Annotated in this window: 57 protein-coding genes and 1 riboswitch (1 of these 58 running past the window's edge); of the genes, 19 read left to right on the top strand and 38 right to left on the bottom strand. The window is 39.6% G+C overall.

Going from position 1 to position 57671, the window contains the following annotated elements:
• A partial coding sequence (locus PF327_RS09360; RefSeq protein WP_289402309.1) for an NADP-dependent isocitrate dehydrogenase occupies positions 1-1389 on the bottom strand: 1389 nt, incomplete at its 3' end.
• Between the two features lie 376 nt (positions 1390-1765).
• Between PF327_RS09360 and PF327_RS09365 the strand changes: the two genes are divergently transcribed.
• Positions 1766-2317, top strand: a complete 552-nt coding sequence (locus PF327_RS09365; RefSeq protein ID WP_289402379.1) for a manganese efflux pump MntP — start codon at positions 1766-1768, stop codon at positions 2315-2317.
• A 151-nt stretch (positions 2318-2468) separates the two neighbouring features.
• On the opposite strand, the gene PF327_RS09370 is transcribed toward PF327_RS09365, so the two are convergent.
• Together PF327_RS09370 and PF327_RS09375 are read right to left on the bottom strand one after the other, a co-directional pair.
• Positions 2469-3821 (bottom strand): class I SAM-dependent methyltransferase, encoded by a 1353-nt coding sequence (locus PF327_RS09370; protein WP_289402310.1) that lies wholly within the window; start codon positions 3819-3821, stop codon positions 2469-2471.
• Between the two features lie 7 nt (positions 3822-3828).
• Positions 3829-4740, bottom strand: coding sequence for a mercuric transporter MerT family protein (locus PF327_RS09375; RefSeq protein ID WP_289402311.1), 912 nt, complete (start codon positions 4738-4740; stop codon positions 3829-3831).
• A 141-nt stretch (positions 4741-4881) separates the two neighbouring features.
• Here PF327_RS09375 and PF327_RS09380 point away from each other — a divergent pair, with 141 nt between their 5' ends.
• Both PF327_RS09380 and PF327_RS09385 read left to right on the top strand, forming a co-directional pair.
• Entirely contained in the window at positions 4882-5250 is a 369-nt protein-coding gene (locus PF327_RS09380) for an ArsR/SmtB family transcription factor (RefSeq protein WP_289402312.1), read from the top strand.
• Positions 5251-5671: 421 nt separating this feature from the next.
• Positions 5672-5935: an SHOCT domain-containing protein gene (locus PF327_RS09385; protein WP_289402313.1), complete on the top strand. Its 264-nt coding sequence runs from the start codon at positions 5672-5674 to the stop codon at positions 5933-5935.
• Between the two features lie 134 nt (positions 5936-6069).
• Here PF327_RS09385 and pckA read toward each other — a convergent pair whose 3' ends face one another.
• The 8 genes from pckA to serB all read right to left on the bottom strand — a co-directional run bounded on the left by pckA (position 6070) and on the right by serB (position 16002).
• Entirely contained in the window at positions 6070-7659 is a 1590-nt protein-coding gene (pckA, locus tag PF327_RS09390; RefSeq protein WP_289402314.1) for a phosphoenolpyruvate carboxykinase (ATP), read from the bottom strand.
• Positions 7660-7864: 205 nt separating this feature from the next.
• Positions 7865-9190: a sodium ion-translocating decarboxylase subunit beta gene (locus tag PF327_RS09395; protein WP_008242242.1), complete on the bottom strand. Its 1326-nt coding sequence runs from the start codon at positions 9188-9190 to the stop codon at positions 7865-7867.
• A 5-nt stretch (positions 9191-9195) separates the two neighbouring features.
• Positions 9196-11001 carry a biotin/lipoyl-containing protein gene (locus PF327_RS09400; protein ID WP_289402315.1) on the bottom strand — a complete coding sequence of 602 codons (1806 nt, stop codon included), beginning with the start codon at positions 10999-11001 and terminating at the stop codon, positions 9196-9198.
• Positions 11002-11017: 16 nt separating this feature from the next.
• Positions 11018-11263 carry an OadG family protein gene (locus PF327_RS09405; protein ID WP_289402316.1) on the bottom strand — a complete coding sequence of 82 codons (246 nt, stop codon included), beginning with the start codon at positions 11261-11263 and terminating at the stop codon, positions 11018-11020.
• A gap of 71 nt (positions 11264-11334) precedes the next feature.
• Positions 11335-12717 carry a DEAD/DEAH box helicase gene (locus tag PF327_RS09410; RefSeq protein ID WP_289402317.1) on the bottom strand — a complete coding sequence of 461 codons (1383 nt, stop codon included), beginning with the start codon at positions 12715-12717 and terminating at the stop codon, positions 11335-11337.
• A 109-nt stretch (positions 12718-12826) separates the two neighbouring features.
• Positions 12827-13591 (bottom strand): undecaprenyl-diphosphate phosphatase, encoded by a 765-nt coding sequence (locus PF327_RS09415; RefSeq protein WP_289402318.1) that lies wholly within the window; start codon positions 13589-13591, stop codon positions 12827-12829.
• A 12-nt stretch (positions 13592-13603) separates the two neighbouring features.
• Positions 13604-15370, bottom strand: coding sequence for an ABC transporter ATP-binding protein (locus tag PF327_RS09420; protein ID WP_289402319.1), 1767 nt, complete (start codon positions 15368-15370; stop codon positions 13604-13606).
• Positions 15370-16002 carry a phosphoserine phosphatase SerB gene (gene serB / locus PF327_RS09425; RefSeq protein ID WP_289402320.1) on the bottom strand — a complete coding sequence of 211 codons (633 nt, stop codon included), beginning with the start codon at positions 16000-16002 and terminating at the stop codon, positions 15370-15372. The genes PF327_RS09420 and serB overlap by 1 nt, the downstream gene beginning before the upstream one ends.
• 118 nt (positions 16003-16120) lie before the next feature.
• Here serB and PF327_RS09430 point away from each other — a divergent pair, with 118 nt between their 5' ends.
• The gene (locus PF327_RS09430; RefSeq protein WP_289402321.1) at positions 16121-17038 is read left to right on the top strand and encodes a methylenetetrahydrofolate reductase; all 918 of its coding nucleotides are present in this window, start codon (positions 16121-16123) and stop codon (positions 17036-17038) included.
• Between the two features lie 45 nt (positions 17039-17083).
• On the opposite strand, the gene PF327_RS09435 is transcribed toward PF327_RS09430, so the two are convergent.
• Positions 17084-17764, bottom strand: a complete 681-nt coding sequence (locus PF327_RS09435; RefSeq protein WP_289402323.1) for a glycerophosphoryl diester phosphodiesterase membrane domain-containing protein — start codon at positions 17762-17764, stop codon at positions 17084-17086.
• Positions 17765-17861: 97 nt separating this feature from the next.
• Between PF327_RS09435 and PF327_RS09440 the strand changes: the two genes are divergently transcribed.
• Complete coding sequence (locus PF327_RS09440; protein ID WP_008242225.1) at positions 17862-18155, top strand: DUF3817 domain-containing protein; 294 nt, start codon at positions 17862-17864, stop codon at positions 18153-18155.
• Here PF327_RS09440 and PF327_RS09445 read toward each other — a convergent pair.
• The 4 genes from PF327_RS09445 to greA all read right to left on the bottom strand — a co-directional run bounded on the left by PF327_RS09445 (position 18113) and on the right by greA (position 20884).
• The gene (locus PF327_RS09445; protein WP_434481332.1) at positions 18113-18526 is read right to left on the bottom strand and encodes a YqaA family protein; all 414 of its coding nucleotides are present in this window, start codon (positions 18524-18526) and stop codon (positions 18113-18115) included. The two genes, PF327_RS09440 and PF327_RS09445, sit on opposite strands and share 43 nt — an antisense overlap.
• An 8-nt stretch (positions 18527-18534) precedes the next feature.
• The gene (locus tag PF327_RS09450) at positions 18535-19233 is read right to left on the bottom strand and encodes a UDP-2,3-diacylglucosamine diphosphatase (RefSeq protein WP_289402326.1); all 699 of its coding nucleotides are present in this window, start codon (positions 19231-19233) and stop codon (positions 18535-18537) included.
• 143 nt (positions 19234-19376) lie between these two features.
• Positions 19377-20384 (bottom strand): N-acetyl-gamma-glutamyl-phosphate reductase, encoded by a 1008-nt coding sequence (argC, locus tag PF327_RS09455; protein WP_289402328.1) that lies wholly within the window; start codon positions 20382-20384, stop codon positions 19377-19379.
• Positions 20385-20395: 11 nt separating this feature from the next.
• Positions 20396-20884 (bottom strand): transcription elongation factor GreA, encoded by a 489-nt coding sequence (gene greA, locus PF327_RS09460; protein WP_289402329.1) that lies wholly within the window; start codon positions 20882-20884, stop codon positions 20396-20398.
• 165 nt (positions 20885-21049) lie between these two features.
• On the opposite strand from greA, the gene surE reads away from it, so the two are divergent.
• From surE to PF327_RS09480, 4 genes are all read left to right on the top strand, one after another.
• Entirely contained in the window at positions 21050-21838 is a 789-nt protein-coding gene (surE, locus tag PF327_RS09465; RefSeq protein ID WP_289402330.1) for a 5'/3'-nucleotidase SurE, read from the top strand.
• Positions 21835-22470 carry a tRNA threonylcarbamoyladenosine dehydratase gene (locus tag PF327_RS09470; protein WP_289402381.1) on the top strand — a complete coding sequence of 212 codons (636 nt, stop codon included), beginning with the start codon at positions 21835-21837 and terminating at the stop codon, positions 22468-22470. Before surE ends, PF327_RS09470 begins: the two co-directional genes overlap by 4 nt.
• A gap of 113 nt (positions 22471-22583) precedes the next feature.
• The gene (locus PF327_RS09475) at positions 22584-23375 is read left to right on the top strand and encodes a DUF3050 domain-containing protein (RefSeq protein ID WP_289402331.1); all 792 of its coding nucleotides are present in this window, start codon (positions 22584-22586) and stop codon (positions 23373-23375) included.
• 319 nt (positions 23376-23694) lie between these two features.
• Positions 23695-24309, top strand: coding sequence for a DUF3592 domain-containing protein (locus PF327_RS09480; RefSeq protein ID WP_289402332.1), 615 nt, complete (start codon positions 23695-23697; stop codon positions 24307-24309).
• Between the two features lie 2 nt (positions 24310-24311).
• Here PF327_RS09480 and PF327_RS09485 read toward each other — a convergent pair whose 3' ends face one another.
• From PF327_RS09485 to mscL, 3 genes are all read right to left on the bottom strand, one after another.
• Entirely contained in the window at positions 24312-24845 is a 534-nt protein-coding gene (locus PF327_RS09485; RefSeq protein ID WP_289402333.1) for a DUF3592 domain-containing protein, read from the bottom strand.
• A 130-nt stretch (positions 24846-24975) separates the two neighbouring features.
• Complete coding sequence (locus PF327_RS09490; RefSeq protein ID WP_289402334.1) at positions 24976-25362, bottom strand: hypothetical protein; 387 nt, start codon at positions 25360-25362, stop codon at positions 24976-24978.
• 253 nt (positions 25363-25615) lie between these two features.
• Positions 25616-26047: a large conductance mechanosensitive channel protein MscL gene (mscL, locus tag PF327_RS09495; protein ID WP_289402335.1), complete on the bottom strand. Its 432-nt coding sequence runs from the start codon at positions 26045-26047 to the stop codon at positions 25616-25618.
• Between the two features lie 133 nt (positions 26048-26180).
• Here mscL and PF327_RS09500 point away from each other — a divergent pair, with 133 nt between their 5' ends.
• Entirely contained in the window at positions 26181-26597 is a 417-nt protein-coding gene (locus PF327_RS09500; RefSeq protein WP_289402336.1) for a secondary thiamine-phosphate synthase enzyme YjbQ, read from the top strand.
• Between the two features lie 3 nt (positions 26598-26600).
• Here the strand turns inward: PF327_RS09500 and PF327_RS09505 are convergent, their stop codons facing one another.
• From PF327_RS09505 to PF327_RS09565, 13 genes are all read right to left on the bottom strand, one after another.
• Positions 26601-29690, bottom strand: a complete 3090-nt coding sequence (locus tag PF327_RS09505; protein ID WP_289402337.1) for a cytochrome c biogenesis protein — start codon at positions 29688-29690, stop codon at positions 26601-26603.
• A 114-nt stretch (positions 29691-29804) separates the two neighbouring features.
• On the bottom strand, positions 29805-30524 hold the full coding sequence (locus PF327_RS09510; RefSeq protein WP_289402338.1) for a formylglycine-generating enzyme family protein: 720 nt from the start codon (positions 30522-30524) through the stop codon (positions 29805-29807).
• Between the two features lie 4 nt (positions 30525-30528).
• The gene (gene polA, locus PF327_RS09515; RefSeq protein WP_289402339.1) at positions 30529-33219 is read right to left on the bottom strand and encodes a DNA polymerase I; all 2691 of its coding nucleotides are present in this window, start codon (positions 33217-33219) and stop codon (positions 30529-30531) included.
• Complete coding sequence (gene uvrA / locus PF327_RS09520) at positions 33216-36044, bottom strand: excinuclease ABC subunit UvrA (RefSeq protein WP_008242197.1); 2829 nt, start codon at positions 36042-36044, stop codon at positions 33216-33218. The genes polA and uvrA overlap by 4 nt, the downstream gene beginning before the upstream one ends.
• A 94-nt stretch (positions 36045-36138) precedes the next feature.
• Positions 36139-37731, bottom strand: coding sequence for a GAF domain-containing protein (locus tag PF327_RS09525; protein WP_289402340.1), 1593 nt, complete (start codon positions 37729-37731; stop codon positions 36139-36141).
• Between the two features lie 21 nt (positions 37732-37752).
• The gene (locus tag PF327_RS09530) at positions 37753-38289 is read right to left on the bottom strand and encodes a SixA phosphatase family protein (protein ID WP_289402382.1); all 537 of its coding nucleotides are present in this window, start codon (positions 38287-38289) and stop codon (positions 37753-37755) included.
• 92 nt (positions 38290-38381) lie between these two features.
• Positions 38382-38771: a hypothetical protein gene (locus PF327_RS09535; protein WP_008242186.1), complete on the bottom strand. Its 390-nt coding sequence runs from the start codon at positions 38769-38771 to the stop codon at positions 38382-38384.
• A gap of 14 nt (positions 38772-38785) precedes the next feature.
• Complete coding sequence (locus tag PF327_RS09540; protein WP_008242184.1) at positions 38786-39304, bottom strand: PAS domain-containing protein; 519 nt, start codon at positions 39302-39304, stop codon at positions 38786-38788.
• A gap of 90 nt (positions 39305-39394) precedes the next feature.
• Positions 39395-39472, bottom strand: a riboswitch (cyclic di-GMP riboswitch).
• A 250-nt stretch (positions 39473-39722) separates the two neighbouring features.
• Positions 39723-40463, bottom strand: coding sequence for a sulfite exporter TauE/SafE family protein (locus PF327_RS09545; RefSeq protein ID WP_188084871.1), 741 nt, complete (start codon positions 40461-40463; stop codon positions 39723-39725).
• Between the two features lie 115 nt (positions 40464-40578).
• On the bottom strand, positions 40579-41532 hold the full coding sequence (locus PF327_RS09550; protein ID WP_289402341.1) for a tRNA dihydrouridine synthase: 954 nt from the start codon (positions 41530-41532) through the stop codon (positions 40579-40581).
• Positions 41513-42559, bottom strand: a complete 1047-nt coding sequence (locus tag PF327_RS09555; RefSeq protein ID WP_008242178.1) for a hypothetical protein — start codon at positions 42557-42559, stop codon at positions 41513-41515. The genes PF327_RS09550 and PF327_RS09555 overlap by 20 nt, the downstream gene beginning before the upstream one ends.
• Positions 42560-42673: 114 nt before the next feature.
• Positions 42674-43030, bottom strand: coding sequence for an RNA polymerase-binding protein DksA (dksA, locus tag PF327_RS09560; RefSeq protein ID WP_008242177.1), 357 nt, complete (start codon positions 43028-43030; stop codon positions 42674-42676).
• A gap of 11 nt (positions 43031-43041) precedes the next feature.
• The gene (locus PF327_RS09565; protein WP_008242176.1) at positions 43042-43503 is read right to left on the bottom strand and encodes a 23S rRNA (pseudouridine(1915)-N(3))-methyltransferase RlmH; all 462 of its coding nucleotides are present in this window, start codon (positions 43501-43503) and stop codon (positions 43042-43044) included.
• Between the two features lie 76 nt (positions 43504-43579).
• On the opposite strand from PF327_RS09565, the gene PF327_RS09570 reads away from it, so the two are divergent.
• Both PF327_RS09570 and cutA read left to right on the top strand, forming a co-directional pair.
• Complete coding sequence (locus tag PF327_RS09570; protein WP_289402342.1) at positions 43580-44035, top strand: low molecular weight protein-tyrosine-phosphatase; 456 nt, start codon at positions 43580-43582, stop codon at positions 44033-44035.
• On the top strand, positions 44022-44357 hold the full coding sequence (gene cutA, locus PF327_RS09575; protein WP_289402343.1) for a divalent-cation tolerance protein CutA: 336 nt from the start codon (positions 44022-44024) through the stop codon (positions 44355-44357). Before PF327_RS09570 ends, cutA begins: the two co-directional genes overlap by 14 nt.
• On the opposite strand, the gene PF327_RS09580 is transcribed toward cutA, so the two are convergent.
• Positions 44345-44875, bottom strand: a complete 531-nt coding sequence (locus PF327_RS09580; RefSeq protein WP_008242160.1) for a YbhB/YbcL family Raf kinase inhibitor-like protein — start codon at positions 44873-44875, stop codon at positions 44345-44347. The genes cutA and PF327_RS09580 overlap by 13 nt on opposite strands.
• 128 nt (positions 44876-45003) lie before the next feature.
• On the opposite strand from PF327_RS09580, the gene PF327_RS09585 reads away from it, so the two are divergent.
• The gene (locus tag PF327_RS09585; protein WP_289402344.1) at positions 45004-45633 is read left to right on the top strand and encodes an NAD(P)H-dependent oxidoreductase; all 630 of its coding nucleotides are present in this window, start codon (positions 45004-45006) and stop codon (positions 45631-45633) included.
• A gap of 64 nt (positions 45634-45697) precedes the next feature.
• Here the strand turns inward: PF327_RS09585 and PF327_RS09590 are convergent, their stop codons facing one another.
• Positions 45698-46036: a MerR family transcriptional regulator gene (locus PF327_RS09590; RefSeq protein WP_008242156.1), complete on the bottom strand. Its 339-nt coding sequence runs from the start codon at positions 46034-46036 to the stop codon at positions 45698-45700.
• 301 nt (positions 46037-46337) lie between these two features.
• On the opposite strand from PF327_RS09590, the gene PF327_RS09595 reads away from it, so the two are divergent.
• The 6 genes from PF327_RS09595 to PF327_RS09620 all read left to right on the top strand — a co-directional run bounded on the left by PF327_RS09595 (position 46338) and on the right by PF327_RS09620 (position 54637).
• Positions 46338-49922 carry a bifunctional proline dehydrogenase/L-glutamate gamma-semialdehyde dehydrogenase gene (locus PF327_RS09595; RefSeq protein WP_289402345.1) on the top strand — a complete coding sequence of 1195 codons (3585 nt, stop codon included), beginning with the start codon at positions 46338-46340 and terminating at the stop codon, positions 49920-49922.
• Positions 49923-49924: 2 nt separating this feature from the next.
• Positions 49925-51397 (top strand): sodium/proline symporter PutP, encoded by a 1473-nt coding sequence (gene putP, locus PF327_RS09600; RefSeq protein ID WP_289402346.1) that lies wholly within the window; start codon positions 49925-49927, stop codon positions 51395-51397.
• 121 nt (positions 51398-51518) lie between these two features.
• Positions 51519-52298 carry a glutamate 5-kinase gene (gene proB / locus PF327_RS09605; protein ID WP_289402347.1) on the top strand — a complete coding sequence of 260 codons (780 nt, stop codon included), beginning with the start codon at positions 51519-51521 and terminating at the stop codon, positions 52296-52298.
• A complete protein-coding gene (locus PF327_RS09610; RefSeq protein ID WP_289402348.1) occupies positions 52298-53065 on the top strand; it encodes a pyrroline-5-carboxylate reductase in 768 nt (255 codons plus the stop codon). The genes proB and PF327_RS09610 overlap by 1 nt, the downstream gene beginning before the upstream one ends.
• A 16-nt stretch (positions 53066-53081) precedes the next feature.
• Positions 53082-53399: a pyrimidine/purine nucleoside phosphorylase gene (gene ppnP, locus PF327_RS09615; protein WP_289402349.1), complete on the top strand. Its 318-nt coding sequence runs from the start codon at positions 53082-53084 to the stop codon at positions 53397-53399.
• Positions 53400-53401: 2 nt separating this feature from the next.
• Entirely contained in the window at positions 53402-54637 is a 1236-nt protein-coding gene (locus tag PF327_RS09620) for a glutamate-5-semialdehyde dehydrogenase (protein WP_289402350.1), read from the top strand.
• Between the two features lie 75 nt (positions 54638-54712).
• Here the strand turns inward: PF327_RS09620 and PF327_RS09625 are convergent, their stop codons facing one another.
• The 4 genes in view from PF327_RS09625 to rimK are tightly spaced (at most 36 nt apart) and all read right to left on the bottom strand, a layout consistent with a single transcriptional unit that may run on beyond the window.
• Complete coding sequence (locus PF327_RS09625; protein WP_289402351.1) at positions 54713-55510, bottom strand: CorA family divalent cation transporter; 798 nt, start codon at positions 55508-55510, stop codon at positions 54713-54715.
• A 36-nt stretch (positions 55511-55546) separates the two neighbouring features.
• Positions 55547-56359, bottom strand: a complete 813-nt coding sequence (ppk2, locus tag PF327_RS09630) for a polyphosphate kinase 2 (protein ID WP_289402352.1) — start codon at positions 56357-56359, stop codon at positions 55547-55549.
• Positions 56360-56390: 31 nt separating this feature from the next.
• Complete coding sequence (locus tag PF327_RS09635; RefSeq protein WP_289402353.1) at positions 56391-57431, bottom strand: succinylglutamate desuccinylase/aspartoacylase family protein; 1041 nt, start codon at positions 57429-57431, stop codon at positions 56391-56393.
• On the bottom strand, positions 57432-57671 hold the 3' end of the coding sequence (rimK, locus tag PF327_RS09640) for a 30S ribosomal protein S6--L-glutamate ligase (protein ID WP_289402354.1). It continues 687 nt past the right edge of the window; 240 of the gene's 927 nt are visible here — the last part of the coding sequence; its start codon lies beyond the right edge, outside the window; the stop codon is at positions 57432-57434.

A 57671-nucleotide genomic window follows, 5' to 3' on the forward strand; every position in this document is an offset into this window, starting at 1 on the left:
TTCAACAGTCAATCTTACCCAGTCTCTCACCGGAATATCTTTTGTTCTAGCAAGTCTCCAGATATCTCCAGCTTCACACTCAAAGCTCATCATTTCACCATCTACGCTACCTGTTACAGTTACTGTACCAGCTTCAGCCAGTTCGAAAGTGGTTGGGTGAGAACCGTACTCTTCTGCTTTTTGAGCCATAAGACCGATATTTTGCATTGCACCCATTGTAGATACATCGTATTGACCATTTTTCACGATATCAGCTACCATCTCTTCGTGGAACATCGCGTAAGTTGAATCAGGAACTACAGCAACAGTTTCACCAGCTGCACCAGTTCTATCCCACTGCTTACCACCTTCTCTTACTACGACAGGCATAGAAGCATCGATAATGACATCATTAGATGCGTTGAAGTTCGTTTCACCTTTATCAGAGTCAACCATTGCGATCTTTGGTGCATCAGAATCAACTACTGCTTGGAATGCAGCTTTGATCTCAGCTTCTTGAGCGTGACCAGCGATCTTTTTCTCAAGGTCAGACATACCCATGTTAGGGTTCACACCTAATGCTTTGAATGTATCAGCATATTTAGCGAATACATCTGCAAAGAAGATCTCAAATGCGTGACCGAACATAATTGGGTCAGAGATCTTCATCATTGTTGCTTTAAGGTGTAGTGACCAGATAAGTCCTTTTGCTTTTGCATCTTCGATCGTTTGCTTATAGAATGCTCTAAGAGCAGCAACAGACATGAATGTACCGTCAAGTACTTCACCTGCCAGTGCATCGATAGAAGTCAACTCTTTACCGTTAAGCGCGATCGTTACTTTTTGGTCTGCAGTAGATGTTACAGATTTTTCATGACCAAAGAAGTCACCTTTTCCACCCATATGAGCAACATATGCTTGACAGTTCTCATCCACTGCTTTAAGTCTGTGTGGGTTGTTTTGTGCAAATCTTTTTACCGCTTTTGCTGCTCTTCTGTCTGAGTTCCCTTCTCTTAGTACCGGGTTAACTGCAGAACCAAGACATACATTGTATTTAGCTTGGATCGCTTCTTCTTCAGCGTTTGCAGGCTCTTCTGGGTAGTTAGGGATATCGTAACCTTGACCTTGAAGCTCAGCAATACAGTCTTTTAGCTGACCTACTGATGCAGAGATGTTTGGAAGTTTGATCACGTTCCCGTCTGGTTGAAGTACTACTTCTCCTAGTTTAGACAACTCATCTTCTGCAAGACCCATAGCTGCACGTACTCTTCCAGCAAGTGAGATATCACTCTCTACAACTTCAACGCCTGCTTCTTTAGTAAAAGCATTGACGATTGCAAGTAATGAATACGTAGCGAGTGCCGGCGCCTCATCGATTTTTGACCAAATGATTTTTGGTAAGTTTGACATATTTTTTCCTTGTAATATAATTGATGTACAAAAAAGTAACATATTATTTAAAAAAAAATCTAATTAATAAGATATATTTTATCCTATTTAAAATATTTGTTTCATAAATACACATAATTATTATAATAAGTGAACCATCATGACTCTATAATTTGAGTATTTTTACCAATTTCGATAAAAACACTCAAATCCAATGAAATGCACTACAAGTTTTGAATCAAAGATAAGGGAACTGAACATCTTGTGAAATGAAAAAGATAACCTTATGAGTTTTTTTAGCCGTGATATTTTATGTTGGATTCTAAGAGGTTTATATTGTTATTTTGATACTATTGCAAAATAAAATTTGAAGTCAGAAGTAAATAGGGGTTTAATGATGTTAGAAGTTTTCTTACTGGCATTCGCTCTAAGTATGGATGCGTTTGCAGTGTCAATAGGCATTGGTGTTAAAAACAAATATTTTGATACATTTTTAGCTCTTAAAGTTGGATTGTTTTTTGGTTTTTTTCAAGCTTTAATGCCACTGTTTGGTTATCTTTCCAATATTGGTCTGGGAAGTGTTATAGAATCATTGGATCATTGGATTGCTTTTACCTTATTAAGTATTCTTGGTGTGAAAATGCTTTATGAGAGTTTTGGTGAAAATATTGAAGAGGATATTGCAAAAATCACCAATAAACTATTACTATATTTAGCTATTGCAACAAGTATAGATGCAATGGCAGCTGGATTCACGCTAAATTTACTTCAGCTCAATCCTTATATATCTATGATCATTATAGGTGTGGTGACTTATATATTTAGCTTTTTTGGTGTTTATATCGGTTCCAAGGGTGGCGGTTTTTTAGAAGACAAGGCTGAAAAACTTGGTGGTGTGATCTTAATAGGAATTGGTGTAAAAATATTAATTGAACACACTTTATATTAATTAAAAAATAGAATCTATAGGTAATATATTGGTAAAAATATATCACATAATAATGCATATCAAAAGAAAATAGAAAACCTTATAATGTTCTATATTTTATAAGGTTTTTATCTTGAGTCATTTATCTGTGAATGATTCAAACATGTCTAAATTATTTCTTTTGAATTACGAAATAGATATACTCTTGTGTAGTCTCTTTAGGCGTAACATGGGTGAATTCTTCGCTCTCTATAAGGGTTAAATCTGAAGGAAGCTCTTCTAACATCTTTTGATGATTATATTGTACAATATCCAATCCTGCACATTGAATTGGGCCATTTACCTTAAATGTACTAATGACAGCTATCCCTTTAGGTTCAAGTGAATTCTCTAAAACCTTAAAATATTGTTCTCTCTCCTTTTTTGAAAGTAAAAAATGAAATGCTGCTCTATCATGCCACAGATCATATCTTTTGTCATTTTTGAAATGTAATATATCACTGCAAATCAATTGTACGTTCTCATTTTTTATTCGTGATCTCACTATTTCCAGCGCAGTTTTTGATGTATCGAGTAGAGTGATGTTTTTATATCCATTTTGGAGCAAATGATCTACAAGATAAGAAGCGCCACTACCAATATCAATGATATTTGCCTCATCTTTTACATACTTCTCTATCAATTCTACCGATTTTTGTGGTGAACTTTGATGCCAAAGTACTTGCGTGTAATCTGTGTTTTGAAATAAACCATCCCAATGATTTTCTCTTCTTACATCAGCAGGAATTTTTGTAGCACTAAATGTCGCACCTTTGGTTGTTTCAGCCGTTGTATAGTGCGTATACCCTGTACATTCGACCTCTTTAAAGCCAGCTTTTTGAATGAGCTCTATAAGTTCGTTTTCATGCAGTGTTCCAGCTACACAGTTTGCCCAATCCTCTTCACCAGAACTTGCACAACATGAACTTTGTTCTATAGTACAACATGATGGCTCGGAAATATCTATCATATCAGCAAAATAAATTTTACCATTTGGTTTTAACACACGATAAATCTCTGCAAATACAGACTCTTTGCAGGAAGTGAGGTTAATGGCACCATTTGAAATGACTACATCCACACTCTCATCTTCAAGCATCACATTATCAAAACTACTCTCTAAGATTTCGACATTATCAAAGCCAGCCATTTTTGCATGTTTCGATGCAGTTTCAACCATCTTTGGAGTAATATCTACTCCATATACTTTTCCTGTTTTACCAACAAGTAAGCGTGCCACTAACACATCTACACCCGCACCACAACCTAGATCTAAAACAGTATCACCTTCTTCTATATCTGCTTCATTAAAAGGATTGCCAACAGCAGCACAATACTTCCAGATCTCATGTGGTAGAGCCTTTATCCATTCCTCTTTATAACCGTGCGCTTTCGCGTTCTCTAAACCTTTATCCCAGCCAAAATTTTTGTGAGGATTTTCTGCCAACTCTGAATAGAGTTCTATAATTTGCTTATGACTATCCATGATCTTACTACTCTTCCGTTACTTGTCGAACGACACCAAATCCATTATCAAAAGGAAAACTAGCTCTAGCCCAGCCTTTTAATCCACCTTTTAAATTATAGGTATTCTGATATCCCAAGTGTTTTAATGTTTGGGCTGCAAACAAACTACGTCCTCCACTACGACAATAGGTAACAATGACGGCATCTTTATTTTTAATTTTATTCATAATCTCAAATTCAAGATTACCTCTTGTGACCATTATAGTCTCATCAGCATAGATAGCACCTTCCGCTCTTTGTTCTGCTTCTCTCACATCCAAAAGTATAAAATCATCTTCATTATCGATCATCTTCTTTAATACTACAGGTGACATCTCTTCCACTTCATCTTTGGCGTGATTCATAAGAGCATCTACTTCTCTACGTCCTGTGCCAGCGCATGCCTTTTGATTACATGCCGTTGGATGTGCTTTTTCATCACGCATATATTTAAAAACAGGTAATTCTTGCTTGGCCTCTGTATGATTTTCAATCACAGGTTTTTGCTTTTCAACGACTGTTGTTTCTTCTTTTTCTTCAACTACACAGGTCTTACATGCTTCTTCTGTTTTAAAATAGGTGTATCCCCATTGTGGAAAAGTCAGCATCACAATTGAAAACAGTGTGACTAGGGCTAAAAACTTTTTACTTGAAAAAAAACCTGAGGTATCATCACAGGCACATTCAACATCTTTTCTCTTTACTCTCAGTTTGTCCCACCATGCATATAGTAGCACCAATACAGTCAACCCGACTAAATAATTATGATAAGGCTCCATCCATGAAAAACTCGTAGCCAAACTACTAGAACCTGCCAAAACTGCCAATACAGGAGTAACACAACATAAAGATGCCGTAATCGTTGCTATAAGAGCAGCTATAATTTTTTTGTTTACCATTCACAATCCTTTTATCTATTTAGCTTATTAACTAAATTCCTTGAGATTGTATATATACCCTACTTAAAATAAAGTTAATTGTCTAAATTGCTAAATTCAATTACTTTAGCTATAATCATTAAAAATTCACAAGGTAATATTATGCTTGATATGGATGCTAAGATTAAAATTTTTAAAGCATTGGGAAATGAAACACGTTTTAAAATCTTTAAAAACATCTTTACAGGTGGATATGCCTGCTCTATTGATGAGAGCCAACCCAAAGATGATATGATCGCTCAAGCTACATGTGTTACAAGTATCGCCGAACAATTTGATTTTGCACTGCCTACGATATCTCGGCATCTTAAAGAGCTGAAAGATGCAAAGATCATAACAATGACAAAGAGCAAAAATAAAATTTATATTGAACCTAATATTGAAACAATGAAAGAAATAGCTTCATGTTTTAAAACGCTTGTTGGGGATTATGAAAAAGGTGTAGTATTCCAATTTGACAATACCAAATAAAAGATTTTTCTATCTTTCCTCATATCTTTATTTCCTCACTCCTATGAGTATCTTATTCATCCCAGCTTGTGTACTTCCTATACTTCCATATTTTCTGAGCCATGTAAACTAAACTCCAATGGGTAAAAAAGCCTTTTAAAATATATCAATTTATAAAATTTTCCCTTTGTTAGAAGGATAGTATAAACCAGATCATCAATGCTCTTTCTACACACTCTTTGCACATTAACGTTTTATACTTTGATATAGAGTAAATTGATAAAGGGATGAGTATAAAAAATGTTAGCGTTCCATTTAGAGTACTATTGATCATAGGATTGACAGGTCTCACATATGGTTCATAGAAAAACATTTTGTTCTTTTCATAAATAGTTAGATCATATTAAATGGTGTATAACACCCTAATAAGGAGGAAACAACTATGATAGCAGATCAACCTTGTATGTGGCATGGAGGTGGGATGTGGTTTTTCCCTATGCTTATGTTCATAATCTTAATTATTGTCTTCTTTGTACTTGCTGGACGTGGGAGAGGAGGCTGTAGATTACCGTGGTGGGGACCTGAAGGTTATTACAAAAAAGGTGAAGAAACGGATTCAGCGTTAGAAATATTGAAAAAGAGATATGCGAATGGAGAGATTACTAAGGAGGAGTTTGAACAGATGAAAAAGGATATCCTTAGTTAACTAAACAGTTTAAAGGTTATATCTATAAGACCGTTAATGAGTTAAGTTGTGATAGAGTACTGGCTAGTGTTAATTTAGTGATATAAAAAGTGGGGTGTAAGGACTCACACATCATGTTGTGTGAGTCTTCAGTTTTATAATTGAGGACCTGCAGATGCGAAGTCAAACTCATCACCATTTCCATCATAGCGATGGAAATTCTCCTGGAACATACCGGCAAGCTTCGCTAACATAGCGTCATACTCCGCTTTATCTTTCCATGTGTTTCTTGGGTTAAGTACAGCTGTATCTACACCCTCTAACGTTTTAGGGATAGCAAGATTAAAGGTATCAAGTGTTTCAAATTCTGTATTCAAGATAGCACCACTCAAAATACCATCGATACATGCTCTTGTATTTTTGATACTCATACGCTTACCCGTACCGTAAGGACCGCCTGTCCATCCCGTATTGACCAGGTATACATTTACACCATGCTCATCTATCTTCTCACCAAGAAGTTTTGCATAGACGGTTGGATGCAGTGGTAAGAAGGCTTCACCAAAACATGCAGAGAAGGTTGCTACAGGCTCAGTAATGCCTCTTTCTGTTCCAGCCACTTTTGCTGTATATCCACTAAGGAAATAGTACATCGCCTGCTCTTTGGTCAATTTACTTACCGGAGGCAAGACACCAAATGCATCAGCTGAAAGGAAGATAATGTTATTCGGGTGACCTGCCTGCAGGTCTTTTTTATGATTTTCAATATGCTCTATAGGATAGGATACACGTGTGTTCTCCGTTTTAGAACCATCCGTATAGTCAACATTACCATGTTCATCGGCAACAACATTCTCCAAAAGTGCATCTTTCACAATCGCACCATAGATCTCTGGTTCGGATTTCTCATCAAGATTGATCACTTTTGCGTAACATCCACCTTCAAAGTTAAAGACACCATGATTGTCCCAACCATGTTCATCATCACCGATAAGTGCTCTTTGAGGATCTGTTGAAAGCGTCGTTTTTCCTGTACCGGAAAGTCCAAAGAATAGACAAACATCACCATCTTTACCTACATTCGCTGAACAGTGCATAGGAAGTTTACCCTCAAGTGGGAGCCAGTAGTTCATCATAGAGAAGATACCTTTTTTCATCTCACCACCATACCAGGTACCACCGATGATACCGATATTCTCTTCCACATTAAAGACGACAAACACATCAGAATTCAACCCGTGTTCTTTGTACTTTTCATCTACCGCTTTACATGCATTATAGACGGTAAAGTCTGGTTGAAATCTTTCCAGTTCAGATTCCGTAGGACGGATGAACATATTTTTAACAAAGTGTGCCTGCCATGCTACTTCTGTCACAAAACGTACAGAACGCTTACTAGCTGCACTTGCTCCAGCATAGACATCTGTCACATAAATGTTCTTACCAGAAAGTTGAGTTAACGTAAGATCAAGAAGTTCATCATACACTTCCTTACTGATCTTTGCATTGACATCACCCCAAGCGATATGTTCGTTTGAAGGTGCTTGATCAACAAAATATTTATCTTTAGGACTACGTCCTGTGAAGATTCCTGTATCACACATTGCTGTACCTGATGTTGAGATCTTACACTCTCCGCTGTTTACCTCGTGCGCTTGCAACTCGTCATAACTTAAATTGTAATAGATATCTCCAATATCTTTCAATCCTAGTTTATCAAGTCCGTTGGGCGTTTTAGTACTCATAAGTATCCTATTTCTTTCTTTTTTTATTTTAATGTAAAACGAACCAAGTCCGTCTTTACTACGTTCACACTGAGTTCTCTCTTCGGTAGAGTACTCAAGTGGTACCGCTTTTTATGTTTAATGCTAAAGCATAAGTGAGGAAATCGTCTCTATTTGCTCACTTATACTTCCTCAAAAGAGGAAGCATAAACTGTAATACTACGTTTTATTTAAAGATAGAGAGTAGTACACCTGCTGCTACTGCTGATCCGATAACACCAGCCACGTTTGGACCCATAGCATGCATGAGTAGAATATTACCCGGTTTTTCTTCAGAACCAACTTTACTTACAACCCTTGCTGCCATCGGTACCGCAGAAACCCCCGCTGCACCGATAAGTGGGTTAATAGGCTCTTTTGAGAACTTGTTCATGATCTTACCCATGATCACACCTGCTGCTGTACCCGCAGCGAAGGCAAGAAGACCAATGATCATAATACCCATTGTCTCAGCTACCAGGAATGAATCTGAAGCAAGTTTAGAACCCACACCCAGACCAAGGAAAATAGTCACAATGTTAATGAGTGAATTTTGCATCTCATTAGAAAGTCTGTCAACAACCCCTGACTCTTTTGCAAAGTTACCAAGTGCAAAAGAACCCATAAGTGGTGCTGCATCCGGTAAGATAAGTGCGATCATCATAATAACGATCAGAGGGAAAATAAGCTTTTCAAGTCTATTTACTTTTCTCGTGGTCTTCATTACGATCTGACGCTCTTCTTTTGTTGTTAACGCTCTCATTATCGGTGGCTGGATCACTGGAACCAATGCCATGTATGAATAGGCTGCAACTGCGATTGCTCCAAGAAGTTCCGGTGCCAATGCCGACGCGATGAAGATAGATGTAGGACCATCAGCCCCACCGATAATACTGATCGCTGCAGATTGTTTCAGTGTAAAGTCTACCATGCCTGTATACTGAGAAAGTGCTGCTGCACCAACCAATGAACCAAAGATACCGAACTGAGCAGCCCCACCAAGAAGTGCTGTTTTAGGGTTAGAAAGAAGTGGTCCGAAGTCTGTCATCGCTCCAACACCCATAAAGATCAACAAAGGGAAGAATTCGTTAGCAATACCCATATTATAGATAATACCCAGCATTCCATGGTCGCCTGTCATATTGGCAATAGGTATATTGGCGAGAAGTCCACCAAAAGCGATAGGTAAAAGAAGAAGTGGTTCAAATCCTTTAGCGATAGCTAAATAGAAAAGAAGAAAAATGATAATAAACATAATAAGTTTACCCCAACTTTGGGCAAATAAACTCATCTCATCACCATGACCATTCTTGACACCCTCTTCTGGGTTTACCATTGCATTAAGACCTGTAGTTTCAAAAAAGCTCACAAGAAGTTGCGTGATAGATTTAGGTTCATAGGCTTGTTCTTCTTGTGCAGGTGCAGCAGGTGCTTCATGCACACTGGCTTGCACTGTTGATGTGAGTGCTGTAAAAGCGAACATCATCGAGAGTAAAAGATGTTTAAGCTTCATACCGACTACTCCATCGTGGCTAGAAGTTGTCCGTCTGCGACTGCATCGTTGACATTGACATTAATTGAGGCAATTTTACCCGCTTGTGGTGCAGCGATATCGATTTCCATCTTCATCGCTTCAAGGATCATGATCACATCACCTTCAGCAACAGTATCACCCGGGTTTTTCACGATCTTCCATACATTACCTGGAGTCTGTGAGTGTATCTCCACACTTCCTGCTGCACCTGGTACCAATGCCGGTGTTGCTGCTTCTGCTACTGCATTTACTTGTGCTGCAGGCGCTGCAGGTGCAATTTGGATATCTCCCTCACCCTCTGCTACTTGTACGCTATATTGTTTACCATCTACTACTACTGTATAATTTCCTGCCATCTCTTTTTCTCCCTTACAATTATTTTCTTGACCTTTTCTTACCATGAGAGGACTTTCACCCTTCAAGAACGCAATACCTTTTTCTGCACATGCACCTGCGATGAAGATGTTTTCATCTGAAGTTGACAAACCTTCATCTTCAAGTACTTTTGTCCAGTGTGCGATGGATTTTGTTTCATCTCTATCCGCAATATCCAAAGGATTTTCTGTCGTTGGTTCTAGACCTAATTTGTCAGATGCGAGTTTGATGATCTCTTCATCTGCTTGTACCGGTGTTTTACCGAAGTAACCAAGTACCATACGTCCATATCCTGGAGCGATCTGTTTCCATGGTCCGAACATTACGTTGGCATATGCCTGCTGCCAGTAGAATTGACTTACTGGTGTTACAGATGTACCATAACCACCACGCTCTACAACCTCTTTCATTGCAGCGATCACTTGATCAAATTTCTCAAGGTCTCCCGCATCTCTCATCATTTGAGTATTGGCTGTCAATGCACCACCAGGCATAGGTGAGAATGGAATAAGCGGTGATACCTGTGTTGCTTCAGGCGGGATCATATAATCAGAAAGACACTCTTTAAGTCTCTCTTCATACTTAAGCACTTTATCAAGCTGTAGATCACCAAGGTTATAATCTGTTCCTTTTGTTGCATGAAGCATTGTAAGGATATCCGGTTGGCTGGTACCACCACTTACAGGTGAAGCTGCCATATCGATACCATTTGCTCCTGCATCCAGTGCAGCAAGATATGATGCTACAGAAACACCTGCGGTTTCATGTGTATGAAGTCTCAAGTGTACACTCTCGCCAAGAAGCTTTCTAGCCATAGTGATCGTTTCATAGACTTTATGAGGGTTTGCTGTTCCTGATGCATCTTTGAAACAAACACTGTCAAAAGAGATACCTGAGTCTAAGATATTTCTGAGTGTTTTTTCATAAAAAGCAACATCATGCGCACCTTTACATCCCGGAGGAAGGTCCATCATTGTTACCACTACTTCATGGTCAAGGCCATGTTTTTTGATCATTTCTGCAGAAAATGCAAGATTGTTCACATCATTCAATGCATCAAAGTTACGTACGGTTGTTGTACCATGCTTTTTAAACATTTTTGCAAAGAGTTCTATCATTTCACGGCTACCAGTATCAAGCATTACTGTGTTGATACCACGTGAAAGTACTTGAAGGTTAGCATCCGGCCCTACGATCTCTCTAAAACCGTCCATCATGTCAAATGCATTTTCTTGTAAGTAGAAGAAGAGTGATTGGAATCTTGCTCCACCACCAAATTCGAAGTGATTAATACCTGCATTCTTCGCTGCCTCTACAGCAGGGAAGAAATCATCCATAAGTACACGACCACCAAAGACAGACTGAAATCCGTCTCTAAAAGTTGTGTCCATTACATCAATATATTTTTTAGCCATTTACGATACCTTGTTTTTATGATTGTTTACGAAATTCTTTGATTGCTGCAACGATAGCTGCAACATGATGTGCTTCTTTCTCAGCTTCCTGTGCAGCATTGGTTGAAACAGGAGCTGCTTCAACTGCTTTATCAGGGAAGTACTTACTGATGATTTTAGCTTGTAGCTTCATTACCTGAACCAGGATAACTAGAAAGATAAATACGATCAGCATTCCCAGCACCATAAATTTTAAGCCTTCGCTTACTAAATCTATTTCCATGTGATTGACCTCACTTTATAAGTTTACAGATTTTAAAATAGTTTTGCTTGTTATTAGGTAAAAAAGAAGAATTATCTTCTCTTTTTTCTACGATTCTTATTACGCGTAACTTTTTGTTCCTCTACATATCCTTGAATCATCTGATCTACAGTATTTTGATCAAAACCTATCTGTGTTCCTATGTTTTGCTGTTCTTCTTCTATGATACGTGAAATGAGTTTTGTCAGAAGCAGCTCTTTGTCCATATCACCCATGTACTCCAATAATGTTGCTGCATCGTCATGTACCTGGATATTTCTGATCTGTTCAGCCAAATATTCACAGCTTGCATCATCCAGTCCTAAGCCACCTTGAATCGTAGCTAAACGCATCTCTGCACCTACTTCTTTTTGGATACGTTGAAGCTCTTTGAACTCTTCGGTTGTCACCAAAGTGATAGCTTGACCACTTCTTCCTGCACGTCCTGTACGACCGATTCGGTGTACATAACTTTGCGGGTCAAAAGGAATATGATAATTAAAGACATGTGTGACATCTTTGACATCCAAGCCACGTGCGGCGACATCTGTAGCCACCATGATCTTGGTTTCACCCCTTCTATAGGCTTTAATGACCACTTCCCTGTCCATCTGTTCCAAGTCACCGTGTAAACCATTGGCATTAAATCCCAATGCCTGTAAATGTTCGGTCAACCTGTCTACTTCTCTTTTCATACGACAGAAGATGATACATTTATTGGTCTTTTCTGTTTCAAGGAGTTTGACGATCGCTTCATCTCTTTGGTGTTCATGGATCACATAATAGCGTTGATCAATGATGTTGTTTGTCGTCTCTTCATCACCTACAACAGAGATATACTCTGGTTGATACAAAATATTATTCGCCAACTCTTTGATCGGTTCAGGCATCGTTGCAGAGAAGAGCAGTGTTTGTCTGTTCTGAGGAATATATTCAAAGATCTCTTTGATCTCATCAAGAAAACCCATATCAAGCATTTCATCTGCTTCATCCAGTACAACGATCTCAGGGTTCAACACATCGATCTTCCCTTTTCTATAAAGATCTTTCAATCTTCCTGGTGTTGCTACGACGATCTGTACACCTTTATGTATCAGTGCTATCTGACGTCCATACCCTACACCACCATAGACTGTCAATGTTCTAATACCTGCAAAACGTCCCAAATGATAGAGTTCATCCGCTACCTGTGTTGCCAACTCTCTTGTAGGTGTGATGACCAATGCTCTTTCTATCTCACCTTTGGCAAGTTTATCCATCATAGGAAGACCAAATGCTGCTGTCTTTCCCGTACCTGTATGGGCTTGACCTACCATATCACTCCCATTAGCAATGATAGGAATAGCCATCTCCTGGATAGGACTAGGCTCTTTAAAGCCTGCTATTTTCACACCTTTTGCCAGATCAGCATGAAAATCAAATTCATTAAATTTCATTATTTACCTTTAAAATATGAGGCATACCTCATTCATGTCCAAAAAATCTTGTTTTGAACTTAAAAGAAACTCCCGCAAGAGGTTCTATAAATTCAGATCTGTTTTCAATTTAAATGTATATCAATAAAATCACTCCAAACACTATCCTATAGATACCAAACGCGACAAATGTAAAACGCTGAATAAATGCTAAAAAAAGTTTGATCGTGAGATAGGCTACGATAAATGCTATAATGAATCCTGCAATAAATGCTCCCCAGTTGGCATCTGCAAAATCCTGATAGTGTTTCAGAAAGTCATACCCCGTCACTGCTGCCATGACAGGAATCGCAAGTAAGAAAGAGAACTCTGCAGATGCTTTTCTGTCCATACCTACCAATAACCCACCCACAATGGTGGCCCCTGCTCTACTTGTACCGGGAATGAGTGAAAATATCTGGGCAATACCGACCCATAGAGCCTGTTTATAAGTGACCGCTTCCACGTCAGAGATATGCCACTCTTTTTCTTTGTAAAAATATTCAAGCAAAAGAAAGATCAGACCACCGATGATGAACATCCATGCCACAACCTCAACAGTAAATAGTGTTTTGATCTGATCTTTGAAGATAAAGCCTACGATGGCCAAAGGTAAAAAAGCAACAAAGAGTTTTTGCCAAAGTGCCACTTTCTTGAAAGTGATCTTTTCTTTGTAGATAAGCATGACCGCCATGATCGCAGCAAATTGGATGATGACCTCATACGCTTTTGTCAGTGCATCCTGGGAAACACCCAAGAACTTACTGGCAACTATCATATGCCCTGTCGATGAAATGGGAAGAAACTCTGTAAACCCTTCGATAATACCTATGATTATCGCTTGAAAAATATCCAATGTATACCTTTTTTAAACCATGCTGGAAAAATAACTCTCATCTTTTGCCAAGAGTGCCTTTGGTGTACCACTATCAACCACTTCACCATCTTCCAACACATAAATGAACTCTGCACTTTTTATCGTACTGAGTCTGTGTGCAATAGTGATCACTGTCTTTTGAGACAAAAAGTCATGCAGTGCATCAAACAGTTTCATTTCTGTATGCACATCCAAAGCCGAGGTTGATTCATCAAAGATCACCACTTTTGGATCAGATAAGATCATCCTTGCTATCGCTACTCTCTGACGCTGTCCTCCACTAAGCTTGATACCGTCTTTTCCGACCAGCGTATCAAGTCCCAGATCTAAACGCTCTATAACATTCGTAAGCTGTGCGATCTCGAGTGCTTTTTGTACTGCATCCGCACTGTACGTTTTGCCTAGCGTTAGATTGAACAACATTGTATCATTAAAGAGTTTAGGATGTTGCAAGATGAGATGAATATTTTCTCTAATAGTGGAAAGTTTCAGTGATTTGTTCGATACACCTCCATACACAACCTCGCCTTCATCAAAAGGATAGAAACCGACAAGTATGTTAGAGAGTGTTGTCTTTCCCGAGCCGCTCGCACCGACGATAGCAATCTTTGACCCTTTCTTAATATTCATATTGATATTAGTTAATATTTTTTTGTTTTTCTGGTAGGCGAATGAAAGATCCTTTACCTCTATATCAATCGCATGTTGAGAAGCAAAAGGATCGTGCGCTTCTTCTCTTTGTGGCTCCTGCTCCATCGTATAGATGCTGTTTATACGTGCACAGGCTGCCCTGGCGGTAGAGAGTGCATACTGAAAATTAATAATATCCTGTGTGGGTGTTACCATCACCCAGAGATATGAAAAAATAGCGAGCATCAATCCCACGGAGAGATCAGAGTATGCTACCGCTAGGATACTCACTGCCCTGAAAACCTCATAGCCACTCAAAAATACCAGGTAAGAATACTTCATCGCTGCTTCACTTTTATACCCGTATGCGATCGCATGCTCTTTGAGTTCCCTGGCCTTCACTTCACTCTTATCAAAGAAGTAGGCTTCTTTATTTGCTGCACGTATCTGATGAAAGAGCTCCAACGTTTCATTCAATGCAGACTGAAAGAGTTCCACCGCTTTGTTTTCCTCTTTTTTAAGTTTACCGATATTTCGTGCCAGTTTGGCAGTAAAGAAGACCACGATGGGATTGGTGATCAAAATGAACAGGGCAAGCTGCCAATGGATCCACAGGAGGACCGCTGCAGAAAAAAGCAACACAAAAGAAGCGATGATGAACTTAGAGATCGTACTGCTGACAAAACCGTCTATCGTCTCTACATCCGTGACCAGTTTGGAAGTCACCGCTCCGACACGCATCGTCTCATACTCTTTGAGTGAAACATATTTAAGATGTTTCAGTAAAGACTCTCTCATTTTATACGTAATATTTTTTGATATGATCGTAAATATTCTGCTTTGCATAATGCTTAGAAGTACGCTGGAGACGCGAAGAAAGATGATAAGGGCTAACACAAAGAGTACATACCCTTTGGTGTCCGAAGTAAAGAGGTGTTCAGATATCCAAGTGATGAATCCATGGTCCTGTCCCAGTAAAAGCTCATCGACAAGTATAGGGATAAAGAGTGGAATGATAACAACAAGCAGTGTCGAGAGCAGTGCAAGCACATTGCCTAAAAAGACATCTTTTTTATGGTCGAACAGTTGTCGTACAATGCCTTTGATACTACAACTGTTATTTTGCATTAGATCGAGTCTACTATCTGAAGTATCTGTGTGAGGTCTTTCTCATCTACACAATGCGTAGCCGCCTCTTTCAGTACAGGTTTTGCACAAAATGCCACACGTGTATCTGCATGGGCGAACATACTGAGGTCATTGGCTCCGTCGCCTACGACCAGTGTATCTTCACGACCTACACCAAGCAGTCCCTGCATACGGATGATCATATCACCCTTGGCATTACTGTACATCATCTCTCCGCCTACCTGTCCGGTCAATACACCATTTTCAGCATGTAAGAAATTTGAGAAGTCTGCATTCACCCCCAGTCTCTCACAAGCTGGTTTTGTGGCATTTCTAAAACCGCCTGAGAAACAGACCACTGTATACCCTCTCTCTTTGAGCCCTGTGACTACTTCTTGCGCACCGGGCATCATTGGGAGATCGCTGCAGATCTCGTTGACCTTCTCCTCTTCCAGGCCTTCAAGCAGGGCTACCCTTGCTCTAAGGGACTTGTAGAAATCCAACTCGCCTGCCATTGCACGCTCGGTTATCGCTGCAACCTGCTCTTCAAGTCCAAGTGGGGCTGCAAGAAAATCAATGGTCTCGCCATCCATCAATGTTGAATCAAAGTCAAATACGGCTAATTTACTCATCCTAATCCCTAATTAATATTTGTTAATATATTATGCTTTGGTCATTCTGTAATAACCCTCTATGCATTATTTAGGTAGAATTATAACTAATTAAACTATAACTATAAAGAGTATATTCATGTTTGAAAAATTTTGCGACATTCTTTGTAACGATAAAAAATTCATCACAGTAGAGATAAACCCTCCTCACGGTGCATCCATAGATGGCATCATTGCTGACATTAAAAAACACGATCTACAGAACAAAGTCACAGGTTTTTCATGTACAGACAACCCTTTGGCAAAACTCAAGATGTCAGGGGTTCTCTCTGCCATCAAAGTACAGCAGACATTCGGAAAGCCTGTCATCGCCACAATGAGTATGAGAGACAAGAACAAACTCTCTCTGCAATCCACCCTGCTTGGAGCAAATGACTTTGATTTGCGCTGCATCCTTGCATTAACAGGTGACCCGGCAAAGTATTCAGACCAACCGGAGGTTAAAGGTGTGCTCGAACGTGATTCAACCCTGCTTCTCAGTATCATCTACCACCTCAACAAAGGGGTCGACTACAGTAATAAGCCGTTAAATCCTGCACCTAAACCTATCTATCCGTTTGCTGTGAGCAATGCCACTGCAAAAGATATGAACAGCCTGAAAAAACGTATGATCAAGAAACTCAATTACGGTGCACGTGCCATCATCACCCAGCCGGTATATACCCTGGAAAATGCCAAAGAACTCTTAGCGCTTTTTGAAGAAGCCAAAGCGCTGAGCATACGCGATACAGCAAAAGAAGCCCAGCTTGTCTTAGGTCAGTTCCCTATCGTAAGGGCTAAAACGGCCAATTTTATTGATGATAAAGTCCCTGGTATCTCTGTACCTAAAGACATTATAGACGAAATGAACCTCGCAGCAATGGACGGAGAAGAGAGAGAACAGGAAGTAGGATTTGCCCTTTCAAAACGTATCTTTGATGAAATGATGACTATCCACGGAAAAGTGCATTTAATGACACACAATCGTTTTGATCTGTGTAGTCAACTCATAGGTTGACCAAGCCCTGCAGAATCCTTATTCTTCAAAAAGGATTCTACCTCTTTAAACCTCTACTCCATCAAAGATCAACGGATAGAGTAATCCATACAGTGTCACAAATAACAAAGGGACTGCCCAAATGAGGCCTATACCGAGTGCTAATGCACCCAGTGTCATAATGAGACTGAGTAACAAAAAAAGACCAAAAACTTTAAACCAGTGTTTTGTGACCGTTTTTCTTGAAAGCTCCATTGCCTCCCAGACATCCATTCCTTTATCTGCTATAAGCGGTAAAGTAAAGATATAAGCGATACTCAAGTAGATACCCGGAAGAATAAGCAGTACAAAACCTATCACCGTCATAATATAGATGAGTAACGCAGCTAATGACAACCTACCCGTAAGATGATAATAATTAAATATAGATTGAAATGCTATATGCTCTCCGCGTGAATAGTGGATGGCAAGCATAATAACACCTACAATAAGCGGCATAAGTACCGGATAACTTAAGATAGTAACGATCATCTGGTTCAGGTAGTTTGGTTCAGCAGGCGGTGGTGGAGAAGGGAAAAAAGTACCTAATATGATCTGTACGATCACAGAAATAACAACATAGACAATAAATGCAGCTAAAAATATTCCCTTGACACTTTCTATACGTCTAAACCCCTCTTTAAGCATCTCGATAATATCAAAATCATATTCAGGTATGTTTTTTACATCTACATTTTCATTTTTCATCATGTCCCTTTTCGTATCAATAAATCATTATAGCTTAAAAACAATTATTGTTAAACTTCTTCTGATATACTCACAAAAATCTTAATTAGGAGACACTATGTCTGAATTACAAAAGTTCCGTTGGGTCAACAAAATAGAAGGGATCTCATTTATCATCCTGATCTTCATCGCTATGCCAATGAAATACAGTTTTGGCTATCCAATTGCCACTAAAGTCGTAGGTATGTTACATGGTCTGCTCGTATTTGCATTCATCTATCAGATCATTGAAGCGAAAAAAGAAGCTGGATTTACTTTGAAAGAGACGGCACTCTACTCTATTTTTTCGCTTATACCATTTGGTTCATTCTATACAGACAAACTGCTTGCTAAAAAGATGACGATAGCATAACGTGTCCCTTTAGCTACTGCTACAATAGTTGCAAACCATTTGAACTTATAACGTAAAACCCCCGAAATAAAGGTCAATGGATCCCCGATGATCGGAACCCATGACAACAGGAGGGTCCACCCTCCATATCTGTCAAAAAAACCTCTTGCTTTTTCCATCTTTTGTGCAGAAAGATGCCCTTTTTCTTCTAGATAATTTTCACCTTTTAACCCTAACCAGTAATTCACCATAGATCCCAGTGTATTACCCAGTGTTGCAAAGAACCATAAAAGTATAAGAGAGTGGTTTTGAGAGATATCGTAAAGAAGTAACCCTTCACTTCCTAACGGAAGTAGTGTGGCAGAGAGAAAGGCCACTGTAAAAAGTGTCATATAAACCATTAAAGTGTCTTAAAGTGCATTTCACCCTCTTCTATGACACCGACCATGCCCTGGCATGCCAATGAGGGCAAAGAGATGTATGTACCTACTGTCTTACACTGATGAAAATGGCCTTCGATCACAAGGTCTGCTTCACTGTAGTGTTCCAGTATCTCTTCCACTCTTTTCTCGAAGCCAGAAAAGGTAAAACAGATATGCTTTTTTGACAACTTTTTCATACGATGATCGATGATCGCCTTTTCAAAAGGTTTAAGGAATGTCAGTGTCTTTTTATTACGTAAAAGTTTACAGTAGAGGTCATACCCCAATCCTGTAGCATATTTATCACCATGAGAGATCGCCACTTTTTTCTCTTCCAGATCAAACATGACCGGTTGCTCTTCTCTACTGTATACATGAATATCCGGAAACACATCTTTGAGGCAAAAATCATGGTTTCCTTCGAAGTAGTATATATCAAGTTTTTGTGAAAGTGTTTGCAGAAGATCTATGGCTTCTTTTGAAAAGGTCTGAATGTAATCATTATGTCCAAAGAGCAGATCAAAGTTGTCACCCATCAAAAAGAGCTGAGGGGTCTCTAGTTCTCCACTCTCTAGCTTTTTCAGTAATACTAAAAAAGCATCTCCATGATGAGGGTAGTGTGAGTCAGCAATAAAAAGTGCTTGCTCTTTGATCTCAAACATATATTCTCCAATCATCGCTCTTTCTTGTCACGGTAAACGCCTTTGAAAGCGAAGCGATTGTCCTCGTTCCTGCTGGATTACATCGAGAACCGTGACGACTTTTGCCTACTTTTCTGGAAAGTAGAAAAGAAATCTAAACTATTATAAAATAATAATTTTTATGGGATGTAGGCGATCGTCGGGATGCCCATACCTTCATCATATCCGCACATCAAGTTCGCAGCCACAAGTGCTTGCGAACTTGCACCACGCAAGAGGTTGTCTATGGCAGAAGAGACAAAAAGTGCATTGCCGTTTTTGGCTGCAAAGATGTCACAAAAGTGTGTGCCTGCCGTACTTTTAATATCGACCGGTGTTTCTCTGATACGGATAAACGGATCGTTTTCATAGTGTTTTTTCAACACTTCCATCGGATCGATATCTTCTTTTAACGTCGCATAGACAGAGACCAGTTCACCACGTGTCGCAGGAATGAGATGAGGCACAAAATTGACATTCATCTTAGCACCGTGTATTTTTTCTATCTTCTCTGCTATTTCGGGTGCATGTCGGTGTTTGATCGGGTTGTAAGCAAAGATATTATCGTTGATCGTCACGAAATGTGCCGTCTCACTCAGTGTTTTACCTGCACCGCTCACACCGGACTTTGCATCGACAAAAAGTGGTGCAGAGGTATCAAGATACGGTATGAACGGTAAAATACCCAGCAGTGTTGCCGTTGGATAACAACCAGGACCTGCAGCAAGGTTCGTACCCTTCAACTCTTCTCTATAATACTCGATCAGTGCATAGGTTGCATCACCCAAATGCGCTTTATCTTCATGGGCACAGTAATGCGCTTCATAGGTATCCAACTCTAAACGATAATCCGCAGAAAGGTCGACAACTTTGACCCCTTTATCCAAAAGCGCTTTAGCAAAGCCCATAGAGGCTTTATGCGGCAGAGCCAGGAAAACAAGTTCACAGCGTTCGGCCACAGAGTTGGCATCTGCTTTTTCAACAGGTAAGCTGATCACATCTACCAGTGAAGGATGCAGTTTCTCTATCATTGTATCTCCCTGCGTCGTGGCAAGATAGGTCAACTGAAAGCCACTATGGGTCACCAACATCTTCACCAGTTCCAGTCCTGTGTATCCACTGGCCCCTACTACACCTACTTTTACCATCTTATACCCTCTTAGTCTAGGATGATCTCTTTGTAAGAGATCTCTTCGATATCATATGTCTTTTTACCGCTAGGAAGTACCAGTGAGACTTCATCTCCCTCTTCTTTACCTATAAGTGCGCGAGCCATAGGGGACTGGATAGAGATCAAACCTTTAGAAGGGTTTGATTCTGTACCACCTACGATAGTATAGTGTACCTCTTCACCTGTATTTTGGTCTGTCAATTCTACTGTTGATCCGAAACTCACTCTTGTATGCGGCAAAGTCGAAGGATCTACGACCTGTGCACGACCTACTATATCCGTCAGTTCTGCAATACGTGCTTCCATCAATCCCTGTTTGTCTTTGGCAGCATGATACTCCGCATTTTCCTTAAGGTCACCGAGTTCTCTTGCCTCATCGATGACTTTGGCTATTACACCTCTTTCTACAGACTTTAAGTGTTCAAGTTCTTCTGATAGTTTCTTGTAAGTTGTTTGTAACATCGGCTCTTTTTGCACGATAGATCCTTTAAAATGATTCATTTATATATAATTGGAGGTATTATACCAAAAAGGTTATAATAGCGAAAAAATAATGGACTTCTTTTAAAATTCATAAAAGAACTCTACATCTAAAGTATAAAGAATGACAAGAATTAAAATTCAGTACAAGCGAAGCACTAAATGATGAGTCGTAAGCAAATACTAATCACCAATGATGATGGTTTTGAGTCTGAGGGACTTATGGCACTGGTTGAGGCACTCAAACCTTTAGGTCATGTCAGTGTGGTAGCACCAACCACAGAGAAATCAGCGTGCGGACACTCATTGACATTGACCAGACCTCTCAATTTTGTCGAGGTGGAAAAGGATTTTTATAAACTGGATGACGGGACACCTACAGATTGTGTGTTTCTCGCACTCAATAAGGTTTTTATGAAAGAGAAGCGACCCGATATAGTCATCTCAGGCATCAATATCGGGGCAAATATGGGTGAGGACATCACATACTCCGGTACAGCATCCGCAGCAATGGAAGCCGTACTACAAGGTATCCCGGGCATTGCGATCTCTCAAGTCTATAAAGACAAAGGTGAGAGTATCAAGGAGTTCGGATATGAACTGGCACAAAAAAGCATCGTCACCCTCGTAGAAAAGATATTTGCCAATGAGTTCCCTCTGCCTCCACGTAAATTTTTAAATATCAATATCCCTCCTGTACCAACCTCAGAGTGTAACGGCTTTAAAGTCACACGTGCGGGGAACCGTCTCTATACACACCATGCCGAAGTACACCATAATCCTCGGGGTAAAGAGTACTACTGGATAGGTCTGCCGGCTCTAGGGTGGATGGAAACACAAGGACATATCACAGACTTTGAAGCGATCAACGATGGCTATGTTTCCATTACCCCTGTACATCTGGATATGACTAGCTATGACGATATCAAATCTTTGGATGCATGGCTATGAGATTCCAACGTTGCCGTATGCTCTTCGGAGATGAAGATTTTGAAAAGTTACAAAAGGCCAAGATCCTCATACTGGGTGTTGGCGGTGTAGGTTCTTATGCACTTGACTGTCTCTACCGTTCAGGAGTCAGTGACATTACCATACTGGACTATGATGTGTATGATGAAACCAACCAGAACAGACAGATAGGTTCAGATGCAGTAGGGATGATCAAGGTTGACCGCCTCAAAGACCTTTACCCCGGCATCAAGACCATACATCAGCATATGACCGTGGCTTGGGTACAAGAGTTTGATTTTGAACCGTATGACATTGTCATAGATGCTGCAGATACTACAAAAGTCAAGATAGAAGTGGCTAAAAAATGTTATAAAAAGCTCATCATGGCACTGGGTTCAGCCAAACGTTACGATACCAACAAAATAGAGGTCACTTCCATTTGGAAAACCCATGGTGATGCACTTGCAAGAAAAATACGCAACGAACTCAAAAAAGTAAAATTTGACCGGAATTTTACTGTCGTATTTTCACCGGAACAGGCCAAATGCATAGAAAAAGGTTCTTGTGTGGCAGTAACAGGTGCTGTCGGACTTACTACCTGTTCGGAAGCGATAAAAAGGATCCTTAAGTAATTTTCGCGTCTTAACGTAGCATATGCTTCATGTATGGTGTTACTTTGGGACAAAACTAGGATAATTTAACTATTTTGGTTAGACTTCTTAATAAAAAACAAAGAGTACAACTAATGACAACTTTCCCCCTTGACAATGTAAAACGCCTAAGAAAAGAGCTTGCCACCCACCCTGTGTATGCAGCTGTTCAAGACATGGATGATCTCATCATCTTTATGCAGCATCACATCTACTCTGTTTGGGATTTTATGTCCTTAGTGAAATACCTGCAAAATCAAATTGCACCGGCAAGCACGCCATGGCTTCCTCATGGTGATGCGCAAGTGCAGCGTTTTATCAATGACATTGTGCTAGAAGAAGAATCAGATGAGGGGATCCCTCTGGAAGATGGCACACCCACATACACAAGTCATTTTAATCTTTATAGAACAGCTATGGAAGAGGTAAAAAAAGGAAGCAACAGCCTTATTAACGCATTTATAGACAAAGTGACATCAGACTCTTTGGAGAGTGCTCTGAACACGGTTCAAATACCTTCTCCGGCTAAGGCATTTATGGAAACGACATTTAGCTTTGTGCATAGTGATAAACCTCACGTTATCGCTGCGGCCTTTGCTTTGGGAAGAGAACATATTATCCCAGAAATGTTCCGTGCATTGCTGGATAAAATGAAAATATCAAGAGATGAAGCAGAAGTGTTCCACTATTATCTCGATCGTCATATTGAGCTTGATGGAGATCATCATGGACCGATGTCTTTACGTATGCTTGACCTATTATGTGAGGGAGATGAAGAAAAGATCATAGATGCTGAAGAGGCTGCTCTCCATGCGATCAAAGCCAGAATAAAGTTTTGGGATGGTGTTTTATTGGCGATAGAAGAGAGCAAAAAGCAATCAGCCTGAGAACTATAAACCAGACCGTTCAATGTTTTACGTCACCGATAGATAAGTATAACATCACAATTAATTGTCTATCGTTGAGCGACTCCAAGTAAGATACCCATCAGTTTTTTAAACTCTTTAGAACTTATGTTTTCTTTTATACTTTTCATTATAAAACATACCATATAGCACATTTTATAAGGTTTTGGTTTTTAGAAGGAGTGAGACCTAATAAAAGTTAAAAGTTTACGAATAAAACAATTTGAACTTAACAGGGGCTACTAAAAAGCAAAGTATTATTCTGTTACACTTTTTTACTACTTGGAGGGGAGAGTTAGTAATGAATAATAAAAATATAGATAGAGAAATATATTTTTCCAAAAATATGTTCTTTTTGACCCTTATGATACTTGTACCACCTTTGGGATTGATTTTACTGAGAGAATATTCAAATATGAGTATACTTTTTTTATTATTTTTGATAGGCATTTGTTTTTATATAGGTTATGTGTATTATCAACAGAACAAAAAATTTGAATCCACTTATGATTGGATACCTATCAATGCAAAAGTAATTAACAAAAGAGTATTCCATCTGAATTGTATGAGTATTAATTCTGGAATGGATAAGTACCGCACAAGAACACATGGATATAAGGTAGATATCACTTATAAATATAAATATAACGATAATGAATATAAATCAAATCAATATGCATTATCCTTTAAAAGTGATGTAGACTGCAACTATCTATATGCTTTAGATGAAGCGAAAAAGATTATGTTTAGGTCTACGAAAGATAATAATATAAAAGTGTATGTTAACCCTGACAATCCTGCAGAGAGTGTAATCAAGCAAGGTAAATCAATATGGTACGGGATGCCGTATATCTTTTATTTATCAATATATATCGGCGTTTTAGTTTTTTTTATTTATTGGATTAGTGTACACTGAGTCTAAAGAGATATTGCAAGAGCGATAATTCCTATTAATAAGAAAAAATACCAGAATATTTTTCTATGCAACGGCATGTCTGGGACCAAAACACTTTCATTAGGGTTTTGAGGATTATAATAGACTAATAAATTAGGCTCAGTGAGTTGAGATATAAAATTTTCAATTTGTTCAGGTTTGCTTTTAAGTTCACGATAATAGGCTACATTATCTGAGGTATAGGTTCTTCCTTTTACATTAAAGCTATATTTAATATAAGGGAAATAGGACCAGACCATTTCTCTAGCATAAGGATTATCTATCGCTACTTTTTTATATAGAAGTTTTCCGTCGGTATTTTTCCATTTTTGACTGAGATTAAAAAGTGTTATTTTTTTAGCACTAAAGTAAATCAATGCAACACCTAAAACAAATGGTATAAAAGTATTTAGTAAAGGAGTTCCATAGGAGAATGGATATGAAAAGGCAAAAAGTACAAGCCCAAATACTTTCCATGGTAGTGATCTATCATCTATTGTTTTATTCTTTTTATTCAATCTGAACCTTTCTAGAATATTTTGAACTATATCAAAATATGACTGACGATAAGAACCTTATAAAATATATAACTTTATGAGGTTTACTTACCCGTCAAAAATCATAAAGTTTCCATTCCTATTTTTGCTCTTAACCAAATATTGATTGTTGGTTGTATTCATCAGAACTTTTATCATTGCAAATAAAATCAACCTTGTAATATTGTCTAAATATTCCCATTAAAAAAAATGTAAATGACAATACAAAAACAGATATAAATTTAATAATATACTCTTGTGAAAAAGATATATTATCATTGAGTCCAAAAATTGCTATTGGTATCATTGATATAGACATAGTAAATGTATCAAGTTTAAATCTTTTTTCGGCACTCATTATGGGCTGATTGCATTCTCTACAAGTAAAGCCTTTTTCATTTTCGATAAATGAGATACTTTTTTTTGGGAATAATACTCGTTTAATAAAATATCTTATAGAAATCTCTTCTTGACAGCAAGGACATTTTCTTCTTTTCATATAAATTCCTATTGTGTGTTAATTAGCATTAAGGGGGGGGGTAAGGACATTTTTTCATTAAGAGTATATCAGAAATGTCGTATTTTAAAAACCTTATAAAATATATAACTTTATAAAGTTTTTAAAAGAGAGTTGAGCATATAAGTTTAAACGTCTGTATTGCCACAGTGCCCGCATTTTTTCGCCGCAACAGGGATACTCTCAGCACATTCACTGCATACTNAGTTTTTAAAAGAGAGTTGAGCATATAAGTTTAAACGTCTGTATTGCCACAGTGCCCGCATTTTTTCGCCGCAACAGGGATACTCTCAGCACATTCACTGCATACTTTTGTTGTGGGTGCTTTGGCTGCCTCAGGCTCTCTGAGTCTGTTATATGCTTTGATGAACATAAAGACAACAAGCCCCAGGATCACAAACGAGATCACATCATTGATGAACATACCGTATTTGATCGCTGGAGCCCCTGCTTTATCCAATGCAGCCATATTTTCATAAGTGTTCCCGTCGAGTGCGATAAAGAGCTGGGAAAAATCCACCTGACCCAAAAGCATACCTACCGGAGGCATCACTACATTAGCCACCATAGACTTCACTACGGTAGCAAAAGCCCCACCAAAGATAAAACCCACAGCCATATCTACCATATTTCCCTTGATCAGAAACTTTTTAAATTCCTCTAACATACTTGTCCTTTTTAATATAATAAGATTATAAATTATAATACAAAAAAGAAGTAAATTCTCTGAAAAGTATCAGTCAATAGGTTCATTGTATAGGATAAGTATAAAAAAAGAGTGAAATAGTGTATACTTCATTATGGCTATATATCAAGAGACGATCACACTATCACCAAAGTCCAAAGGGTTTCACCTCATTACCTATGAGATAGAAAAAGCATTGCTTTCGATGCCCACTATTGAGACTGGACTGTTACACCTTTTTATCCAACACACCAGCGCTTCACTGAGTATCAATGAGAATGCTGACCCTACTGTGCGTAAGGATATGGAGAACTTTTATACCGAACTTGCTGATGACAAGCCCTACTATATCCATACGTATGAAGGGGCAGATGATATGCCTGCACACATCAAAGCTTCCATGCTTGGAAGTGCATTGACCATCCCTATCACAAATGGCAGGATGAATCTTGGTACGTGGCAGGGGATCTATCTTGGAGAACACAGAGATCACGGCGGGAGCCGCCGTATCGTAATGACACTCTATGCTTAAGTCTTAGCTTAACTTTCTATTTCTGGCAGCCAGAACTGTCAATACAAACAATCCTGCAACGGCATAATAAACCCACATAGGAATCGGCACCGGATCACCGGCTGCATAAGAGTGTAAACCTGAGAGATAATAGTTTACACCAAAGTAGGTCATCAGTACTGTAGAGTATGCCCATGTGGCAGTTACATTATAGATGAAGTTTGACTTCAATGCAGGGATGAATCTCAGGTGAAGTACAGTTGCATAAATAAGTATCGTCACTGCTGCCCAGGTCTCTTTAGGATCCCAACCCCAGTAGCGTCCCCAGCTTTCATTGGCCCAGACACCACCAAGGAAGTTACCTACAGTCAGTAAGAAGAGACCTATGATCAGTCCCATTTCAGAAAGATTTGTCAACTCTTTAATGGAACGGTCGATATTTTCATTGCCATTTTTACCTCTCATGATATAGAGTATCAGTACCAAAAGGGATAAGATAGAACCCAATCCGAAGAAACCGTCACCAGAGATAATGGTTGCCACATGAATCATGAGCCAGTATGACTTAAGAACGGGAACGAGATTGGTGATCTCAGGGTTGATGAAGTTCATATGGGCTACCCCCATGGTCACACCCGCCAAGATAGCCGTACCGGCTAAAGCAAACGGTGAACGCCTAGCCAGGATAATACCTGCTAACACAGTAGAAGCCGCAATAAATACGATGGATTCATAAGCATTTGACCAAGGTGCATGTCCTGAAATGTACCAACGAATACCCAATCCCACAATATGCAGAGCGAATCCGACGATAAGAACGGCCAATGCTATACGCATGATCCATTTCATAGAGAATGCAGGTTTAAGTACATTGATAAATGCAAAGATCAGAAGTACGATACCCAATAAAAGATAGAGTGGCACAAGCTTGCCAAAGAGTCCGAATTTATTGTATTTGATCTCCATATCTATATGTGTTTTACTCGGTATCACTGCAGATCCGTATTTTTCCTGATACTGACGTATCCCTGTCAGTGCAAGATCTGCCCTTGACCAATCACCGGTTTTAAGTCCCTGTGCTACCATTTGGAAATAGGCGGCAATACTCATTCTGACAGCATCAGCCTGCTCTTTAGAAAATGCTTTGATCGCATCCAGAGGTGCCATCCATTTGTTATTGGCATCATTTGGTTTTGGGAAGATACGTAAAAGAGACCCCTGATATGCCATAAATGCAACATTGACCCTTTCATCTATTTTGATGAGTTCTTTATCATACTGCGATTTTTCCAGTGGCTTCTTTTGACTGGCCTCTGTCACTGCTGAGAAGATCTTATAACTGTTATCTCCCTCTGAAAAGAAATCTGTAAATCTTGCATATTTTGTATTTTCCGGTAATCCCAGTGTTACAGCAATCTTTTTATGCCCGACTTTGATCATCGGCACATTTTGGTACAGATCCGGCTGCATGATCATTCCCAGCAGCATTTGTGTAGGTTCCAGATCAAAAAGAAGTGATCTTCCTGTGATCTTAGCGATCACATCATGGGCAACCGTATCCATAGGTTTCATACGTCCCTGATGGTCCTGCACTGCAATTTTTCCAAAGTTCTTTGCATGATCAGCATCATAGGATCGCATCGTTTTTAGCATTTCATCATCGATGGTCGGTGCTGCAGCATTCAGATGTTGCGGATTGAGTGCCAACAGTGCCACAAAAGCCACTGCTGCAGCAGATGTCTGTAGTTTTCTTGCTCCCTTAAGAAGTTTTTGAAATCTTCCGCTAGGTGCAAAGAGTGACCATATCATTCCGATCGTCAGCAAGATATATCCGATGTAGGTAGGCAGAGTTCCCGGATCATGGTTCACAGAAAGTACGGTACCTTTTTCATCCTGGTCATAGGAAGACTGGAAGAAACGGTAGTTTCTATGATCAAGCACGTGGTTCATATAGATCTTATACGGCATATTGATATTCTGTTCTTTGTCTATCAGTACGACGTCACTGGAGTATGATGCAGGTGTCATAGAACCCGGATAACGTTCCAGTTCAAAGTTTTCAAGTTTGATGGAAAACGGCAGGTCGATCAGTTTTGCCCCGACACGCATATCGATGTGCACACCATTGAGATCCATCTGCTTTATTTTCCCCATTTGACCCTGATATGGGCGTGTGGTAATGATCTTGCTTTCGTCCCCTACACTGACTTTCCATTGTATATACTCTGCTTGACCTTTCTGGGTTTTAAGATCGTGAGACTCCAACTTCACAATCGCTTTTTCATGTACATCTTTCAAAACGATCGCATTGGATCCAAATCTATACAACATTCTGTTCTTGAACTCATTTTCTCCTGCTTTTAATTCACCTGAGCTTCTATCGTTCATATTGAGTGTTTGCAGTACAAAAGGGAATTCTACTTTATACCCTGTACCATCTTCCTTAATAAGGAAAGTCGGTTTATCGGTCGTAGGTTCGATATCATATCCCAGATAAAAACCGCCAAAGTCTTTTCTTTCACCTTTGGCTATATAGTAGATCTCACCTTTTTTGCCTGTGGAGATCTTCAATTCTAAGAGTTTTTTTCCGTTTTCAGACGGTATCGCTTTTTCTTGGGCTGTTGGCATATACTTTAGCAATTCTACTTTGACTTTTTTATCTCCAACTATAAGACTCTCGGTTAACATATTGCCCGTCATCGTTGAGAAGTAAAGCTCTTTTTCAAGCGTAGCACTCTTCTGACCCTCTGTAGCATGGATTTGTAGTACCTTAGCATCTGAAACCATGGTATGGCTTGATTCACCTTCTCGTATATGCATGATACCTTCATAGCCGATGTAACGTGTGACAACTGCACCTAGTGCAATAACAAGGAAAGAGAAGTGGAAAAGAAAAACAGCAGGTTTGGTTTTGTAGCTTTTATATTTGATCATATTGTAGGTCAGGAGAGCGATGAAATAGCCCAGAAACACTTCAAACCATTGTGTCTTGTAAATAAGTGCTCTTGCAGTTTGCGTACCGTAATCATTTTCAATAAATGTTGCCGTACCGATCAGTGCACCAAAAGCAAACAACATAAACACAGCCATTTTCATGGAAAAAATATACTTCATCTCTTAATATCCCCTTATACGATTGAGTAGAAGATTATAACGGATGTTTACTAACCAAACGTTAATCCTCAAAATTTCACGCCTATTGTAGGGACAATAGAAGGGAACTGTTACCTAAGAACCCTCACTCTGTAATTCTATCACTACACGAAATCCTATAAAATAGTTTCGCCCGCCAGAACCCAAATTGATGCGTGAAGAACAGCGGCTGTTCTCAGCACTTCCGTTCCAGGAACCGCCACGCAGAACCCTGCCCTTCTCATTGGGTATTTTATAGGCTGAACCGTCTGTAGGTGTGTTTTCATAATTTTCACTGTACCAGTCTGCACACCATTCCCATACATTTCCGTGCATATCGTACAATCCCCATGCATTGGGTTTTTTTGTACCTACATCATGGGTCACACCTTCAGCGTTCTCCGCATACCAGGCATAGTCACCAAATTCCTTCTCATCATCGCCAAAACAATAATTTCCGGTACTTCCTGCCCGGCAAGCATATTCCCATTCTGCTTCGGTAGGAAGACGGTAGGTCACACCATCTCTTTGTGTTTTCCATGCACAATACGCCTTGGCATCATGATAACGCACACGTCTTACAGGTACATCCAAACCAAGATGTTCATGCCTCTCTTCAGGTACTTCTGCGCCTGTAGCCTGTGCAAAGAGCATATACTCTTCCACGGTCACCTGTCGCTTAGCCATCGCAATATCATAGTTGATATGTACTTCATGTACAGGTTTTTCTCTCTCTTTGGCAAGTACGTCATCAGAACCCATAAGAAAAGAGCCTCGGGGCAACTGTACAAAATTCTCATCAAAATAGGATTGCATCATGTTACTTTAACTCTCCCCAGCTGTCGCCTACACTAACTGAACACTCCAATGGCACATCCAACTCCAAGATATTCTCCATCGTATGCACAAAACGTTTGGAGATTTCCTCTACTTTCTCTTCTTTGACTTCAAAAATGAGTTCATCGTGTATCTGTAAAAGCATAAAGGCATCCAGATTCTCTTCTCGTATAATCGTATCTATTTGATTCATAGAGAGTTTGATAAGGTCAGCGGCACTTCCTTGGAAAACGGTGTTGACCGATTCACGCATGTAGGCTGCTTTTTGCATACCGTTGGCATTTTCATAGTCAAAGATACGTCTTCTTTTCAGTATGGTTTCCACATAACCGTCTAACTTGACACGTTCCTGGATCCCTTCAAGAAAGCTTTTCACTGTGGGGAATGATGCAAAATAGTTCTTGATGATCTCCTTGGCTTCTGCTTGTGCTATGCCCACATCTTCAGAGAGTTTTTTCGGTCCCATACCGTAAAGAAGCCCAAAGTTCACCGATTTTGCCAAGTTACGTTTTTCTTTGGCTTCCTCTTCTCCAAAGAGTTTGATAGCGGTCGCCAGGTGAATATCCGCTCCCTGATTGAAGGCATCCATTAAAGCGGCATCTTTGGAAAAGTGTGCAAGCAGTCGAAGTTCTATCTGGGAGTAGTCGATACTGACCAGTTTATACCCCTCTTTAGCCACAAAAGCTTCTCTTACCGAACGCCCGAGTGCTGAACGCACAGGGATGTTCTGCAGGTTAGGATCACGTGAACTCAAACGTCCCGTCGCTGTACCCGTTTGCACGAAAGAAGTATAGATACGGGATGCTTCATCTGCCTTTGCCAATTTCAACAAAGGCTCTACATAGGTAGAGAGTATCTTCTGGTATTCACGGTACTCAAGGATCTTCTCAATAATAGGATGCTCACCTACCAATGCACTTAAGACTGCTTCATTGGTACTGTATCCTGTTTTGGTTTTCTTACCGCCTTTGAGTCCCAACTGCTGAAAGAGTACGACACCTAACTGTTGTGTAGATTTGATGTTAAACTCAGAACCGCTGAGTTCATAGATCTCCGAAGTCAAAGTAGCCAGATCTTCACTAAGCGTTTTTTGTAGTGCTTCCAGTTTGGAAGGATCGATCTTAATACCCAGGTTTTCCATACGTATCAGTACATTGATAAACGGGTACTCTACATTTTTAGCTTCCTTCAGAAGATGTGTCAAAGAAGAGAGTTCCATTTTCTTTTTAATCACACCATAGAGCAAATAGGTCATCCAGGCATCTTCAGCTGCATAAAAAGTGGCATCCTCTATGGCTACTGCTGAAAAATCCTCTCCTTTCTTTACCATCTCTTTAAAAGGTTTCATCTCATATTTGAAAAAGGTCTTGGCCAGTGTGTCAAGCCCCACTTTACTTCCCGGGTTTGAAAGCCACGCCATGATCATCGTATCGGCATAAGGTATGATCGGTTCCATGTTAAACTGGTTATAGAGTAATGAAAAGTCAAATTTGAGATTTTGTCCCACGACCTGGAATGTCATGAGCTTTTTGAGTGCACTGATCGCATCATCCAGGCTTACCTGTGCTTCTACACCCAGGTAATTATGCCCCACAGGTACATAGTAGGATCTTTGTGCATCGAAACAGAAGCTGAACCCTACCAGGTTTGCTGTTTTGGTATCCAGTCCAGTGGTTTCTGTATCAAAAGCGACGATCGCATCTTTCTCTATACTCTCTATCACACTGTTTAACTTCTCTTTACTGTCTAACGTGATCGCTTCAAAACTGAGTGCTGCGCTCTTTGGTTTTTCCACTACCGGACAATCTGTCTCGTCAAGCCCTACTTTTGCTTTTTTAATGGCTTGCTTCATCTCATATTTCTCAAACTCTTCAAGTAGGCACGAGAGGTAGTTCTTGTCTTCAAAGACAAAACTTTCCACATCTAAATCTTTGAAGACATCTGATCTCATAGTCACCAGTTCACGGGACAAGAAAGCATTCTCTTTACTCTCTAAAAGTAGGTTCTGTATACGCGGTGTACCACAGTTTTCGATATCTTCATATATCGCTTCAAGTGTGTGATACTGGTTGATCAATTTTGCTGCACCGACTTTTCCTATCCCTTTTACACCGGGGATATTGTCTGAACTGTCTCCGAGTATGGCTTGAAAATTGATGAAGTCTTTAGGATGTACACCAAATTTATCCACACATGCCTGTTCATCTACTTCTTGCTTTTTTACAGAGTCATACATGACCACAACGCCATCATCGATCATTTGGTAGAGATCTTTATCATGCGAGACAATACGTACTTTTAAACCTTTTTCTCTGGCAAATTTGGTGACTGTCGTGATCACATCATCTGCTTCAAACCCTTCTCTTGACAGATTGGCAAACCCCATTTGTTCTATCCACTCTATAGCTACAGGAAGCTGTTTGATCAGATCATCCGGTGCTGCTTCACGATGGGCCTTGTACTCCGGATAGAGATCATTACGGAAAGTTCTGCCTTTTGCATCCAGAGCAAAAACCAGGTAATCGGTACTGTGGTCACGGTGTAAAGAGTCCACAAGATTGGCAAATCCGGTTAACAACCCTGTCGGGAAACCTTCCGAATTACGTAGAGGAGGAAGTGCAAAATAGGAACGAAAGAAAAATCCGAATGTGTCTATGATCGTGATCGTTTTCATACTGTTTTTCCTTCCAATTCTTTGGCCAAATACTCACCGGTATAAGACCCTGTTTTTTTATACTCTTTTGCTATCTCTTCCGGTGAACCTGTAGCAATGACAAGTCCGCCTTTATTTCCACCTTCAGGTCCCATATCTATAATGTAATCTGCATTTTTGATCATATCCAGATTATGTTCGATGACGACCACTGAATTACCCAATTCGACCAAATGGTGTAATACACCTGTAAGTCTGTCCACATCAGCAAAGTGAAGTCCCGTAGTCGGTTCATCCAACACATAAAGGGTTTGGCCTGTATCTTTACGGCTTAGCTCTTTACTCAGCTTGATACGCTGCGCCTCTCCCCCTGAAAGTGTGGTAGCATTTTGTCCCAGGGTGATATAATCCAGTCCAACATCTGTCAATGTCTTCAGCTTGACCGCAATAGCCGGGATCGCTTTGAAGAATTCCAGTGCTTCACCTACACTCATACCAAGTACATCGGAGATAGACTTTCCTTTATACAACACTTCTCGAGTCTGTGCATTGTAGCGTGTACCGTCACAGGCATCACACTTTACCAAGACATCCGGCAAGAAGTGCATCTCGATCTTGATCTGTCCATCTCCCTGGCACTTCTCACAGCGTCCACCTTTCACGTTAAATGAAAAGCGGCCTATCTTGTAGCCGCGAAGTTCTGCCTCTTTGGTTTGCGCAAAGAGTTTACGTATCTCATCCATAATACCGGTATAGGTTGCAGGGTTGGAACGCGGTGTTCTCCCTATCGGGCTTTGGTCCAGATAGATGACCTTATCAAGTTTGTCCAGTCCTGTGATCTCTACACCATCGACTTTATTCACCTTTTTTGCATGGTTCAGTATCTCTCTTGCCACAGGAAGCAGCGTTTGAAGGATCAATGAACTTTTACCGCTTCCACTGACACCTGTAACACACACAAAATTCTCCAAAGGGATCTTCGCATCAAGTTTTTCGATATTGTTGATCGTCACATTTTTGATCTCTATCCACTCATTTTGGGGCTTGTCATGCGTGTAAGAGATAACTTTCTTGCCATACATATAGTCTGCTGTCAGGGTCTTGGCTTTAGCCAATTTCTTTGCATCACCGGCAAATACTACTTCTCCACCAAACTCACCTGCTCCAGGACCGATATCTATAATGTAATCGGCTGCAAGTATGGTCTCTTTATCATGTTCCACTACGATCACGGAATTCCCTTTGTCACGCAAAGAGTTAAGTGTACGTATGAGCTTCATCGTATCACGTTCATGCAGTCCAATGCTCGGCTCATCCAGTACATACATCACTCCCGTCAGTCCGGAACCTATCTGGGAAGCGATACGTATACGCTGTGCTTCTCCCCCTGAGATACTTCTTGCATCACGGCTCAAAGTAATGTAGCCCAGCCCCACATCATGTAGGAAATAGAGTCTTTCATACAACTCTTTAAGTATGGATTCTGCTATCATCTTCTGCTGCTCATTCAAGTGGGAAAAACTCTTTTCATCTGCGAAATAGGCATACGATTTTTCGATAGGCATATCAATGATATCTGCGATATTTTTCCCCTCTATCTTCACCGCTAAAGAACGGGGTCTGAGTCTATGCCCATGACACTTGTCACACACCTTTTCAGTCATATATTCAGAAAGGTCTTTCTCCTCTTTGAACATGTCATGTGCGAACTTCACGACTCCGGGCCATTCACGTTTGAGCTTATGCCGTTTCCATACGAAATCTACCGTACTCCCATTTCCGTAAAGGATGGCCTTTTGCTGGTGTGCTTCAAGTTCACCATAAGGGAGTTGGATGTCTATCTCATTTTGTTCACAGAAAGCATTGAGGAATTTGGTGTAATAACTCTTATTAAACCCGTACATGATCTTGACAGCACCCTTGTCTATACTGAGTTCCTGGTCTATGACCTTCTTCAGATCTATCGCATAACGGATCCCAAGGCCATCACAGGTCGGACAGGCACCCTTAGGTGAGTTGAAAGAGAAGCTTACCGGTTCCAAAGGTTCGAAGCTCAGTTTACAGTCAAAGCAGGCCAAGTGTTCAGAGTAATGGATATGCTGTCTATCAAGTTCCAACTCTTCATAATTGAGTACTTCGATCTCCATCTCGCCGTAACTCTCTTTGAGTGCTTTTTCCACATCCTGTCCTATACGGTCACGGCTCTCTTCTTTGACAACGACTCTGTCTATCACCACTTTGATGGTGTGTTTTTTTGTTTTGGAAAGTTCTATCTCATCATCAAGACGCACCATCACCCCATCGATCATCGCACGGACATATCCTTTGTGGCGAAGAGACTCCAGCATGTCTGCAAAGGTACCTTTTTTCTCTTTGACCAGCGGGGCCATGATCATGAGTTTTGCCCCATCAGGCAGTTTTAGCACCTCTTCTATAATATCAGAAGCGGACATCGAAGAGATAGGCTTTCCGCACTCATGACAATGCTGTTCACCGACACGTGAAAACAACAATCTCAAGTAATCATAGATCTCAGTGATCGTTCCCACAGTGGAACGCGGGTTTTTAGAGGTGGTCTTCTGGTCTATCGCAATAGCAGGGGTCAACCCCTCTATTTTATCGACATCAGGTTTTCCTACACGCCCCAAAAACTGCCGTGCATACGAAGAGAGTGACTCTATATAACGTCTTTGACCTTCCGCATACAAAGTGGAAAAGGCCAAAGTAGACTTACCACTTCCCGAAATTCCGGTAACGACTACCAGTTGGTTTTTAGGGATGCTCAGATTTATATTTTTTAAATTATTTTCTTTTGCACCGTAAACGTGTATCATATCTTTCTTCATAATTATCCCTGTTTGACTTCACCTAATAGATGGCTATTAAAAAAGTTATTTTACAACAAAGTATCATTGATACCCATAAAGTCTATGGATAATATCAGATCTTTATCACTTGAGCAGGAACAGAAAAGACAAATTTATAATATTCATCTTCATACACAGATTCTATTTCACCTTTCAGTCTTTTGATTAACTTTATACTTAATTGCAAGCCATGTCTCCCTTTTTCATTTCCGGTTAACTTCATTTGTTTTAACACGGATTTGAACAAACTGTTTTTTTGGTACACAGTACTGCCAATCTCAATAGTTAGAAATTTATTTTTATAGGCAAAATGTATATTTACCGGTTTGCTATGTTCAGCAAACTGATAAAGATCCATTAGAAGGTGTAGAAATATACTCTGTATTTTAGGTGCATCAAATACTAAAGATGCAGGAATCTCATTCTCTACGACAATATTAAAATCCATCATCTCCGGGAAAATGTTATGTTTATACTTTTCTATGCTCTTCACAAAATCTTGAATCATACATTTTTCATTATGGACCTTAAGGTTTCCATTAAAATAATACCCTTCTAGCATGTCGGGTACCAACTTTGTTTTTCTTAATGTTTCCTCCAAGTCTTCCATACCTTTTCGGGAGGCAATTGAAAAAACCAATAGCTCAAACAACATATATGCATACTCATTTTTTTCGAAAAGATGGTGCACTTCCTCAAGTATAAATTCGATATTTTGATCGAGCTTTCCTAATCTCTTATTCTCTATCAAAGACCTCTTTAATTTTTCTTCTTTGATGTTTTGAACATTATTACTCTTATTAGCTTCCTTAAGCTCATGCTTTAAATGTTCATGATCTTCTTTGAGTATCTCGAGTTGTGTGGTTAACTCTTTTATCTGTGATTGATAGGCTTGTATCTCAGAAGAAAGTTCTAATGCAGATGTTTCTATTTGCTTACATTTTTCTTCTGATTTCTTTAGCTCACTTTGAGATTTGTCTATTTTGGTTTTGTATACAGCTTCGTTTTTTCTATAGAACTCCAGTTCTTCCAAAGTCTCATCAAATTTCTTTTCCAGTGCTGTAAATTCATCGCTCACTTTACTTGGTATATCTTTCGTCTCTGGAGCTACGACAGGCTTAGTATCAGAAACAACTTTATTCTCTTTAGTGTCATCTGTAAATGCGATGATCTCTTCTTTTTCCATCTTTTCGCACACTACCAATTTCGTCAATAGTGGCATAAATGATTTCAGTATAGATTCATCTTTTCTGGTAAAGATCTTTTTTTGCTTTAAGCCTCTCCATATACGTAATACCCCTATGACCCGCTTACCCTTTATAATAGGGAAGATCATTAAAGCTTTTACTTTTAACTCTAGGGGATTATCTATTTCAGGAGTATAATACTTATCACTGGTACTATGATTCGAAATCACAGAAGACTTACCAGTGATGGCTTGTTTTGTTAGACTTGGTACTAAAGAAACAGCTTCTTGATCGCCACTTTCAATTAAGTGCAGCATTTCATTCTTATCATCATATGCCCAAAGCTTTACAACCTCGGCATTGAAAAGTGACTCAAATTGCTTTTCTATTTGTTCTATATAGTTTAAATCTTTTGACTCAACATATTTATTTAAAGTGTTAGCCATCGTTTTAAAATTCGACTTTAAATCACCTTGCATTCTCTTCCTTATTCTCTATATTCATTTCTCTTGAGGCAGTGTTGTGCGTATCTGTTTTGGCATATAGTACTTAAACTGTTTAGGTTGTATGAAAAAATCTATTTCACCGCACTTTTCACTGATATCATTCCACGAGTCTATATTTAGATTGATTGCCAATACCCCCAACGTAGGGAGTTTAGAGAAATTTGTCTCTATCAAAAAATTTGCGAATTCAGTCAACTCCGGGTTATGTCCCACTAAAAATATCGTTTCATAGCTGTCATCTTGAAGGGTCAATATATTCATTAGCGTTTCAGGACGCGAATTATAAAGTTCCTCCATATAATGGATCCTACCTTCATAACCGATCTTTTTACCTAGTTGATCCGCCGTAGTCTGTGCTCTGAGTGCTAAACTAGATAAAATAAGATCCGGTTTCAACCTCTGAAGAGACATATATGAACTGATCGTATCAAGGTCTTTATGACCTTTTTTTTTCAATCCTCTCTCAAAGTCACTAAGCGACCCATCACTCCAGTCTGATTTTGCATGCCGTATAAGATATAATGTTTTGATGCTCCACTCCTATGCTCTATTTTAATACAAAACCAAACCTAAACCTTTTTAGACTTGATTTCATATTAGGATGCGGTAGACCATAAATGAGCTTACAGCTCATTCATGGCTTTAGACATGCTTTGTACAGTCTTCTCCATAATCATTTTTCCAAGGGCTACATTCCCGTCATCCCTAAAAATGGCAAACGTTGTAAGTTTGGAAAAATTGTCTCCGCCTGCATCTCCAGAACTATTGATAAGGAAAACATGTCCATCTTCCGTTCTAGACTCTACCAAAGAGGCATCAGCAAACCCCACGTCCAAAGAAGATTCAGAGATCATTCTAAATGCATCATTAAAGATACTTGCTGAATATGCGATATCTACACTTGTGTTCTCTTCATCCATATAAAGTGTTTCACCAGAAAAGTTCAATACTGCAGATCCTAAATATCCGTTTACAGAACGTAATTTTTTCATTGATTGGTCAAATTCGATCATTGTCTATCCTTCTATTAACTGTTTTGAATTTTTTGCATGGTTTCGTTGAATGTAGCTAAGCTTCCGTCATGATCTTTTAAAAATGCTTCTAAGAGTGCCAAAGATGCATCCATGCCACCGTTCTCTTCTGCAGCAAGCAACTCTTTATATAAAGGTTCGATCACAGATCTTGCAGATGCGGACATCCCTCTTCTGGTTGAAACATAATTTCTGAATGATTTATCTGGGTTTGTAGCAACTTTTATATGTGCGAATACCCAATAAAACCCTCCATCTTTAGAGAGATTTTTCACAAATGCTTTGACATCATTCCCTGCTTTGAGACTATCCCATAAATATTTGAAAATAATTTTTGGCATATCCGGGTGACGTACAATTGAATGCGGTTTGTCTAAAAGTTCTGCTTGTGTATAGCCTGCTAATTTAAAAAATATCGGATTTGCATAGGTGATATTACCTTCTGCATCTCCTTTTGAAACAACAATATCAACACTTTTAACTTCGTGTTCTAGATCTATTGGTTTCATGCTCATAAGATAACTCCTTGTAAAAATATAATGCTGACCTTTATCGGCACAGAGGTTGAAAACAATATAACTGAATGAAAAAGAATAGTAAGAATCTATGGTAACCTGGCGATCTCAAAAATAAGACCCATGGCTTTCTGCCCCTATCTCACAATAGGTTTAGCTTTTTCAATGAAGGTATATGAGCGCGAAGTATATAGCTACCTATCTTTTCAAATACTTAATAATTGCAGTATTTATGATAAATTGAGTGATTTTATTATAATTAATATTATTGAAAATATTTGAGGATAATCATGAATTATATTGATGATTTAACGTGCGATTTAAAGCGTCTTTAAAGTAGATATTAGGAGGAGGATTTTTAATGATAAATAGCGATTAAATGGACCCTTTATGTCATCAATTATATAAAAGATACGACTCAGAACCACATTTTTTTTATCAAAATGATCAATGCGAACATATAAAGTGCTAAAAGTGCCATCTTATGATGTTTCGAAGTCACATGATCTTTAAGCCAGATACCCATAGCTACACCGATCAGTGAAGCTACAGCGACCATCAAACCATTGTTAAAGTCTATCGTCCCGCTGCTCAATCGGCTTATCATCCCGGCTACCGAAGAGAAGACTACAAAGAACAACCCTGCACTGACCGCTTTTTTTATAGGGTAATGCAATACTCCTACTAGAAGAGGTGTGAGTATAATAGACCCCCCGATACCCAGTGTAATGGAAAATATCCCAATGCCAAGACCAATACTAAAAAGCAAGGCTTTATTCAATGTTTTACTCTTTCCATCATCCTCATGATGCTGTGAGAAAAAAAGTCGGAACAGAGCAAATATTAACAGCCCAAGAAAGAGAAACTGCAGGATGATATCTGAGATATAGTGTGTGACATACCCGCCGATGTATCCACCTATAAAGCCTCCAAATCCGACAAAGATCCCCTCACCGATGATCAAAGAACCTTTTCTGAAGTTAAGAAATGAGCCGTAAATAGAGCTAAAGACCATTTGAATGATGGAGATACCGATGGCATCTTTAGTATCAAAACCAAGCACTAAAAGTATAGGTACAAGGATCATTCCTCCACCTATACCAAAAAAGCCTGACATCGTACCGATAAAAATACCGACGAATATAAGTTCTATCATCATTTCCTCTGCTCCAAAAATTAAGTTGGAAGTATAACATTTTTCATCATGTTTACACTAATCTCGCTATACTTAGCGTATAGTATAGTAACGACATAGACAGATGTTTGAGTCTCTATCAAACTTCATGCAAAAAAGGCTGAGAAAAAAATGCTTCTATCACTGCTCTCATCTCTTCTGGATCTTCTATACGATTCACATCATTTCTAAATGCAGAAGCACCTTGATAACCCGCTTTTGAGTAGGAATGAAGGTTTTTTCTAAAAATGATCGCTCCATACTTATCATAATGTTTGATCATTTGGTCAAAATGTTCTAAAACGACCTCTTTGATGAGTTCGGAAGTGGGCTCTTCCATGCCCTCTTTGATCTGTTTGAATATCCATGGCTTGCCTACCGCTGCACGTCCTATCATGATGCCGTCTGCACCTGTATGTTCCAGTACCCATTTCGCTTTGGCAGGAGAATCTATATCACCGTTGGCAATGACTGGTATCGAGACGGTTTCTTTTACCTCCCCTATCGCATCATAATCTACTGCTGCTTTGTATCTGCCTGCCCTGGTTCTTCCATGTACAGCGATGTAGTCTGCACCGGATTCCTGGCATATATGTGCTATCTCTTTATGGTTTTTTTCATTAAATCCCAAACGGAACTTGACTGAAGTATACTCTTTGTTGGAGTATTTTTTGATCGTTTCTATCACTTTACCCATTTGGGGCAGATCTGTAAGCAGGGATGATCCCTGAAGATTATTCACTACTTTGGGTGCGGGACAGCCACAATTGAGATCGATCGTCGTAATACCATCTATGGCATTGATAATTTCCACCGCGCGCTTAATGACATCCAGATCAGAACCCGCTATTTGGATAGCATAGGGGTCTTCTATCGGACTCTTCTCCAACATACGAAATGTTTTCTTTGAGTTATGGACCAAGGCATTAGAGCTTATCATCTCTGAAATGGTCAGGTCGACACCGAATTTCTTGACAACGGAACGAAAAGGGAGATCCGTAAAGCCCGCTAGAGGGGCTAAGACGTAAAGGGGTTTAGTAAAGTCTAGTTTCATTACAAACGGTTTGTATATCGATAATATCTTCTAATGTATATTTGGTGTGCTCTTGTTTGAGTTCCCAGAGTGCTCTGAACTTCATAAATTCGTGGTCTTCTTGTTCATTCAAGTAGGTTGCGACTTGCTCCAATAATTCATATTCGAACAGAAGATAAAGGTAAGCATTTTGTGCCTTAGGGTTTTCAAGTTGATACCCTCTGAAAATTGTCAAGTTCTCATCTGGATTAAAATATTTTTTAGTCACTGAAGCGATTTTAATATAGTCTTGACAACCCATATCAAGTGCCTCTACAAACTCTGAAAGTATCTCAGGTGTAAATTCAAGTCTGTTTTCTTCAGTCACTCTCTCAAGCATGGTAAAAAAGCTTTTCGTATCAAAAACCTTTACATATTTTCTGGCTTTTATAAAGTTCTCTTTGCGGGCAAACAAATCAAGTGCTTTAGCTTTTACTACCTCAGGATATTGTGTTGCAGCTTTGAGTACATCTTCAATGAATTTATCATCAGATTGTAGACGGTTCAGATAATTCTGTGTCAAAATTGGGTTATTCGTACCAAAGACTTTACTCATTTTTTCTTCTTTCAAGTCGACATACTCACCATTTTTTATTTTCTGTATGATATTGACAACACGTGTAAGTCTTGGTGTTAAACCTTCTATAGTATCAGTAATGCCGAGGGATGCTTTACCTAAAAGTGATGCAGAGCTTCTCACTGCATCCAAGCCATACTTTTGTTCTTTTGGCTCATTGATCAGTGACCAGTACAAAGCATCTTCTAAAGTACTGGCATCTTTTTGCCATTTTTTAAGTATAAAATAATTTTTTAAACCATAAATAAACATATGTAACAGAGTAAAGATGAATAAAAGCAGCATAGGTAGAACTATCCATACTGCTACTGGAAAACTAAAATTGATTCCCATCAATTCCATCGCATAATGGTCCGGGTTAACCGTATAAGTAAACGCAGCAATCACTGCCATAAGCGCAAAAGTAACAAAAATATACAGAGCAAGTCTCATTTTATCCCCTTATTTATATAAGCGACGCAAATAGCGTAAAGCTATATATCCACGTAAACACTCTATTCCCTTTATCAGAGAGTTCACCTAAGCTGTTACTTTAAAATAGGAAATCTATTTCGTCTCTTTTTCAGTGATCTCTCGACATGTTATACAAAAACGTGCAAAGTTCTTTACTTCTAGACGTCGTCTGCCTATAGGATCCTCACACATTTCACATATACCGAAAACTCCTGCTTTTATTTTATCTAAAGCAAGTTCAATTTCGTTTAATTCTTTGCGTTGTTGTACTAAAATTGCACTATCTATCACAGCTTCTGCAGAAGCAGCTGCAAAATCACCTTCATCGTTCAACTCAAGTTCTCTCATTCCTTCTAACTCAAGGCTAGTACCTCTAAGGTTTTTTTCTATCTGTACTCTTCTGTCTAGCAATTTATTTTGAAATTCATTTAACTCTGTTTCTGTTAACATTTAATGTTGTCCTATTTATGATATGGGTGATTATGATTAATGGTCAAACCTCTAAAGATCTGTTCCATCAATACAACTTTCACAAGTTTATGTGAAAGCGTAATTTTACCAAATGATATTGAATTATTACATTTAGTTAAAAAATCCCTCTCAAAGCCGTATGCACCGCCAATAAAGAGGTTCACCTGAACGCTATCCTTAAGCAAATTTGCAAATTCATGACTATCTACTTCTTTCGAAGAGGGATCTAACGCTATATTTATACCAGAATCCAAATACTTTTCCAGTGCTTTAGTGTATGATTTTTGAGCAGCTTCAGGTGAAATATCCTGTGCCTTGGCTATTTCTTTGTCAAATACTTCGATGACTTCTACTTTTGCAAAAGGTTTAGCAATCTTTTTATAATGCTCTATCAAACCGGCATAGAGGTTATCTTTTCCTTTTTTATCGATAATGATGACATTGATCTTCATAGGAATACTCTTTCATTTTAGATGTATTTTTCATAATATTTTTGGTATTGTACACTATAGAGTTAAAAGGAGAAGTATGGATCGTATATTATTTGTATGCTTAGGAAACATCTGTCGCAGTCCTCTAGCACATGGTGTAGCGGAGCATATCGTCAACACTAAAGGACTTGAACTTTTCATCGATTCAGCCGGGACAAGTGATTGGCATAAGGGGGAAGCACCCTGTGAACACTCTATTAAGGTTGCGAAGCAGTACAATATTGATATCAGTCAACAACATTCCCGTCCTATAATACAAGAGGACATCACATCATTTAACTATATTGTAGCCATGGATAAACAGAACAAATCCGATTTGGAAGCCTTTGGATTTAGCAATGTCTATCTTTTAGGTGACTTTGGAGACTATCAGGGGGGAGATGTCCCTGATCCTTACTTCTTTGAAGGATTTGAAGGGTTTGATCATGTCTACAATATGGTTTCCGTATGTGTAGAAGATTTTATGGAAAAGGTAGAAAATGGAAGCCTCTGATTACTGTATCATCACGACTACTACAGATTCTCAAGAGAATGCCGATCTCATCACACGTCTACTCTTGGAAAAGAAACTGGTTGCCTGTGTACAATCTACAACCATACAAAGCGCGTACCATTGGGAAGGAAAAATCATGCAGTCTGAAGAGATACACCTTCAGATGAAAACCAGAAGATCCCTCTTTGAAACAATTCAAACAGAGATCGAGCAGCTGCATACCTATGACCTGCCTGAGATCATCATGGTATCCATGGCAGGTGGAAACCTAGACTACCTTCAATGGATCGAAGAGGAAACCACGAACATTCAATCTCTTTGATAATAAGAGATCATAGAAGCTTTTTGGATCGTATGTTTGTTGATCATAAAACCCACCACTGCACTTTTACTCTCTGCTTTTACAGGTAAACTCTCAACATCCAAAGCATGTATCGTAAAGACATAACGGTGTGCTTTGTCTCCCTGTGGCGGACAGGCCCCGCCAAAACCTGCATGACCATAATCAGTCGTTGTTTCCAATGCACCTTTTGGGAGTGTTTTTTTCGCTGAAGCATCTGCAGAGATCTTATGGGTACCCGCTGGAATGTTCACGATCAACCAGTGCCACCATCCGCTGCCCGTAGGTGCATCAGGATCATACACAGTGAGCGCAAAACTTTTTGTACCTTTGGGTGCATGACTCCAGTGCAGTTCCGGAGAGATATTTTGACCATTACACCCAAACCCATCAAACTCCTGAGCTTTCACCAGCTGTCCTTTGAGCGTCTCACTCTCCAAAGTAAAACTCTCGGCCTCTAAAAATGAGCCTAGTATCATCACTATCCATAGATATCGCATCTTTTCTCCTTCTTTTTTACATATCATAGGGTAATTTATATTAGAATACTATTTAGCTTTTTCAAGATAAATCTTGATACTATACGCCTATAGAATAACCTATCACCCTAGATAAAAAAGGATAAACCATGCAAAATGATTTTACCAAAGCAATGCATTTCAGACATGCCTGTAAAGTATTTGACGAAAACAAAAAGATTAGTGATGAAGAGATGCATTACATCTTGGAAGCAGGAAGAAAATCACCTTCCTCTTTTGGTATGGAAGCATGGAAATTTCTTGTCATCACCAATGAGGATCTAAAAGCGAAACTCAGACCTTACTGCTGGGATCAAGTCCAGATCACCTCTTGTTCTCATCTTGTCATCATACTTGCAGGCATCGAAAATGTCAAAGTTGAGAGCGGTATACCTAAAAAGAGATTCATGCGACGCGACATGCCTCAGGAAACACTTGATTTTTATATGGATATCTATGCCAAACACTTGAAAAAAACACTGAGCACAGATGAGAATATCTATGCATGGACAGCCAGACAAAGCTACATTGCTTTGGGAAATATGATGACTGCTGCTGCTTTTATAAGGATAGACTCTTGTCCTATAGAAGGTTTTGAAAAAGAGAATGTAGAAGAGGTGTTAGGCCTGGATACAAGCAAATACCAAGTAGCTGTTATCGTGCCATTTGGCTACAGACTCAATGCACAATCCACTCAGCTAAGAGTTCCTTTTGACGAAGTGGTTGAGTTTATAAAGTAAGATCCTTTATCCACTCTCTTTAGAGTGGTCTCATATCAGAGATAACAAACAGTTCGTAATAGTTCTACATCGTCTCCACATCTTTAATGTCAATTCCCGATAGTTGTTCCATCTTTTTTTCAACCAGGTCTAAAAAAGTATCTCTGTTCTGTTCATCCATATTGGTATGCAGCATTTCCAATATATATTTGATACCGTTTGCATTGATTTTTTTAACACTAGCCAAATAATGCGTAAAAGCAATAAATTTTACATCATCGATAGAATAGAGCTTTTTATTCTCCTCTTTAGGTGGAAGTAAACCTTTCTCTTCATACATCTTCAGCGTTCTTATTTTTGTGGTTAAGAGTTCTGCAATACTACTCAATGGCAATATGTCTTTTTTATTATCTACTAATGCCAATGTTTCCCCCCTTTTATCTGTTTATAATATTTTACACTATTTAGAATTAAACAGCATACACTTGATTATATATATTAACAATTTATTTAAGTCTTTAGTAATATAAATATGTTAATATAGTACGTATTATATGTAAATATTTAACCTATTATTTGTTAAATATTTACATATAATGATGTGAAAAATTAAAATGAAATTATTTATCCAAAAAATCTAAAAAACTATTCAAATCTGTCTATAATAGATATATAGCCTATGAAAAAATAGCTGATAAATAATTCTAAAAAGGGAGAAAAACAACTTGAACATACCAGAAAAAATTGCACAGGATGTAAAAGAAGTTGCCTATCAATGGCAAAAGAAAATACAGGTTTCACGCAAGGGTCAAGAGCAAGATTTTCACGAGATGATGTTAAAAATGTTGAAAAATCCTGTGAACAAAATTTTCCTTATCGAACTACTGGACCAAAGCTTTCGTTCTAACGATCCTGACAGGGTTGCAGACCAGCTGGAGTATATATTCGAAAAATATAAAAGCACAGACTTCTTTTCCCAGTTTGAACAGATCCTGATCTGGCTGTTTCGCGATGTTGGGATCTATCTTACTTCCATCTCCATTCCTCTTTTTGTCAAATACCTCAGAAATGATATCAGTGCCATTGTCATTCAAGGAGAGGATCCTGTACTCTCAAAGCATATACACAAAAGAAAAAAAGAGGGTACCAGAGTTAACATCAATGTGATCGGAGAGATCGTCCTAAGCAAGCAAGAAGCAGAAAAACGAGTAGAGAAATATATCAAACTGCTTCAAAATCCTGATGTCGATTATCTTTCTATTAAAATATCGAACCTTTTTTCACAGATCATTCCACATGCCCATGAAAACAACATACGTCACATATCCGAGCAATTACAAAAAGTGTATAGTGCAGCCATGGAAAATACCTATCTGGATAAGGACGGTAAGGAATACTATAAGTTTGTCAATCTTGATATGGAAGAGTATAGAGATATCCAGATGACTATCGATGCATTCAAAACGGTTTTAGAGATGGATGCCTATAAAAACCTTCATGCAGGCATCGTGATCCAGACTTACATGCCCGATGCTATGATACATATCAAAGAGCTCTATGCTTGGGCTAAAAAAAGAGTGCAAAGCGGTGGTGCACCTATCAAGATCCGTATCGTCAAAGGTGCAAACCAGGAGATGGAACTGACCGAAGCATCTCTCAGAGGCTGGCCGAATGTCACCTACGCCTCAAAAGCAGAATCTGATGCAAACTATAAAATTGCGATGAACTTTTTACTTGACCCGGACGTAGCACCTTATGTACATACCGGTGTCGCATCGCACAATCTGTTTGACCATGCATTAGCTATGCTTTTGGCCAAAGAGAGAAAAGTAGAAAAATATGTCACTGCAGAGATGCTTGAAGGGATGAGTGAGGCAGCCTATCAGGTGCTCAAAGAGCAAGGCTTGAATGTGATCCTCTATGCGCCGACTGCGACAAAAGAGACCTTTACCAATGCCATCGCCTATCTGGTAAGAAGATTTGATGAAAACACCGCAGAACAGAACTTTTTACGACACAGTTTCGGCCTTAAGGTCGATACCCCTGCATGGGATATTTTGGTCAAAAGTTACGACGATGCACTGGCACGTATGGCAACTGTTGATCAGAAACCCTACAGAACGCAAGATAGGAATAAAGAGATCGTCAAAGAAACAATTGATGTGAAACGCTATCATTTTGAGAATGAGCCGGATACAGACTTTGTGCTCCAAGCAAACAGAGAGTGGGCAGAAAAGATCCGCAATAAGTGGCAGAATATCGGAGAAGTAGGTGGATTTAACGCATATCCCGTTGTTAGCGGTGAGATTGTGCAAAGAGATCTGCATGTAGATGTGATAGACAAGAGCCAGTACCACGAGAAGAAGCTGGCAGGACGCTATGCAGAAGCAACACCTGAAGATATGAAAAAAGCCATTGCAACAGCAAAAAAAGACCCGGATGGCTGGAGAACACTGACAGTAGAGCAAAGACAAAAGATCCTGATGGATGTAGCACATGAGATCAGAGTCGCAAGAGCAGACCTTATAGGAGTGGCCGCTGCAGAAGTGGGAAAAGTGTTCACTGAAACGGACGTAGAAGTGAGTGAAGCGATAGACTTTGCAAACTTTTACCCTTACAGTGTAGCAAAGATATCAGGTCTTACAGGTGTTGAAGCCACAGGAAAAGGCGTGGGGCTGGTGATAAGCCCATGGAACTTTCCTATCGCCATTCCGGTAGGTGGCATCGCTGCATCACTGGCTGCAGGAAATACGGTCATCTTAAAGCCTGCAGAAGACTCTATCCTGTGCGGGTACCGTTTGTGTCAATGTTTTTGGGATGCAGGTATCAGTAAAAATACACTCCAGTTCATCCCAGGCCGCGGTTCTGTAGTAGGTGAACATATGATCCCCAGCAGAGAGATCGATTTTACAATCTTTACAGGAGGTGAAAAGACGGCTTACAACATCATTAAGTCCCGTCCGGATATAGCACTGAGTGCTGAAACCGGTGGTAAGGATGCGACGATTGTCACTGCTTTGGCCGACCGTGACCAGGCGATTAAAAATGTGATTGTATCCGCCTTTCACAATTCAGGACAAAAGTGTTCAGCCACTTCACTGCTGGTACTTGAAAAAGAGCTATTTAACGATGAAGCATTTAAACAGACGATCAAAGAGGCAGTTGAATCACTTAAAACGGGCTCTGTTTGGGATTTTTCCAATCGGATCGGTACCTTGTCAAATCTTCCCTCAGGTGAACTTAAAGAGGCCCTCTCCTCTCTTGATGAGGGCGAAGAGTGGCTGGTCAAACCGGATTACGCGGACAGAGGCAATCCCTATATGCTTACACCATCTGTAAGATGGGGAACAAAGAGAAATGATTTTTGTCATATGAATGAGCTTTTTGGCCCCGTACTAAGCGTCATGTGTTCAGAAAACCTGGATGATGCCATCGACATAGTCAATGCAACAGGCTACGGTTTGACCTCGGGTATAGAATCCTTGGATAAAAGAGAACAGGATTACTGGAAAGAACGGATCATTGCAGGGAATCTCTATATCAACCGTGTCACGACAGGTGCGATCGTCACACGCCAGCCTTTTGGCGGCATGAGAAAATCTGCGATAGGAAGCGGTAAAAAAGCAGGTGGTTTCAACTATGTCAGTCAGTTTATGAATCTTGAATATCATGAGACCAACCTTTATGAATCATGTTCAAGCCGGTTTTTAGATCAAATGAGAGTGCTTCTCACAAGAGATACAGTTTTTAATGATGAGTGTGAAGCTGCACTGAGACATATGTGCCACTTTACACACTGGTACGAGGTTGAGTTTTTAAAAGAGCATGACTATGCACATATCAGGGGAGAGAGCAATATCATCCGTTATCTTCCTGTAAAGAGTGTACTGCTTAGGATCGAAGAGAAGGATGAACTTGATGAGATACTCACAACGATCATGGCCATCAAGATGATAGGGGCACAGCTTCATATCTCTATACCGAAAAGATCCCGTAAAGCCGAACTGATCTGGCTTGAGTCCAAACAGAACTCTTTTATTGGGCAAGAGGACACGTTTGCCCGAGATGATGAAGATGCACTGATAAAGAAGATACCTGAAGTACAACGAGTAAGATTCCTGCATCCGGATAACGTAAGCGACACTATCTACAATGCGATCGCCGATAAAGCGATCTATCTAGCCAGTGAGAACTTTGTATCGCATGGCAGACTTGAACTGATGCACTACTTCATAGAGCAGAGTATCTCAAACTCTTACCACAGATACGGAAATCTTGGTATTCAAAGTATCAAATTCGAGGAGATTTAAATATGCAGATAGAAATAATCATATCATTTATAGGCTATATGCTGGTAATGCTGGCAATAGGGTTTTATTTTTACTTTAAAACCAATGATCTGAGTGACTATGTGTTAGGTGGACGCGGTCTCAACCCCAGTGTGACTGCCCTGAGTGCAGGCGCATCTGATATGAGTGGGTGGCTGCTTCTTGGGCTTCCGGGTATGATGTATAGTGACGGGATCGTCGGTAGTTGGATCGCAGTGGGGCTTATTATAGGTGCCTATCTTAACTGGCATTATGTGGCAAAGCCGCTTAGAGTCTACACGCATCATCTGAACGACTCCATTACGATCCCGGATTATCTGGCAAACCGTTTTGAAGATAACGGACATATACTCAGGGTGGTTACTGCAGTGGTGATCTTGATTTTTTACACGCTTTATACTTCATCTGGGCTTGTAGGGGGAGCAAAGCTTTTTGAGGCAACCTTTAATATCGCATACTCAGATGCACTGCTTATAGGAAGTTTTGTGATCGTTTCCTATACTTTCCTGGGAGGCTATAATGCCGTAAGCTGGACAGATTTTATTCAGGGTATTTTGATGATGCTGGCGCTTGTGATCACACCGGTCGTGGTTGTGACTGAACTTGGCGGGATCACCAGTGCCATCACAGCGATAGAATCCTTAGAACCATCACACCTTAACATGATCAGCGGTGTCTCTCTTATCTCTGTAATATCACTGCTTGCATGGGGGTTAGGCTATTTTGGACAGCCTCATATTCTTGTGAGATTTATGTCGATCAGAGATGAAAACGAGACACATAAAGCCAAAACCATCGGAATGAGCTGGATGATTTTATCCATCATCGGTTCTTTAAGCGTCGGTTTTTTCGGCTTTGCCTATGTCGCAGCGAACAGCATTGATCTGGCAGACAGTGAAAAGATCTTTATCTTACTCTCCCAGCTTGTTTTTAACCCTTGGATCGCAGGTTTTTTACTGGCTGCGATACTTGCGGCCATCATGAGTACGATCGACTCACAACTGCTGGTATCCTCTTCTGTGCTGACAAGAGATGTATACCACGCGATCCTACATAAAGAGGCCAGTAACAAAGAACTTGTCTGGATCGGGCGTGCCACAGTGATCTTGATCGCAGTTATCGCATGGTATTTATCCACAGATGAGAACTCCAGTGTCCTCAAACTAGTATCGTATGCGTGGGCAGGATTCGGTGCGGCATTCGGACCGCTAATCATCTTAAGCCTTTACAGCCGTAACATTACAAAGTTCGGTGCGATAGCAGGTATGGTAGTGGGTGCTTTGACTGTCATCATCTGGAAAGATTTAGAGGGTGGCATATTTGAGATCTTTGAATTGCTTCCTGGATTTGTTTTTTCATGGATAGCTATTTTGCTCTTTAGTAGATATGGCGCATCGAACCCGGATTCTATAGCTAAAAAGTTTGATGAAGTGCAAAACCGATTAGACTATGAATAGGAAATAATGAAGCGTATTAGCATAGATCTTCAAAACTGAACAAAAAAATTTTACAAAACGATAGATGTTTCAGTACAATAAGAGTACAGAACTATACCGTATATAAAAAAAAGGGATAAAAATGAAAAGGATAGTGATCAAGGTAGGAAGCAGTGTCTTAACAGAGACAACAAGTATAGCAAAAGAGAGGATGTTGAACCTAGCCTCTTTAATTGCTGAAGCCAGAAAACAATATGAAGTTATTCTTGTGACTTCAGGGGCAGTCGCTGCAGGATATACAGCAGTTAAATTGAACAGAAGTGTCCCTACAAGTAAAAAAGTGTTAGCTTCTGTTGGACAGCCTATACTTATGAGTTCCTATAAAAACAAATTTGATATTTATGATGTGCCTATTTCTCAAATACTTTTAACGGAAGAAGATTTTGACTCAAGAGTGCATACAAAGATATTTCAGGACATTATAGACAGAACTCTGAAAAATGATATTTTGCCTATAGTCAATGAAAATGATATTTCAACAACGCCAGATCAACTCTTTGGAGATAATGACCAACTCTCTGCACATATCACCTACTATACCGGTGCTGATCTGCTTGTCATCTTAAGTGATATTGATGGATATTATGATGACAACCCTAAAGAGAATCCAGACGCAAAGATCAGAAAAGTGGTCACTGAGATAAAAAAAGAAGAACTGGCACAGGAACATACACCAAACTCACAGTTTGCAACAGGAGGCATCGTAACAAAACTCAAAGCAGCTGACTACATTATGAGTAAAAAAAGAGAGATGTTTTTATGTAATGGTTATGATCTGACAACTGCTAGAGAATTTTTAATAGAGGGTGTACATAATAAAGGTACACTATTCACAACGAAAAAAGAAAAGAAAGATAAATAATGAAGTTAACATTTATTGGCAATGGTAATATGGCTAAGGCGCTTATTGAAGGGTTAGTTGAACATTATGAGATAGAGGTTATGGGAAGAAACAAACACTCTTTACAAGCGCTTCAAGAACAGCTTCCTCAAATTTCAACGAAAGTGATGGAAGCGAAAGAAGATATATCAAATAAACATATAGTACTTTGTGTCAAACCCTACTCTCTCCCTGATCTTGCTCCAAAATTAACAGGTGAAGCAGATGCCATTTATTCTGTTCTGGCAGGCACATCCATAGAGAGTCTCAGCGCACAGATCAAAGCAAAAAAATACATAAGAACGATGCCAAATTTAGGGGCAAGTCATCTTAAATCTATGACAACGATCACAGGAGATGAGGATCTAAAGGAAAGTGCATTAAGTATCTTTAACTCCATTGGTAGAAGTTTATGGCTCAACAGTGAAAATGAACTCGACATCGCAACAGGTGTCGCAGGAAGCGGGCCTGCATACTTGGCACTGATCGCTGAAAGCCTGGCCGATGGTGCAGTAAATCAAGGACTGAAGCGTGTAGATGCCCAGGTACTAGTACAAGGTCTTTTTGAAGGGTTTGCATCCCTTATAGCACATGAAAACCCAGCGATCATAAAAGATGGTGTGATGAGCCCGGGAGGCACAACTGCCGCTGGATATGCTGCACTAGAGCGTTGTAACGTACGTCACGGTATGATGGAAGCAGTCAGTGATGCCTATGCTAAAGCCAAAGAACTTAAAGAGAAAAACTAATAAAAAAGGAAAGAAAATGACAAAACTAGAAAACATATCAATGATCAAAGAAGCCAATGTATATTTCGATGGAAAAGTAGTAAGTAGAACTATTTTTTTACCCAATGGAGATAGACAGACCCTAGGTGTGATGCAGCCGGGTGAATATACATTTGACACGAATGAAGCAGAGATCATGGAGATGATGAGTGGAGAATTGGAGATCAGACTTCCGGGTGAAACAGAATTTAGGACATTAAACACCCCTGAGAGTTTCAATGTACCGGCCAACTCATCATTTGATCTGAAGATCAAAACAGTTACAGATTACTGCTGTAGTTATATAAAGGCATAACAATGGAAGCTTTTCTAAAAGAAGCGAAAAATTCAAGCAGGATTCTAGCGACCATCAGCGGACGTGAAAAAAACAGAATACTGAAGGAAATGGCTCAGGCCCTTAGAGAGAACAGCAGCATCCTGATAGCACAGAACAAAAAAGATATGGAAGAGGGAGAAAAGAACAAACTCTCTTCTGCACTGATGGACAGGCTTTTATTAGATGAAAGCCGCATCGATGCAATGGCAGTAGCCATAGAAGAGATAGCAGCCTTGAAAGACCCTGTAGGCCGTGTCTTGGACGGATGGATCACTGAAGATGGCTTAAACATGCAGAAGGTTTCTATCCCTATCGGTGTGATAGGGATCATCTATGAATCTCGTCCCAATGTGACTTCAGACACTGCAGCTCTCTGTTTTAAAAGCTCCAATGTTTGTGTACTCAAAGGGGGTAAAGAGGCTCAGAACTCTAACGAAGGGATCGCTAAGATACTTCAAGATGTATTAGAAGCGAACGATCTCCCGCGTGCCTTGATCTCACTCATACCAGACGCGTCAAGAGAGGGAGTTGACAAACTGATCAAGATGGATAAATATGTGGATCTTATCATCCCAAGAGGTGGTGCAGGACTCATCAAGCATGTTACTGAAAATGCGACTGTCGCTGTGGTTAAACACGATAAAGGACAGTGTCATACCTACATCGACAAAGATGCAAAACTGGACAATGCCATAGCGATCGCGCTTAATGCAAAAGTACAACGTCCCGGTGTATGTAATGCTATGGAGACACTCTTAGTTGATGCTGCCATAGCAAAAGAGGCCTTACCTCAACTCAAAACTGCATTTGATGAGGCACACACCGAGCTCAAAGGTGATAGTAGAACACAAGATATTATAGAAGTTTCACATGCAACGGATGAAGATTATGATACAGAGTATTTGGCGAATATTTTAAATATTAAAGTCGTTGATGGGGTTGAAGGTGCGATTGAACACATTGTGAGATTTGGTTCAGGACATTCTGAAGCTATTATCACAGAAAATATCACTACGGCTGAACTCTTTTTGAATGCTATCGATGCTGCAGCAGTCTATGTCAATGCCTCGACACGCTTTACAGATGGAGGTGCCTTTGGATTCGGTGCAGAAGTGGGGATCAGTACCAACAAACTCCATGCCAGAGGACCGATGGGCATAGAGGGGCTTACCACCTATAAGTTTAAGATTTATGGTAGCGGACAGGTACGTAAATAACCTGCTGCTTCTTGTCTACAGTTCACTGCAGCCCTCAAGGCTGTAGAGTACCTCAACCAATGACATTCTGTCCACTTATTCTGAATACTCGATCTTACGTCTCCAGACTAACACACCTAATGATGTGATGACAACCAGGAAAACCAACCCCACGACCACACTGAAAGTACCATTCGATCCCTCTGTAAATGGCAGACCGCTTGTATTCATACCAAAAAAACCAACGATGAGATTAAGCGGAAGAAAAACCGCTGAAATAATCGTAAGAAGAAAAATAAGACGATTCATTTTTTCATTGGTACGCGTATTATAAAAATTATAGAGATAATCGAGTTTTGAAAGCTGCAGTGTTGCAGAACGTAAAATACGTTCGCAATGCTCATGAATATCTATATAATGGTTCAAAGGAAAACTCCCATCCGTCTCATAATACTGGATCATATCCTGCATGACAGCTGAAGTACGGTGCATGATGCGTTCTACCCGTAAAATATCTCTTTTTAACGTAAGCCACTGTGTCATAAAGTTCGATTTTACTGTATCTTCATACAGTGTCTCTTCCATGTCGGAGATCTGATCCTGATAGGAGTGAAAGGATTTAAGGAGATGGTCCAAAAGTGTATCTATCTTTTGATGCGGCCCTTCAAATCGATTCCCTAGCTCCTCTAGTCTACTCTTTTCAGCATTGAACAGATAACTGGCATCTTTTGTAATGATAAACCCTAAGGAGATCGCTTCAAGCTTCTCAGTAATGATAGGAAGACGTATGATAAGCATATCATATTCATCATTGTCATCAAAAATAGAGGGGTGTAGAGGATTGTCTAAATCTTCTAGATGTAGTGTATCGACCAAATGTTCTACCTGTGTCATAATTTTACCTTTTAGATGTCATTACAGACCATAGTGTCAACCTAATATTTCAGCCTCGACAGAGACTAAGATATTCTCATCAGCCTTCAGATCAACTGTGGAATCCTCTACTTGAAAATCAAGTTCTCTCAATATTAACTTCATTGCCTCTATACGTGCTTTATGCTTATCATTTGACCGAATGATATGCCATGGGGACTCAGGGGTATGTGTACGTTCAAGCATGATTCTCTTTTTTTGTGTGAACTCATTCCACATTGCCTGGGCCTGCATATCTATTTCACTGAGCTTCCACTGTCTCAAAGGATCGGTACGACGTTTTTCAAAACGTTCATTTTGTATCTCTTTGGAAACGCTCAGATAGATCTTTATCAGACGTGTACCATGCTTCGTGAAGGAATCTTCAAAGTTGGTCACCGTGTCTAAAAAAAGTTCATACTCATTCTGGGTACAAAATCCAAATACCGGCTCAACCATGGCACGGTTATACCAACTTCGATCAAAAAGTACCAATTCTCCCCCGCGTGGGAAATGCTTGATATATTTTTGAAAATACCATTGTGATCTCTCTTCATCCGTAGGTTTACCAAGCGCAACAGAACGACAGTGCTTAGGGTTCAGATATTGGGATATGCTCCCGATAAGACTTCCTTTTCCTGCCGCATCTCTTCCCTCAAAGAGTACGATCACTTTTTGGGATTTTTCCTCTATTTCAGTCAAGAGTTTCACCAACTGGGCCTGATATATTTCCAACTCTTTCATCTTGGCATAATAGAGATCAGCTTCCGTATGAGTTTGCCGTAAGAGCTCATTCTCTTTACGCAGTTTTTCTATGATCTCTTCATGCATCTCACATTCCTAAATACCAATACAGTCATTTTTATACGATCCTCTCATCTACCATTGGAATCTCCATCAGGGTCTCATCCTGATGGAAAGGTTCCATGCGCTCTTCAGCGATTTGAATATCTTTCAGTGCTGCGATATGAAACGCTGCATCCCCCTCATGGATAAGAGGAATTTGTGTTTTTCCTATGATAATACCATCAAAAGGTGCAGCCACTTCATAGCTTTGATCATCAAATAATGAATGAATACGTGCAATGATATCCCCCTCTTCCACTACATCACCTAATTGTTTAATGGTTTGTATCATACCACTTTCGTGCGCACGTATCCATTTGCTGGTTTTTGTCAACACAGGCTTAATGCGACTGCTTTTTTTGACACGCACCGGCAGCATCTCGTTAGCCCTGAGTACATTGATAATGCCTTTTACCCCGATCTTAATGGATTTTTCATCCAGTCTCAAAGCTTCTCCCGCTTCATACAGTAAGATCGGTATCCCTTTATCTTGTGCTACAGCACGTAAAGATCCATCCCTTAATTCCGAATGTAGTATCACAGGTGCTTCAAATGCATAGGCAAGTCTCAAAGTATATTCATTGTCGATATTAGTACGCACTTGGGGGAGATTGTCCTTATGAATACTGGCCGTATGCAGGTCGATCCCCAGATCACATTGGGATACGATCTCATCAAAAAAGGTCTTTGCCAGACGTGAGGCAAGCGCTCCTTTGGAATGCCCCGGGAAACTTCTGTTCAGGTCACGTCTGTCAGGTAGATACCTTGAAAGGTTTATGGCTCCGTAAATGTTCACTATAGGAACAAGTATCAATGTACCTTTAAGTTTGGTAAGCAAATGCAGCTGACGAAGACGACGGATGATCTCTATACCATTGAGTTCATCTCCATGAATGGCTGCACTAATGAAAACCGTTGGACCCGCTTTTTTACCGCGGATCACATAGGCTGTAAGAGACGTAGGTGTACCGTAAAAACTTGGCAACTCTATCTCTACACGTCTTTGTGTACCTCTAGGTATCTCTTCACCACCTAAGATAAAAGGATTATGTCTCATTTATGCCCCAATATTATCTTTTCTGCGACGCGGTGGTTTTTTATTATCCGTAGGTTTAATGTTGGCTTCAATATAATCCATGATCTTCCCTGCGATATTTGCATTGGTCGCTTTTTCAATACCTTCAAGTCCAGGAGATGAGTTCACCTCCATCACCAATGGACCACGATCAGAAGGGATCATATCTACACCGCATACACCCAGTCCCATTGCCTTTGCAGCAGCGATCGCCGTAGATTT

This window comes from Sulfurovum xiamenensis (assembly GCF_030347995.1).
Lineage (GTDB): Bacteria > Campylobacterota > Campylobacteria > Campylobacterales > Sulfurovaceae > Sulfurovum > Sulfurovum xiamenensis.

Bases quoted from the DNA above. Each gene is read 5' to 3' on its own strand.
- PF327_RS09365 (WP_289402379.1), top strand. From the start codon at position 1,766: ATGTTAGAAGTTTTCTTACTGGCATTCGCTCTAAGTATGGATGCGTTT.
- PF327_RS09370 (WP_289402310.1), bottom strand. From the start codon at position 3,821: ATGGATAGTCATAAGCAAATTATAGAACTCTATTCAGAGTTGGCAGAA.
- PF327_RS09375 (WP_289402311.1), bottom strand. From the start codon at position 4,740: ATGGTAAACAAAAAAATTATAGCTGCTCTTATAGCAACGATTACGGCA.
- PF327_RS09380 (WP_289402312.1), top strand. From the start codon at position 4,882: ATGCTTGATATGGATGCTAAGATTAAAATTTTTAAAGCATTGGGAAAT.
- PF327_RS09385 (WP_289402313.1), top strand. From the start codon at position 5,672: ATGATAGCAGATCAACCTTGTATGTGGCATGGAGGTGGGATGTGGTTT.
- pckA (WP_289402314.1), bottom strand. From the start codon at position 7,659: ATGAGTACTAAAACGCCCAACGGACTTGATAAACTAGGATTGAAAGAT.
- PF327_RS09395 (WP_008242242.1), bottom strand. From the start codon at position 9,190: ATGAAGCTTAAACATCTTTTACTCTCGATGATGTTCGCTTTTACAGCA.
- PF327_RS09400 (WP_289402315.1), bottom strand. From the start codon at position 11,001: ATGGCTAAAAAATATATTGATGTAATGGACACAACTTTTAGAGACGGA.
- PF327_RS09405 (WP_289402316.1), bottom strand. From the start codon at position 11,263: ATGGAAATAGATTTAGTAAGCGAAGGCTTAAAATTTATGGTGCTGGGA.
- PF327_RS09410 (WP_289402317.1), bottom strand. From the start codon at position 12,717: ATGAAATTTAATGAATTTGATTTTCATGCTGATCTGGCAAAAGGTGTG.
- PF327_RS09420 (WP_289402319.1), bottom strand. From the start codon at position 15,370: ATGCAAAATAACAGTTGTAGTATCAAAGGCATTGTACGACAACTGTTC.
- serB (WP_289402320.1), bottom strand. From the start codon at position 16,002: ATGAGTAAATTAGCCGTATTTGACTTTGATTCAACATTGATGGATGGC.
- PF327_RS09430 (WP_289402321.1), top strand. From the start codon at position 16,121: ATGTTTGAAAAATTTTGCGACATTCTTTGTAACGATAAAAAATTCATC.
- PF327_RS09435 (WP_289402323.1), bottom strand. From the start codon at position 17,764: ATGAAAAATGAAAATGTAGATGTAAAAAACATACCTGAATATGATTTT.
- PF327_RS09440 (WP_008242225.1), top strand. From the start codon at position 17,862: ATGTCTGAATTACAAAAGTTCCGTTGGGTCAACAAAATAGAAGGGATC.
- PF327_RS09445 (WP_434481332.1), bottom strand. From the start codon at position 18,526: ATGACACTTTTTACAGTGGCCTTTCTCTCTGCCACACTACTTCCGTTA.
- PF327_RS09450 (WP_289402326.1), bottom strand. From the start codon at position 19,233: ATGATTGGAGAATATATGTTTGAGATCAAAGAGCAAGCACTTTTTATT.
- argC (WP_289402328.1), bottom strand. From the start codon at position 20,384: ATGGTAAAAGTAGGTGTAGTAGGGGCCAGTGGATACACAGGACTGGAA.
- surE (WP_289402330.1), top strand. From the start codon at position 21,050: ATGATGAGTCGTAAGCAAATACTAATCACCAATGATGATGGTTTTGAG.
- PF327_RS09470 (WP_289402381.1), top strand. From the start codon at position 21,835: ATGAGATTCCAACGTTGCCGTATGCTCTTCGGAGATGAAGATTTTGAA.
- PF327_RS09475 (WP_289402331.1), top strand. From the start codon at position 22,584: ATGACAACTTTCCCCCTTGACAATGTAAAACGCCTAAGAAAAGAGCTT.
- PF327_RS09480 (WP_289402332.1), top strand. From the start codon at position 23,695: ATGAATAATAAAAATATAGATAGAGAAATATATTTTTCCAAAAATATG.
- PF327_RS09490 (WP_289402334.1), bottom strand. From the start codon at position 25,362: ATGAAAAGAAGAAAATGTCCTTGCTGTCAAGAAGAGATTTCTATAAGA.
- mscL (WP_289402335.1), bottom strand. From the start codon at position 26,047: ATGTTAGAGGAATTTAAAAAGTTTCTGATCAAGGGAAATATGGTAGAT.
- PF327_RS09500 (WP_289402336.1), top strand. From the start codon at position 26,181: ATGGCTATATATCAAGAGACGATCACACTATCACCAAAGTCCAAAGGG.
- PF327_RS09505 (WP_289402337.1), bottom strand. From the start codon at position 29,690: ATGAAGTATATTTTTTCCATGAAAATGGCTGTGTTTATGTTGTTTGCT.
- PF327_RS09510 (WP_289402338.1), bottom strand. From the start codon at position 30,524: ATGCAATCCTATTTTGATGAGAATTTTGTACAGTTGCCCCGAGGCTCT.
- polA (WP_289402339.1), bottom strand. From the start codon at position 33,219: ATGAAAACGATCACGATCATAGACACATTCGGATTTTTCTTTCGTTCC.
- uvrA (WP_008242197.1), bottom strand. From the start codon at position 36,044: ATGAAGAAAGATATGATACACGTTTACGGTGCAAAAGAAAATAATTTA.
- PF327_RS09525 (WP_289402340.1), bottom strand. From the start codon at position 37,731: ATGCAAGGTGATTTAAAGTCGAATTTTAAAACGATGGCTAACACTTTA.
- PF327_RS09535 (WP_008242186.1), bottom strand. From the start codon at position 38,771: ATGATCGAATTTGACCAATCAATGAAAAAATTACGTTCTGTAAACGGA.
- PF327_RS09540 (WP_008242184.1), bottom strand. From the start codon at position 39,304: ATGAGCATGAAACCAATAGATCTAGAACACGAAGTTAAAAGTGTTGAT.
- PF327_RS09545 (WP_188084871.1), bottom strand. From the start codon at position 40,463: ATGATGATAGAACTTATATTCGTCGGTATTTTTATCGGTACGATGTCA.
- PF327_RS09550 (WP_289402341.1), bottom strand. From the start codon at position 41,532: ATGAAACTAGACTTTACTAAACCCCTTTACGTCTTAGCCCCTCTAGCG.
- PF327_RS09555 (WP_008242178.1), bottom strand. From the start codon at position 42,559: ATGAGACTTGCTCTGTATATTTTTGTTACTTTTGCGCTTATGGCAGTG.
- dksA (WP_008242177.1), bottom strand. From the start codon at position 43,030: ATGTTAACAGAAACAGAGTTAAATGAATTTCAAAATAAATTGCTAGAC.
- PF327_RS09565 (WP_008242176.1), bottom strand. From the start codon at position 43,503: ATGAAGATCAATGTCATCATTATCGATAAAAAAGGAAAAGATAACCTC.
- PF327_RS09570 (WP_289402342.1), top strand. From the start codon at position 43,580: ATGGATCGTATATTATTTGTATGCTTAGGAAACATCTGTCGCAGTCCT.
- cutA (WP_289402343.1), top strand. From the start codon at position 44,022: ATGGAAGCCTCTGATTACTGTATCATCACGACTACTACAGATTCTCAA.
- PF327_RS09580 (WP_008242160.1), bottom strand. From the start codon at position 44,875: ATGCGATATCTATGGATAGTGATGATACTAGGCTCATTTTTAGAGGCC.
- PF327_RS09585 (WP_289402344.1), top strand. From the start codon at position 45,004: ATGCAAAATGATTTTACCAAAGCAATGCATTTCAGACATGCCTGTAAA.
- putP (WP_289402346.1), top strand. From the start codon at position 49,925: ATGCAGATAGAAATAATCATATCATTTATAGGCTATATGCTGGTAATG.
- proB (WP_289402347.1), top strand. From the start codon at position 51,519: ATGAAAAGGATAGTGATCAAGGTAGGAAGCAGTGTCTTAACAGAGACA.
- PF327_RS09610 (WP_289402348.1), top strand. From the start codon at position 52,298: ATGAAGTTAACATTTATTGGCAATGGTAATATGGCTAAGGCGCTTATT.
- ppnP (WP_289402349.1), top strand. From the start codon at position 53,082: ATGACAAAACTAGAAAACATATCAATGATCAAAGAAGCCAATGTATAT.
- PF327_RS09620 (WP_289402350.1), top strand. From the start codon at position 53,402: ATGGAAGCTTTTCTAAAAGAAGCGAAAAATTCAAGCAGGATTCTAGCG.
- PF327_RS09625 (WP_289402351.1), bottom strand. From the start codon at position 55,510: ATGACACAGGTAGAACATTTGGTCGATACACTACATCTAGAAGATTTA.
- ppk2 (WP_289402352.1), bottom strand. From the start codon at position 56,359: ATGCATGAAGAGATCATAGAAAAACTGCGTAAAGAGAATGAGCTCTTA.
- PF327_RS09635 (WP_289402353.1), bottom strand. From the start codon at position 57,431: ATGAGACATAATCCTTTTATCTTAGGTGGTGAAGAGATACCTAGAGGT.